This window comes from Marinobacter mobilis, from assembly GCF_900106945.1.
GTDB lineage: Bacteria > Pseudomonadota > Gammaproteobacteria > Pseudomonadales > Oleiphilaceae > Marinobacter > Marinobacter mobilis.
Genome location: NZ_FNNE01000008.1, coordinates 109,239 through 165,937 on the forward strand (window position 1 = coordinate 109,239; position 56,699 = coordinate 165,937).

General features: G+C 58.3%; 53 protein-coding genes and 1 riboswitch (2 of these 54 cut by a window edge). Of the genes, 27 read left to right on the forward strand and 26 right to left on the reverse strand.

Features of this window, described 5'->3' with window-relative positions; genetic code table 11:
- From typA to BLV11_RS13465, 5 genes are all read left to right on the forward strand, one after another.
- Positions 1-1,180, forward strand: the 3' portion of a protein-coding gene (typA, locus tag BLV11_RS13445; RefSeq protein ID WP_091815317.1) for a translational GTPase TypA. It extends 632 nt beyond the left edge of the window; only the last 1,180 of its 1,812 coding nucleotides appear in the window; its start codon lies beyond the left edge, outside the window; the stop codon is at positions 1,178-1,180.
- A 137-nt stretch (positions 1,181-1,317) separates the two neighbouring features.
- Positions 1,318-2,280, forward strand: coding sequence for a prolyl aminopeptidase (gene pip, locus BLV11_RS13450; RefSeq protein ID WP_091815736.1), 963 nt, complete (start codon positions 1,318-1,320; stop codon positions 2,278-2,280).
- Positions 2,281-2,367: 87 nt separating this feature from the next.
- Positions 2,368-2,826 carry a D-aminoacyl-tRNA deacylase gene (dtd, locus tag BLV11_RS13455; RefSeq protein ID WP_091815320.1) on the forward strand — a complete coding sequence of 153 codons (459 nt, stop codon included), beginning with the start codon at positions 2,368-2,370 and terminating at the stop codon, positions 2,824-2,826.
- A 550-nt stretch (positions 2,827-3,376) separates the two neighbouring features.
- Positions 3,377-4,309, forward strand: coding sequence for a porin (locus BLV11_RS13460; RefSeq protein ID WP_091815323.1), 933 nt, complete (start codon positions 3,377-3,379; stop codon positions 4,307-4,309).
- A gap of 108 nt (positions 4,310-4,417) precedes the next feature.
- A complete protein-coding gene (locus BLV11_RS13465; protein WP_091815326.1) occupies positions 4,418-5,254 on the forward strand; it encodes a CYTH domain-containing protein in 837 nt (278 codons plus the stop codon).
- Between the two features lie 166 nt (positions 5,255-5,420).
- On the opposite strand, the gene BLV11_RS13470 is transcribed toward BLV11_RS13465, so the two are convergent.
- The gene (locus BLV11_RS13470; protein WP_091815329.1) at positions 5,421-6,566 is read right to left on the reverse strand and encodes an ion channel; all 1,146 of its coding nucleotides are present in this window, start codon (positions 6,564-6,566) and stop codon (positions 5,421-5,423) included.
- A gap of 119 nt (positions 6,567-6,685) precedes the next feature.
- On the opposite strand from BLV11_RS13470, the gene glnE reads away from it, so the two are divergent.
- From glnE to BLV11_RS13490, 4 genes are all read left to right on the forward strand, one after another.
- Positions 6,686-9,592, forward strand: coding sequence for a bifunctional [glutamate--ammonia ligase]-adenylyl-L-tyrosine phosphorylase/[glutamate--ammonia-ligase] adenylyltransferase (gene glnE, locus BLV11_RS13475; protein WP_091815335.1), 2,907 nt, complete (start codon positions 6,686-6,688; stop codon positions 9,590-9,592).
- Between the two features lie 101 nt (positions 9,593-9,693).
- Positions 9,694-10,620, forward strand: coding sequence for a branched-chain amino acid transaminase (locus BLV11_RS13480; protein WP_091815339.1), 927 nt, complete (start codon positions 9,694-9,696; stop codon positions 10,618-10,620).
- A 143-nt stretch (positions 10,621-10,763) separates the two neighbouring features.
- Entirely contained in the window at positions 10,764-11,477 is a 714-nt protein-coding gene (locus BLV11_RS13485; RefSeq protein ID WP_091815342.1) for a 3-deoxy-D-manno-octulosonic acid kinase, read from the forward strand.
- Between the two features lie 71 nt (positions 11,478-11,548).
- Positions 11,549-12,796, forward strand: a complete 1,248-nt coding sequence (locus BLV11_RS13490) for an O-antigen ligase family protein (RefSeq protein ID WP_091815345.1) — start codon at positions 11,549-11,551, stop codon at positions 12,794-12,796.
- Here BLV11_RS13490 and BLV11_RS13495 read toward each other — a convergent pair.
- The 9 genes from BLV11_RS13495 to BLV11_RS13535 are packed head-to-tail and all read right to left on the reverse strand — an operon-like array spanning position 12,783 to position 21,250.
- A complete protein-coding gene (locus BLV11_RS13495) occupies positions 12,783-13,763 on the reverse strand; it encodes a WavE lipopolysaccharide synthesis family protein (protein ID WP_091815348.1) in 981 nt (326 codons plus the stop codon). The genes BLV11_RS13490 and BLV11_RS13495 overlap by 14 nt on opposite strands.
- Before the next feature lie 5 nt (positions 13,764-13,768).
- Positions 13,769-14,890: a glycosyltransferase gene (locus BLV11_RS13500; RefSeq protein WP_091815352.1), complete on the reverse strand. Its 1,122-nt coding sequence runs from the start codon at positions 14,888-14,890 to the stop codon at positions 13,769-13,771.
- Between the two features lie 9 nt (positions 14,891-14,899).
- On the reverse strand, positions 14,900-15,634 hold the full coding sequence (locus BLV11_RS13505; protein ID WP_091815355.1) for a glycosyltransferase family 2 protein: 735 nt from the start codon (positions 15,632-15,634) through the stop codon (positions 14,900-14,902).
- Entirely contained in the window at positions 15,631-17,232 is a 1,602-nt protein-coding gene (locus BLV11_RS13510; RefSeq protein WP_091815359.1) for a phosphotransferase, read from the reverse strand. Before BLV11_RS13510 ends, BLV11_RS13505 begins: the two co-directional genes overlap by 4 nt.
- Positions 17,223-17,606 carry an HAD family hydrolase gene (locus tag BLV11_RS13515; protein ID WP_091815362.1) on the reverse strand — a complete coding sequence of 128 codons (384 nt, stop codon included), beginning with the start codon at positions 17,604-17,606 and terminating at the stop codon, positions 17,223-17,225. Before BLV11_RS13515 ends, BLV11_RS13510 begins: the two co-directional genes overlap by 10 nt.
- Positions 17,607-17,630: 24 nt before the next feature.
- Positions 17,631-18,179: a D-glycero-beta-D-manno-heptose 1,7-bisphosphate 7-phosphatase gene (gene gmhB, locus BLV11_RS13520; protein ID WP_091815366.1), complete on the reverse strand. Its 549-nt coding sequence runs from the start codon at positions 18,177-18,179 to the stop codon at positions 17,631-17,633.
- Positions 18,176-19,219: a glycosyltransferase family 9 protein gene (locus BLV11_RS13525; protein WP_091815369.1), complete on the reverse strand. Its 1,044-nt coding sequence runs from the start codon at positions 19,217-19,219 to the stop codon at positions 18,176-18,178. The genes gmhB and BLV11_RS13525 overlap by 4 nt, the downstream gene beginning before the upstream one ends.
- A 1-nt stretch (position 19,220) precedes the next feature.
- Positions 19,221-20,666 carry a bifunctional D-glycero-beta-D-manno-heptose-7-phosphate kinase/D-glycero-beta-D-manno-heptose 1-phosphate adenylyltransferase HldE gene (hldE, locus tag BLV11_RS13530; RefSeq protein ID WP_091815372.1) on the reverse strand — a complete coding sequence of 482 codons (1,446 nt, stop codon included), beginning with the start codon at positions 20,664-20,666 and terminating at the stop codon, positions 19,221-19,223.
- Positions 20,663-21,250, reverse strand: a complete 588-nt coding sequence (locus BLV11_RS13535; protein WP_091815374.1) for a D-sedoheptulose-7-phosphate isomerase — start codon at positions 21,248-21,250, stop codon at positions 20,663-20,665. Before BLV11_RS13535 ends, hldE begins: the two co-directional genes overlap by 4 nt.
- A gap of 268 nt (positions 21,251-21,518) precedes the next feature.
- Between BLV11_RS13535 and rfaD the strand changes: the two genes are divergently transcribed.
- Genes rfaD through BLV11_RS13550 form a run of 3 tightly spaced genes read left to right on the forward strand, consistent with a single transcriptional unit; the run spans position 21,519 to position 24,210 of the window.
- Entirely contained in the window at positions 21,519-22,460 is a 942-nt protein-coding gene (rfaD, locus tag BLV11_RS13540; protein WP_091815376.1) for an ADP-glyceromanno-heptose 6-epimerase, read from the forward strand.
- Entirely contained in the window at positions 22,457-23,464 is a 1,008-nt protein-coding gene (gene waaF / locus BLV11_RS13545; RefSeq protein WP_091815379.1) for a lipopolysaccharide heptosyltransferase II, read from the forward strand. The genes rfaD and waaF overlap by 4 nt, the downstream gene beginning before the upstream one ends.
- Complete coding sequence (locus tag BLV11_RS13550) at positions 23,461-24,210, forward strand: glycosyltransferase family 2 protein (RefSeq protein WP_091815382.1); 750 nt, start codon at positions 23,461-23,463, stop codon at positions 24,208-24,210. Before waaF ends, BLV11_RS13550 begins: the two co-directional genes overlap by 4 nt.
- On the opposite strand, the gene BLV11_RS13555 is transcribed toward BLV11_RS13550, so the two are convergent.
- Positions 24,194-25,288, reverse strand: a complete 1,095-nt coding sequence (locus BLV11_RS13555) for a glycosyltransferase family 4 protein (RefSeq protein WP_091815386.1) — start codon at positions 25,286-25,288, stop codon at positions 24,194-24,196. The two genes, BLV11_RS13550 and BLV11_RS13555, sit on opposite strands and share 17 nt — an antisense overlap.
- A 68-nt stretch (positions 25,289-25,356) precedes the next feature.
- Between BLV11_RS13555 and BLV11_RS13560 the strand changes: the two genes are divergently transcribed.
- Complete coding sequence (locus BLV11_RS13560) at positions 25,357-26,382, forward strand: glycosyltransferase family 4 protein (protein ID WP_091815389.1); 1,026 nt, start codon at positions 25,357-25,359, stop codon at positions 26,380-26,382.
- A 15-nt stretch (positions 26,383-26,397) separates the two neighbouring features.
- Here BLV11_RS13560 and BLV11_RS13565 read toward each other — a convergent pair whose 3' ends face one another.
- On the reverse strand, positions 26,398-27,303 hold the full coding sequence (locus tag BLV11_RS13565; protein ID WP_091815394.1) for a lysophospholipid acyltransferase family protein: 906 nt from the start codon (positions 27,301-27,303) through the stop codon (positions 26,398-26,400).
- Between the two features lie 138 nt (positions 27,304-27,441).
- Here BLV11_RS13565 and BLV11_RS13570 point away from each other — a divergent pair, with 138 nt between their 5' ends.
- Positions 27,442-28,287 (forward strand): glycosyltransferase family 2 protein, encoded by an 846-nt coding sequence (locus tag BLV11_RS13570; protein WP_091815396.1) that lies wholly within the window; start codon positions 27,442-27,444, stop codon positions 28,285-28,287.
- Here the strand turns inward: BLV11_RS13570 and BLV11_RS13575 are convergent.
- The 4 genes from BLV11_RS13575 to lpxL are packed head-to-tail and all read right to left on the reverse strand — an operon-like array spanning position 28,236 to position 32,300.
- Positions 28,236-29,279 (reverse strand): glycosyltransferase, encoded by a 1,044-nt coding sequence (locus BLV11_RS13575; protein ID WP_091815399.1) that lies wholly within the window; start codon positions 29,277-29,279, stop codon positions 28,236-28,238. The genes BLV11_RS13570 and BLV11_RS13575 overlap by 52 nt on opposite strands.
- Entirely contained in the window at positions 29,276-30,394 is a 1,119-nt protein-coding gene (locus BLV11_RS13580; RefSeq protein WP_091815403.1) for a glycosyltransferase family 4 protein, read from the reverse strand. Before BLV11_RS13580 ends, BLV11_RS13575 begins: the two co-directional genes overlap by 4 nt.
- Positions 30,391-31,353: a mitochondrial fission ELM1 family protein gene (locus tag BLV11_RS13585; RefSeq protein WP_091815406.1), complete on the reverse strand. Its 963-nt coding sequence runs from the start codon at positions 31,351-31,353 to the stop codon at positions 30,391-30,393. The genes BLV11_RS13580 and BLV11_RS13585 overlap by 4 nt, the downstream gene beginning before the upstream one ends.
- Complete coding sequence (gene lpxL, locus BLV11_RS13590) at positions 31,353-32,300, reverse strand: LpxL/LpxP family Kdo(2)-lipid IV(A) lauroyl/palmitoleoyl acyltransferase (RefSeq protein WP_245726033.1); 948 nt, start codon at positions 32,298-32,300, stop codon at positions 31,353-31,355. The genes BLV11_RS13585 and lpxL overlap by 1 nt, the downstream gene beginning before the upstream one ends.
- Positions 32,301-32,474: 174 nt before the next feature.
- Between lpxL and waaA the strand changes: the two genes are divergently transcribed.
- Positions 32,475-33,731, forward strand: coding sequence for a lipid IV(A) 3-deoxy-D-manno-octulosonic acid transferase (gene waaA / locus BLV11_RS13595; protein ID WP_091815415.1), 1,257 nt, complete (start codon positions 32,475-32,477; stop codon positions 33,729-33,731).
- A gap of 57 nt (positions 33,732-33,788) precedes the next feature.
- On the opposite strand, the gene BLV11_RS13600 is transcribed toward waaA, so the two are convergent.
- Positions 33,789-35,150, reverse strand: a complete 1,362-nt coding sequence (locus BLV11_RS13600; RefSeq protein WP_091815420.1) for a TolC family outer membrane protein — start codon at positions 35,148-35,150, stop codon at positions 33,789-33,791.
- Between the two features lie 161 nt (positions 35,151-35,311).
- Positions 35,312-35,457, forward strand: a riboswitch (TPP riboswitch).
- An 86-nt stretch (positions 35,458-35,543) separates the two neighbouring features.
- Between BLV11_RS13600 and thiC the strand changes: the two genes are divergently transcribed.
- The 6 genes from thiC (at position 35,544) to gcvH (ending at position 40,601) form a co-directional block, all read left to right on the forward strand.
- Positions 35,544-37,421, forward strand: a complete 1,878-nt coding sequence (gene thiC, locus BLV11_RS13605; RefSeq protein WP_091815423.1) for a phosphomethylpyrimidine synthase ThiC — start codon at positions 35,544-35,546, stop codon at positions 37,419-37,421.
- 82 nt (positions 37,422-37,503) lie between these two features.
- A complete protein-coding gene (locus tag BLV11_RS13610; RefSeq protein WP_091815426.1) occupies positions 37,504-38,142 on the forward strand; it encodes an NUDIX domain-containing protein in 639 nt (212 codons plus the stop codon).
- Positions 38,139-38,612 carry a DUF1249 domain-containing protein gene (locus BLV11_RS13615; protein ID WP_091815429.1) on the forward strand — a complete coding sequence of 158 codons (474 nt, stop codon included), beginning with the start codon at positions 38,139-38,141 and terminating at the stop codon, positions 38,610-38,612. Before BLV11_RS13610 ends, BLV11_RS13615 begins: the two co-directional genes overlap by 4 nt.
- Positions 38,613-38,737: 125 nt before the next feature.
- Positions 38,738-39,541, forward strand: coding sequence for a 3',5'-cyclic-AMP phosphodiesterase (gene cpdA, locus BLV11_RS13620; protein ID WP_091815432.1), 804 nt, complete (start codon positions 38,738-38,740; stop codon positions 39,539-39,541).
- Positions 39,541-40,149 carry a YqiA/YcfP family alpha/beta fold hydrolase gene (locus tag BLV11_RS13625; RefSeq protein ID WP_091815436.1) on the forward strand — a complete coding sequence of 203 codons (609 nt, stop codon included), beginning with the start codon at positions 39,541-39,543 and terminating at the stop codon, positions 40,147-40,149. Before cpdA ends, BLV11_RS13625 begins: the two co-directional genes overlap by 1 nt.
- A 59-nt stretch (positions 40,150-40,208) precedes the next feature.
- Entirely contained in the window at positions 40,209-40,601 is a 393-nt protein-coding gene (gcvH, locus tag BLV11_RS13630) for a glycine cleavage system protein GcvH (protein ID WP_091815440.1), read from the forward strand.
- A 66-nt stretch (positions 40,602-40,667) separates the two neighbouring features.
- On the opposite strand, the gene BLV11_RS13635 is transcribed toward gcvH, so the two are convergent.
- Complete coding sequence (locus BLV11_RS13635; protein ID WP_091815443.1) at positions 40,668-41,540, reverse strand: HDOD domain-containing protein; 873 nt, start codon at positions 41,538-41,540, stop codon at positions 40,668-40,670.
- A 186-nt stretch (positions 41,541-41,726) separates the two neighbouring features.
- Between BLV11_RS13635 and BLV11_RS13640 the strand changes: the two genes are divergently transcribed.
- Positions 41,727-42,923 (forward strand): class I SAM-dependent rRNA methyltransferase, encoded by a 1,197-nt coding sequence (locus BLV11_RS13640; RefSeq protein ID WP_091815446.1) that lies wholly within the window; start codon positions 41,727-41,729, stop codon positions 42,921-42,923.
- Here BLV11_RS13640 and BLV11_RS13645 read toward each other — a convergent pair.
- Both BLV11_RS13645 and BLV11_RS13650 read right to left on the reverse strand, forming a co-directional pair.
- The gene (locus BLV11_RS13645; RefSeq protein WP_091815449.1) at positions 42,903-43,709 is read right to left on the reverse strand and encodes an imelysin family protein; all 807 of its coding nucleotides are present in this window, start codon (positions 43,707-43,709) and stop codon (positions 42,903-42,905) included. The two genes, BLV11_RS13640 and BLV11_RS13645, sit on opposite strands and share 21 nt — an antisense overlap.
- A gap of 13 nt (positions 43,710-43,722) precedes the next feature.
- Positions 43,723-44,379: a histidinol-phosphatase gene (locus tag BLV11_RS13650; protein ID WP_091815452.1), complete on the reverse strand. Its 657-nt coding sequence runs from the start codon at positions 44,377-44,379 to the stop codon at positions 43,723-43,725.
- A 172-nt stretch (positions 44,380-44,551) separates the two neighbouring features.
- Between BLV11_RS13650 and BLV11_RS13655 the strand changes: the two genes are divergently transcribed.
- The 3 genes from BLV11_RS13655 (at position 44,552) to BLV11_RS13665 (ending at position 48,758) form a co-directional block, all read left to right on the forward strand.
- A complete protein-coding gene (locus tag BLV11_RS13655) occupies positions 44,552-45,082 on the forward strand; it encodes an RNA pyrophosphohydrolase (RefSeq protein ID WP_091815455.1) in 531 nt (176 codons plus the stop codon).
- Positions 45,083-45,099: 17 nt separating this feature from the next.
- Positions 45,100-47,406, forward strand: coding sequence for a phosphoenolpyruvate--protein phosphotransferase (ptsP, locus tag BLV11_RS13660; RefSeq protein WP_091815459.1), 2,307 nt, complete (start codon positions 45,100-45,102; stop codon positions 47,404-47,406).
- A 110-nt stretch (positions 47,407-47,516) separates the two neighbouring features.
- The gene (locus BLV11_RS13665; RefSeq protein WP_091815740.1) at positions 47,517-48,758 is read left to right on the forward strand and encodes a patatin-like phospholipase family protein; all 1,242 of its coding nucleotides are present in this window, start codon (positions 47,517-47,519) and stop codon (positions 48,756-48,758) included.
- A gap of 24 nt (positions 48,759-48,782) precedes the next feature.
- Here BLV11_RS13665 and BLV11_RS13670 read toward each other — a convergent pair whose 3' ends face one another.
- The 6 genes from BLV11_RS13670 to BLV11_RS13695 all read right to left on the reverse strand — a co-directional run bounded on the left by BLV11_RS13670 (position 48,783) and on the right by BLV11_RS13695 (position 55,896).
- A complete protein-coding gene (locus tag BLV11_RS13670) occupies positions 48,783-49,142 on the reverse strand; it encodes a gamma-butyrobetaine hydroxylase family protein (RefSeq protein ID WP_091815463.1) in 360 nt (119 codons plus the stop codon).
- A 64-nt stretch (positions 49,143-49,206) separates the two neighbouring features.
- Positions 49,207-50,535 (reverse strand): ATP-dependent protease ATPase subunit HslU, encoded by a 1,329-nt coding sequence (hslU, locus tag BLV11_RS13675; protein ID WP_091815469.1) that lies wholly within the window; start codon positions 50,533-50,535, stop codon positions 49,207-49,209.
- A 12-nt stretch (positions 50,536-50,547) separates the two neighbouring features.
- A complete protein-coding gene (gene hslV / locus BLV11_RS13680) occupies positions 50,548-51,078 on the reverse strand; it encodes an ATP-dependent protease subunit HslV (protein ID WP_091815473.1) in 531 nt (176 codons plus the stop codon).
- A gap of 179 nt (positions 51,079-51,257) precedes the next feature.
- On the reverse strand, positions 51,258-51,890 hold the full coding sequence (locus BLV11_RS13685) for an SPOR domain-containing protein (protein ID WP_091815478.1): 633 nt from the start codon (positions 51,888-51,890) through the stop codon (positions 51,258-51,260).
- Positions 51,891-51,923: 33 nt separating this feature from the next.
- Entirely contained in the window at positions 51,924-53,609 is a 1,686-nt protein-coding gene (argS, locus tag BLV11_RS13690; protein WP_091815481.1) for an arginine--tRNA ligase, read from the reverse strand.
- A gap of 115 nt (positions 53,610-53,724) precedes the next feature.
- Positions 53,725-55,896 carry a primosomal protein N' gene (locus BLV11_RS13695; protein WP_091815487.1) on the reverse strand — a complete coding sequence of 724 codons (2,172 nt, stop codon included), beginning with the start codon at positions 55,894-55,896 and terminating at the stop codon, positions 53,725-53,727.
- A 262-nt stretch (positions 55,897-56,158) separates the two neighbouring features.
- Between BLV11_RS13695 and rpmE the strand changes: the two genes are divergently transcribed.
- A complete protein-coding gene (rpmE, locus tag BLV11_RS13700; protein ID WP_091815492.1) occupies positions 56,159-56,380 on the forward strand; it encodes a 50S ribosomal protein L31 in 222 nt (73 codons plus the stop codon).
- Between the two features lie 304 nt (positions 56,381-56,684).
- Positions 56,685-56,699: the 5' end (the start) of a malic enzyme-like NAD(P)-binding protein gene (locus BLV11_RS13705; protein ID WP_091815495.1), read on the forward strand. Its footprint extends 1,251 nt past the window's final position; only the first 15 of its 1,266 coding nucleotides appear in the window; it begins with the start codon at positions 56,685-56,687; its stop codon lies off the right edge, out of view.

Here is a 56,699-nt window from a genome sequence, read left to right on the forward strand (position 1 = left end):
GCTCGATTACAACAGCTTCCTGGGTGTTATCGGCATTGGTCGCATCATGCGGGGCAAGGTCAAGACCAACACCCCGGTGACGGCAATCGGTGCTGACGGCAAGAAGCGTCAGGGTCGTATTCTCAAGATCATGGGGCACTCCGGTCTGCAGCGGGTTGAAGTTGAAGAGGCTCAGGCGGGCGATATCGTTTGCATCAGCGGCCTGGATGAGCTGTACATCTCCGATACCCTTTGTGACCAGTCTAACGTCGAAGCGCTGCCGCCTCTCACGGTGGATGAGCCGACCGTGTCCATGACGTTCCAGGTTAACGACTCGCCCTTCTGTGGTAAGGAAGGCAAGTACGTCACCAGCCGTAATATCAAAGATCGTCTGGACAAGGAATTGCTGCACAACGTTGCACTGCGTGTTGAAGAAGGTGACTCTGCGGACAAGTTCAAAGTATCCGGTCGTGGTGAGCTGCATCTGTCCGTGCTGATCGAGAATATGCGTCGGGAGAACTTCGAGCTGGCGGTGGGTCGTCCGGAAGTCGTCATTAAAGAGGTGGATGGCGTCAAGCAGGAGCCGTACGAGAATGTCATTATCGACATCGAGGAGCAGCATCAGGGTTCAGTGATGGAGCAGATGGGGCTGCGTAAGGGCGATATGACCAACATGACGCCGGATGGCAAGGGTCGTATGCGTCTTGAGTATACGGTTCCTGCCCGCGGCCTGATTGGTTTCCGGAACACCTTCCTGACCATGACCTCGGGCACCGGTATCCTGACCTCCACCTTCAGCCATTACGGCCCGATCAAGGTGGGTGAGGTGACCAATCGTCAGAACGGCGTGCTGGTGTCCATGGCGACCGGAACCGCGCTGACCTACTCGCTGGAAACTCTGCAGAGCCGTGGCAAGCTGTTCCTTGATCCTGGCCAGGAAATCTATGAAGGCCAGCTGTGCGGTATTCACAGTCGTGATAACGATCTGGTTGTTAACCCGACCAAGGGTAAAAAGCTCGACAATATGCGTGCTTCTGGCAAGGACGAGGTCATTGGACTGGTTCCGCCCATCAAGTTCACCTTGGAGCAGGCGCTCGAGTTTATCGATGACGATGAGCTGGTTGAAGTAACGCCCAAGTCGATTCGTCTGCGCAAGAAGCTTCTCAGTGAGAACGAGCGTAAGCGCGCTCACAAGAAGTAACGCTGGCGCGTCAAGCGAGCGGTAATGAAAAGGCGGCCATCAGGGCCGCCTTTTTCGTGTATGGCCTGCAGGGCAGGCGAGCGGATTTCGTGCCATACTCCAGCGATGACACTTTCTGTAACGCCATGGCCCCCGACATGCTGAATCTGTACCCGGATATTCAACCCAACGCCCGTCACCGCCTCAAAGTGGGCGGGGTCCACGAGTTGTATCTTGAAGAAAGCGGGAACCCGGCCGGTACCCCGGTGCTGGTGGTGCACGGTGGTCCGGGCGGGGGCTGTGAGGACTATTACCGGCGTTTTTTCGATGCGGAGCGTTACCGGATTATTCTGCTGGACCAGCGTGGTTCTGGTCGATCCACGCCGTTGGCGGAACTGGATAACAACACCACCGCTGATCTGGTGGCCGACATGGAACAGGTTCGCCAGTTTCTGGGCATCGACAAATGGCTGCTGTTTGGCGGGAGCTGGGGCTCGACCCTTAGCCTTGTCTACACGGAAGCCTACCCGGAAAGGGTGCTGGGATTGGTGTTGCGGGGCATCTTCCTGTGTCGCCCTGAGGACATTCGCTGGTTTTATCAGGAAGGCGCCAGCCGGGTTTTTCCGGATTACTGGGAGGATTACCTGGCCCCGATTCCAGTGGATGAACGCTCGGACATGGTGTCGGCCTACTACCGCCGGTTGACCAGCAGCAATGAACTGGAACAGATACAGGCTGCCAAAGCATGGTCGGTGTGGGAGGGGCGCTGTGCGACACTGCATCCGAACCCCGCGGTGGTCGATCGCTTCGGGCATCCCCATGTGGCCATCGCGCTGGCGCGAATTGAATGCCATTACTTCATGAACCACGCCTTTCTGGAGCCCGGTCAAATCCTGAAGGATGCCGCGGCGCTACAAGGTATTCCAGGTGTCATTGTTCATGGGCGTTACGATATGGTGTGTCCGCTGGATAATGCCTTTGCCCTGAGCAAGGTGTGGCCGGAGGCGGATCTGCGGATCATTCGCGATGCCGGTCACTCGGCGTCCGAACCCGCCATTGTCGATGCGTTGATTCGGGCAGTGGATGATGTCATGGCAAAGGTGGACAAGTCTGCGGGGTAGCTTCCACTATGGTGGTAACGGGCTGCCCTTGCGACTGTCAGGCGTGATGGCTAGAATCCTGCCTTCTCAGGAAGTTGCGGGATATGTATGAAAGGATTGATACAGCGAGTCACTCAGGCGAGCGTTTCCGTGGATGGGGAACGGATCTCCGAGATTCCGGCGGGATTGTTGTTGTTGCTGGGTGTTGAGCGCAACGATGGTCTTGGTCAGGTCGATGTTCTCTGCAAGAAAATACTTTCCTATCGAGTGTTCCCGGACGAGCAGGGGCGAATGAATCGCAGCCTGCGGGATATTGGCGGGTCCTTGCTTGTCGTTCCTCAGTTCACCCTGGCGGCGGATACCGGCTCCGGTACCCGTCCGGGTTTTTCAACCGCTGCAGAACCTGCGCGGGCTCGTGAGCTGTATTCCCGATTTGTGTCGCTTGCCAGAGAGGCTTTGGGTCGTGACCGGGTGGGGGAAGGCCGTTTTGGCGCTGATATGCAGGTCTTCCTGATCAATGACGGGCCGGTCACGTTTATGCTGGACGCGCCCGCGGTTTCAAAATAGGGCGCAACAGGTTAGAAGGGGCCAATTTGGTGCGTCATTTTGTCGGGACATCATTCGGCATGGCCCGCTCATCTTGTTTTAATATTTTATCTATCTGAAATATTACGGAAATATTTCACTTGGCCTCTGATTTGAATATGGCTTTGCCAACCTGTATGGCTATAAACCCGCCAAACTGTGTCACAAAACGGACTAAAAAAACCGGTATAAATGTTTGCAAATAGGAATTCTTTGTATTAAAAAAGGTTCATCACACAGCTCTTTAACTAAGAGTTGTAAGTGACTGACATAAAAAGAGTCGATGGTGGCATCGCCCAACGTGTAACGGACACAGAGCCGGTTGGGTGTGGGGTAGGCCGCGATGTTCGCAGGGTGGCTGCCCTAATACGGTTCGCGAGAACGCGTAGGTCTCCATTTACTATTTGTCACGAAAGTGACATGTTTACGACACACAATTGGGCGCGTTCTTGGCTTGATTGTTGAAGTCATTAGAAAAACGGGTAAAACCCGACGCTAAAACCTGAGTTAACTCAAAAAAGGAAGACGCAACATGAAAAAGACGCTCATCGCATCTGCTATCGCCGCGGCTACATTCTCCGGCGCAGCCATGGCCGAAGGTATGCCGACTGTTTACGGTAACATCCAGCTGGCAACCCAGTACACCGACGTTGAAGACCTCGGTCACGGTTCTGCTCTGGAAGACAACGGTTCCACCATTGGCATCAAGCACGAGCACGAAATCGCTCCGGGCATCACTGGCTTCTTCAAGGCCGAGCTGGAATTCGACGCTGACGACAAGAGTAGCAGCACTGGCTTGTCCAGCCTGGACGAGGCCTACATCGGTGTGAAAGGTGATTTCGGTAAGGTTTGGGTGGGTTCTGACGACTCCACTTACGAAACTGCCATCGACGAAATCGCCAACTACTTCGAGTACGGCGCTCTGAACCTGGGCGGCGAATACGAGACTGGTGAAGGCGACCTGATCCAGTACAGCTCTCCAAGCTTTGCAGGCCTGAAGCTGCACGGTGCTGTTCAGTACAACGGCGACGCTGAGAACGCTGAAAAGTCCTACCCGTACCAGCTGGCTGCTACCTATGAGATTGATGCTCTGGAAGTGGCTGTGGCTATGGACTCCAACGACAGCCCTGACGGTGTTAACAATGAAAACACCTACGGCCTGCGTGGTTCCTACGCCATGGGTGATCTGCGTCTGACTGCTCAGTACCAGGATCGTAAAGACGTAGGCGACGTATGGGGCGTATTCGGTGGCTACACCATGGGCGCCAACGTATTCGCTCTGTCCTACGAGATGGCTTCTGAGGACAACACTGATAACGAAGTGTCTACCATCTCTGCCCAGGCGCTGCACAACGTTTCCGACAACCTGTACGTATACGTTGAAGGCTACCTGACCAACCTGGACGACGGTACTAGCGACACTGACGTTACCCAGGCTGTTATCGGTGCTACTTACTACTTCTGATCCAGCCTTCTGCTGAGTTAGTTGAAGTAACAGAAACGGCGACCTTCGGGTCGCCGTTTTTTTTGTGTATGCTGGCGGGAAAATTCTCGGTAGCAAGGCCCGTCTTTTATGGCTCAGGAACTGGAAATAAAGCTTACCCTTTCTCCTGACATGTCCCGTCAGGCTCATCAATGGTTAATGGCGCAGCCAGAAGCTTCGGCAGGTGCCTGCAAGACATTGATCAACGCCTATTTCGATACCCCGCAGGCAGACCTGAACCAGCGCCGTGCGGCCCTGCGTATGCGCCAGGCAGGTGACCGAAATATTCAGACCCTGAAAACACAGGGCGAGTTCGTTAACGGGGCTCATCGCCGCCAGGAGTGGGAGTGGCCGGTGCCCACGACTGCACTTGATCTGTCCCTGCTGGCCGGTACGCCCCTTGCTGATGATCTGGATCTCTCTACCCTGACGGCGGTCTTTGAGACTAACTTCGAACGTCAGATCGTGATGTTGGACGATGGTGAGGCGTTGATTGAGTGTGCCTTCGATAGCGGTGAAATCAAGGCTGCAGGCCATGTCATGCCTCTGTGTGAACTCGAGTTTGAGCTGAAGTCCGGTGATGAGTCCCGGTTGCTGTATTGGGCTCGGCAGGTGGCAGAGCAAGTACCGTTTTTTATCAATCTGATCAGTAAGGCGGAGCAGGGCTATCACCTGGCAGGGCTGCATGAGCCTGAAGCGCTGGCCGACGACGCGGATGTTGTGACCCGTTTCTTTCATGGGGTGAGTGTACTTTGGCTCAACGGGGCAGTAACCAATGAGCTGGCAGTCGCTATGAGCGAGGTTGAGAGCTGTTTCAAGAATGTCGCTTCAGCTTCGGAAGCGTTGGCGTTTGAGCGGTTTAGGGCCGCCCCAGACCGAACGAAGGTGTTGAGCCTGGGAGCATTCCAGCTTGCCCTGTTGGGGTAACGCCTGCCTTGGCGCTATTACCAGCGATTGTGGTGTCAGATCAGGGGGGCGTTGTCGCAGTGGTATGGCTGCCGCGGAGCTCGATAGGTGCAGGGATGCGCTTTCGAGGGCGGCGCAAGACGCTCCCTAGGCTGCCGCGAACCGGAGTGATTCGGGCCTGGTCCAGCTAGGCGCTCCCATTACGTTCCTGCATTTCCTGCCACCTCTCAACAAACGCCCGGTATCGGTCCAGCGCTTCCTTGACGATCTCAAGGCTTGGTGTGTCCTTGGACTTCACGAGCACAATCAGGCCCTTACCCTCAATTTCCTTTGTAACCTCCGGGTGGCAAATCACTTCGTTGTCGTGATTGATGTAGGCCAGCGCGGTACCTATGCCATGGCGAATGAGCGCACTGACAATATCGGCCCAATTGAGGTCGTCGAGTACCAGATTGTAGCGGTGCGGATGATCTTCCTCGTAGTTGAACATGTCCTCCAGAACCCGCTCTGAGCCTGGGGCGACAACGGCCTTGACCATGATTTCCGGGTAGGTGCGAACGGGGCGGATCATGGTTTTAACGCCCAGTTGAGCGAACCGGGGCCGGTTTTCGTCCCGTACGATTTCGGCAATGACCCGATTGCCCAGGTTGGCTTCGCTCAGTCGGTGGCAGACATCAAAGGTGAGGCTGTCGGACGTGGGGTCGGATTCGTCATCCGCCAGAACCAGAATGTGGCGGGCATCGCCGGCGTGAGCGGCTTTCAGTGCGGCGCCGTCACTGCCGGTACCGTGGTAGTGAATCAGGCCGTTGTCTGCCAGTTCCGATGGCAACCCATTGGGGTAGGCGCGGGTCAGAATCAGGATGGGGACCGTTTCATAGCCAGGGACGGCGCGGATCTGCGAAGCAATGCGGGTGAAGTACTGCTCCCCGCCGTGCCGTGGGGTGTTGATGATCAGGATATGGTCTTTCATTTTGTAGATCCAGCGTCCGGTTAAGATGCGTTCCCTTCGGTAAAAACGGTACTCGATAAAGTCACTGATGATCAGGGTCATCAGTGTGATGGCTGCGACAAACATCACCAGTATGGTGCTGATTCGGCCGATGGCGGTCTGTGGCGCATAATCGCCATAACCCACGGTGACGACGGTGGTCATGGTGAGCCAGGCCGCCTCAAACAGGGTCAACTCCTCCACGGTCCACAACACCAGAGTCTGGCACACGAGCAAAAGCCCGAGGAACAGAAACAGTCGTTTCATCCGGGCACGGATGATGCCTGCCATCGGCAAATGCGACAATTGGTGTTCAGGGTTGAGAGGGCGTCGGTCTCGTTGCATGGTGGTCCAGTTGGTGCCTGCCCGACAGGGTCATCGCGGCAGTGGTTTTGTTGCTTGGCGGATCGTTATAAAGTATGAACGCTCAAGGGGAATATAACAGACAAACAGGGGTTTGCATTATGGCCGAGCCATGGGAAGGATTGCCTCAGCCGCTGGCTGATGAAGTGGCTGAAGCCTGGCCGACGGTATTTTCGTCAGGGCTTCCGGGATGGGTCGGCCGGGAATCTGGCGTGTCGGAAGCAGATCTGGCGCAAGCCTTTGCCCGCAGTACTTTCCTTCGTCAGGTGGTGGAGCAGGACCCTGATCTGGTGGCAGCTGCCTGGCAGGCGCAGCCGTTCAGTGAAGAGACCTCGCCGGAATTCCTTCAGGAGCGATGGCAGGACTACCTGTCAGTCGTGACCGACGAAGGTTCCCTTCAGCGTGCCCTGCGCCGATTCCGCAAGGAGAGCCAGTTCCGCATCATCTGGCGGGATTTGATGAACTGGGCCGATCTCGCCGAGACGGTGGCGGCCACCAGCGCCTTTGCTGACACCTGTATCCAGGCTGCACTGGACTGGTTGTATGCTGAGTGTTGCCAGCAGTTGGGAACACCCTATGGAACAGACCCCGAAACCGGTGAAACCATCGCCCAGCCGATGGTGGTGCTGGGTATGGGGAAATTGGGGGGGCGGGAGCTGAATGTCTCCTCCGACATTGACCTGATCTTCGCCTTCCCCAGCCATGGCGAAACCCAGGGCGGGCGTCGTTCTCTCGATAACCAGCAATTTTTCATCCGTCTTGGTCAGCGGTTGATTCAGGCCCTCGACCAGATCAATGCCGACGGCTTTGTCTTCCGGGTGGATATGCGCCTGAGGCCATACGGTCAGAGCGGTGCACTGGCGCTGAGCTTCTCCGCTCTGGAAACCTATTACCAGGATCAGGGCCGGGAATGGGAACGCTACGCCATGGTGAAAGCGCGGGTGGTGGCCGGCGATCAGCGGATGGGCGAAGTGCTGATGCGCAGCCTGCGGCCATTTGTTTATCGCCGCTACATTGATTTCAGTGCCTTTGAGTCCCTGCGAAATCTGAAGGCGATGATCAATCGCGAGGTGCGTCGCAAGGGCCTGGAGAATGACATCAAGCTGGGCGCAGGTGGGATCCGCGAAATCGAGTTTGTGGTGCAGGCTTTCCAGTTGATCCGGGGGGGCCGAGACCGGGAGCTTCAGCAGCGGGAACTGCAGGTGATCCTGACCGTGCTGGAGGAGCTGGAGTTGCTGCCACCCTCGGTGGTTGCTGAACTGCGAGAGGCCTATGTCTTCCTTCGTAACCTTGAACATGCCTTGCAGGGCATTGCTGACAAGCAGACCCAGTTGTTGCCGGATGCGCCGCTGGATCAGGCGCGGGTTGCCCTGACCATGGGTTTCCCGGACTGGGTTACGTTCAAGGCCACGCTGGATGAGCATCGCAGCAAGGTTGCGCGGCATTTTGCTGACATCATTACTGTGGATGACGATGACGGCACCAAGGATGAGCTTGACGAGGGCTGGGCCGCGTTGTGGCTCGGTGAGCTGGATGAACAGCAAGCTCTGCAATGGTTGCAGAGCCACGGTTACGAATCGTCAGAGGCGAGCCTGAAGGCGCTCGCGGACCTTCGTAACGGTCGCTCCTGCCAGACCATGCAGAGCCAGGGGCGGCAGCGGCTGAATCAGTTCATGCCGGTGCTGCTGGAAGGCGTGACCCGGGTTGACAACCCTTCCGAGACCCTGGCCCGGGTGTTACAGCTGGTGGAGGCGGTGCTGCGCCGGACGGCGTACCTGGTGTTATTGCTGGAAAACCCGGGCGCCTGTGGGCAGCTTATTCGCCTGTGCAGTGAAAGCCCGTGGATTGCCAGTCAGCTGGCAGAGACTCCGCTGCTACTGGATGAGCTGCTGAATGCTGAGAGCCTCTACCACCCACCGTCGAAGAGCGAACTTCAGGACGATCTGCGTCAGCAGATGCTGCGGATTTCCTACGATGACCTGGAAGAGCAGATGGAATCCTTGCGCCACTTCAAGAAGGCTCACGTGCTGCGGGTGGCTGCCTCCGAACTTCGCGGAACCCTGCCGTTGATGAAAGTCAGCGACTACCTGACCTGGATTGCCGAAGTGGTGCTGGATCACGTGGTGGAGGTGGCGTTTGCCAATCTGGTCAGCCGTCATGGCCATCCGCGCCGGGCGGATGGCACGGTCAGCGACACCGACTTCGCGGTGATCGGCTACGGAAAGCTGGGCGGCATTGAGTTGGGTTATACCTCAGACCTGGATCTGGTGTTCATCCATAATGGCGATCCGGACCAGTCGACCGATGGTGAGCGCGAGATCGATAACTCGGTGTTCTACACCCGTCTTGGTCAACGGATTGTTCATATCCTCAGTACCCAGACGCCCTCCGGGTTGCTGTATGAGGTGGATATGCGGTTGCGACCGTCGGGCAATTCCGGGCTGTTGGTCAGCACCCTGACCGCATTTGACCGTTATCAGCATAACGATGCCTGGACCTGGGAACATCAGGCCCTGGCCCGGGCGAGGGGCGTTGCCGGAGACAGTGATGCTCTGGCTGCATTTGAAGCGGTGCGTCACGATATCCTCTGCCAGCGCAGGGATCAGGAAAAGCTCCGCTCAGAAGTGGTGGATATGCGGGAGAAGATGAGGGTTAACCTTGGTACTCCGATATCGGCCGGCGAACCGCCGGCGGTGTTTCATATCAAGCACGACAGGGGGGGTATCGTGGACATTGAGTTCATGGTGCAGTATCTGATGCTCGCCCACAGCGCCAATCACCCGGAACTGACCCGCTGGTCTGACAACATTCGCCAGTTGGAGGAGTTGGGGAGGGCCGGTGTGTTGCCGGTCGAAGACACCGAGCAGTTGCGGGAAGCCTACATAACCCTGCGCTCAACGATTCACCGGCGAGCCCTGCAGAAAATGAACAGCCAGGTTGAAGGCGGAGCCTTTCCTGAAGAGCGAAAGTACATCCAGTCGGTGTGGAAACGCGTGATGGAAGGCTGAGCCGGCTCACTGTCGGACGCTGTAACGGGCCGCTTCGTACCGGAGATTTTTCCTGCTAGAATGCCTGTTTTCCCGAATTTGCCTTTTTAGGAGCACACATAATGTCGATGGCGGATCGCGATGGTCTGATCTGGCTGGACGGTGAAATGGTTCCCTGGCGTGAAGCCAAAACCCACGTCCTCACCCACACTCTCCACTACGGACTCGGTTGTTTTGAGGGCGTGCGTGCCTACAACACCGACCAGGGTGCTGCGATTTTCCGTCTGCAGGAACACACCGATCGCCTGTTCCGCTCCGCACACATCCTGAATATGAAAATGCCGTTCAGCAAAGATGAGCTGAATCAGGCCCAGTGTGCGGCTGTGCGTGAGAATAATCTCGACGAAGCCTATCTCCGTCCGATGGTGTTCCTCGGTTCTGAAGGTATGGGGCTGCGTGCCGATAACCTGCAGGTGCACGTCATGGTTGCCGCCTGGAGTTGGCCGTCCTACATGTCGCCTGAAGCCCGAGAGCAGGGAATCAAGGTCCGTACATCGTCCTATACCCGCCATCATGTGAACATCACCATGTGTAAGGCGAAGGCCAACGGCAACTACATCAACTCCATGCTGGCCCTGAACGAGGCCATTGCCAGTGGTTGCGAAGAGGCACTGTTGCTGGATAACGAAGGTTATGTGGCTGAAGGTTCGGGGGAAAACATCTTCATCCTGCGGGATGGTGTGCTGCATACCCCAGAACTGACTTCTTGCCTGGAAGGGATCACCCGCCAGACCATCATCGAGTTCTGCAAAGAGCTGGGTGTACCGGTGCGTGAGCGCCGAATCACCCGTGATGAGGTCTACATCGCCGACGAAGCTTTCTTCACCGGTACCGCCGCCGAGGTTCTGCCGATCCGCGAACTCGATGGCCGTACCATCGGCGCAGGCAAGCGCGGCCCGCTGACTGAAAAACTGCAGACAATGTATTTCGATGCGGTAAAAGGCAAGCGTGAAGCCAACAAGGATTGGCTGACGCTGGTGAAGGGGTGACGCCAGAGACTTTCTGTTTCTCGTATGGGTGAGTCCATCAAGGCTTCACCTGTCAGGAATAGCCGGGCAGATCGATGCCCGGCGTGTTTCATTCCAGAGGCGCTCTAGGCGAGCTAACGTAGCGATATCTCCGAGGGGCATGGGTGGCCGAGATCGTTTCAGTTCCGGAAGACTCTGGGCGGTACCTGGTTTGTTCCCGTTACCGCGGGCAATTCCAGCCGGGTTGGTTTTCTCCGGAGTTCTGGCAGCCGTCAATAATGCCCGTCAGCAGTGGCGGTCGTGGTAGTGCCTGGTTTATAGACTCTCCTGACGGGCCGTGGGTTCTGCGGCATTATCTCCGCGGTGGCCTGATCGCCCGGGTCCTGTCGCACCATTACCTCTATACCGGGGGCAGTCGCGTACGTTCATTTCAGGAGCTTGAGTTGCTGGAACAGATGTACGGTGAAGGTCTACCCGTTCCCGAGCCCATTGCTGCTGTCTGCAATCGTCGTTGGGGGCTGTATTACTCCTGTGCCATCCTGATGAAACGCTTACCGGGTACGGTGCCCATGGGGGACCTGCTGGAAACGCTACCGTTATCCCGCTGGCGTGACGTGGGGGCGGTGATACGGCGCTTCCATGAGCGGAACGTCAATCATGCCGACCTTAACTGTTTCAATATTCTTATCAGCGAAGAGAACATCTACGTTATCGACTTTGACAAAGGTCGGCGTGTCCCGGCTTCGGAGCCCGAGGTGGCCTGGAAGCGGGCTAATCTGGAGCGCCTCAAGCGATCCGTCGTCAAGGTTATCGGTGCCGATAACTCCGAACTGAACAGCCGGTGGTCATCGCTGTTGGCGGGGTACCACCAAGCCTGATTCACATCTCTCTGAAATGATTCGATGTTGACTTGCCTTTCTACTAATCAAAACAGACTGTTGAGGCTGTAATGGAAACTTCTCAAGGGAAGCGGATTCTTTACGAGGCCCGCTGCCTGCTTGCCCTGTTACCCATGATCTATGTCCTCACGTTGATGTGGTGGATTCCTGAAGGGGCAAAGTACGTGCCGGGGTTAACCCTGTTTTCACTGTTGTTTTACCCCTTGTTGGGTGGCCGCTTCGAACGTGAAAAGGAGCTTTTGGACAAGCAGAGGCCCTTGTTGTTTGGTCTGTGGGGCGTAGTGCTTACCGGAGGGTTGGTGTATGCCCTGAAGGGGAGTAGCTGGTCCGAATTGAGGGCCTTTCTGGCTGCCGCGCTCTATTTGACAGTATTTCGGGGTGTCCGTGTGCCGCGGATGTCTCTGCTTGCGGTTCTTGTGATTTCGGCGATTGGATTCGCAGTGCACGGCTATTACCAGTACTCCCATGGGGTTTTTCGGGTACATGGGTTTATCAATCCGATTCCCTATGCAACGGCGGTGGGTGCGCTGTCGCTGGTGTGCCTGGCGTTGGCCGTGTTCGGCAGGGTTCCTGCCTGGCAGCGGGTGGTGTTTACCTTGGCTGGCCTGGCGACTGCGGTAACCGTAATGATGACGCGAACCCGGGGCGTCATTATCCCCTTCATTATCATTGTCTGTGGGGTGTTTGCCGTACATTACCTGCTGACGCATAGAGGGAAAGTCTCCCGTTCGCTGGTGGTGAGCCTGCTGTTGGTTTCCGGGTTGGCAGTCTTTGCAGGCTCCATGATGGAGGGCCGGATCCAGCAGACCATGAATGAATATGAGTCGATTGTGGATGGCAACTATGGCGGGTCGATCGGGGTAAGGCTGCAGCTGTGGCTCTCGGCCCAGCATCTGGTGGCTGATGCACCTGTGATCGGTCATGGCAGTGACTATCGAGAGGCGCTTGAGCAGCTCTATGAAGAAGGAAAGATTGAGGTAGGCCTCTACCGTTTCGGTGCGAACCACTTCCACAATCAGTACGTCGATGCCCTGGTCAAGAAAGGTGTGCTGGGCTTGGTCGCGCTGCTGTTATTACTGCTGGCAACGGTCAGATTGGCATGGGCATCACCGAGTGGTGACTGGCGGCGTTATGGGGGGCTGGTTATTACTCTGATGTTTGCGACGGCTGCCCTGACCGACGTCCCCCTGGTGCATGCGGAAACGATCTTTCTGTTTCTGACCCTGACGATCGCGATTGGTGCTGTCGCTGATCGTAAGGAGAGGGGAGACCGATCCGGCGTAATCACCCTTTCCTGAGCCTGACGCTGGTTTCCAGTCGTGTCGGGAATACATGGATCAGCCGGGTCAGGAACAGTTTCAGCCGGTGCAGGGCGGTTACATCGGGGCGGTAATCCGGCTGGCAATACCTGCGGTAGAGGTCCTTCCATTCAAAGAACTGCCACTGTGCGCATTTCCCCTTGGTTCGTGCGATACGGGCGTTGCCAGAAAACTTCTGGCACAGGCCCAGCCCTATGTCTTCAGGAGAACCGATGACCAGGTTGTTGGCGTAGCACTGGTCGGACTGTGCAAGTACCTCAGGACGATTGTCCAGCAGGCCTGTCAGCCTGATGTCCGGGTATACTTTGTTGAGGGTGCGAAGCCAGAACATCTGGGTGCAATCAATAGGGAAACCGCCTGGACCGCCACGGTTGCTGGCAGCCTGTGAAAGGGGCAGGTCTTCCAGCAGTTGAAGATCCCAGATTCTGAGAAGGTCTTCGGTCAATCCATAGTAGAAAAAATCACTCAGGTGGAAAGCCACCTGAAAGCCTTTGGCATAGCGACGGGTAAATACGTTGCTGACGACTACCCGTTCCCTGAGAAAACGAAGTGACTCGCCCCGCTCCGGAAACTGCTGTTGCAGAGCAACAAAGGCGTTGCCGGTAAGAAAGTTGTCGCTACGCAGCTTGATGGCATAAGGTGTCTTGACCTGCTTCAGGCCCGCCAGGGTTGATACGATCTGGCGGTTGTTATTGTAGTACTGGGGACTGCCATCTTTATGAAAGTTCCGGATGTTGGGGCCAGGGTCTGGTGAAATGACAAGTTCGTCATAGTCCAGGCCGTCCAGTTCCTGATCAGGCCATGTCGATAGAATGACTGTTGCGCCGGGCAGGTACGTCCGGACGGATTCAAGGCATTTCTGGGTAATACCTGCTTCCTGCTCACGGTCCTGAAACGTCTGGACCGGCCCCTGCACCACTACGGTAATGTCCTCAAAGCGTGTCATGGATGTCACTCGTTGATCTGTTCAGCATAGCGTTGGTATTGGTCCGCAATCAGTCGGTAGTCGAGGAACCTGACGTTCTCTTTACTGACAACCGGGGGGGCCAACAGGATGTCGTCAATGGCCTTTGCGAGGGCGTCGATATCGCCACGTGGGACGATCCAGCGGCTCAGTTCTCCGTTGAGAAGTTCGTTGGAGCCACCCGCATCAGTGGCGACCACAGGGGTTCCAGCGACCAGGCTTTCTACGATCACAGTCGGTAAGCCTTCAACATCAGAGCTGGATACATACAGTTTGGCATGGCTGAACGCGGGTAGAATATCTGGGCAAAAACCGGCAAAGATCACATGTTCCGAAATGCTGAGTTGGTCCGCCAGCGTTTTCAGTTTGCCCAATAACTTCCCATCACCAAATATCACCAGAGGATAATCTTTGCGGGTTTTTGCGTAAGCCCTTAACAGGACATCGAAGCGCTTTGTGCGATCCGGCCGGCCGGCGGCCATTAGATAGCTGTCGGGCAGCCCTGCCGGTGCTGGTTGGCTCATTTCCTGTCGCAGGCGTTCGAAATCAAAGCCATTGTGTATGGTTTTAATGCTCTGAGGGCGAGCGCCGATTTTTTGCACCATGTCGCTGGCGACATCGTCCGATACCGTTAGCAATTTTTTGCCACTGTAGATCTTTCGGTACAGCCAACGATAAAACGGCTTTTTCAGACCGCGGTGACGGCTGATGAAATTCTCATATTTGCAGCTATGCACAATGACGTAGTTGCGGCCGATACCGGCATGCATCGGAATGCAACTTTGCCCATGGTAGAACACCGCATTGTAGTCAGCTGATTGCAGAGACTGCTTCAACTGCCTCGAGAAAAGCTTACTGAACAGATAGTAGTATCCATGCTTGCCAAAAATCGCAGTAAAAAGCTTGGAGAACAGTTTGCTGGCGCGGTGGTCTTTGCAAAGGCCAAAAATGGGAAGGAATTTGTCATTGCCTTGTAAGGGGCCAGGGTCTTCCCAAAAAATACAGTCAACGTCTACACGCCGGCGCCGGAGCTCATTGGCAACATCCAGCGTTACCCGATAGAGCGATTGTTCGTAAGTCGATCCACCCAGAATAAAGGCGATTTTCATGCGGATTCGCTATTTGCTGATGAATGAATTCTGGAAATCCCGGTATTCATCCGGCGTGCCACAGAATATAACGTCTTCACGGGGAATCAGGTGATAGAAAATGGATCGCCCCATTTCAATGAGCTGATTATAAAGGGGGGCCACGTAGAGCTCACCTTTCGCCCACTGATCTGTAGGCTTGCTGAGGTAGTGCTCGTAACTCAGCAGAAAGTCGTTCACATCGGAGAAGTGATACAGGCCGGTGCTGCAAAGGTTCGATATTGGCTGTTTTTCCGCGGTTTCGAGCACTCTGAGACTGCCATCCCCGGCGGGGCGTGCAAATGACCAGTTGTCACCAGACCCTTCAAAGACATCGAGAAAGCCGTCACCAACATGTTCAGGCTCCGGAAAGCGGAAGCCGGGGCGGAAGGTGTCGATATTGAAGATGGTAACCGGCCCCTCACAGGTATCGGCCTTTTTCAGTGCCAGGTAGACCGTTTCGGCCTGCCCCCGGGTTTCCTGATCCAGGACAACGATCTCGTAATCGGTAATTCCCATCTGTTGGCACTGCTGATCAACAAACGCCGGCGTATCGAAAATGTCCCGGACGATGAACATGAAAGGCTGGGATTGGAAGTAGTGTTCAAAGCTGGCAACAGAATGCTCGAACAGGGTTTTGCCATGGGCGTCGAGCATGTACTTTGGCTTGTCGAAGCCCGCCTTGAAAAAGCGGGAGCTGAGGCCCGCCATGGGGATAACGATCATTGTTGGTGCCTTATCATCAATTCGTAGAGCCGGAAGGCATTTGCCAGCAGGGCATCCTGCCGGTCGGGGTCATCGGCATGCAGCGGTAGCATCGACAGGAACAGCTGGATTTGCATGGCGTACAGCTCAACCGGCGTCAGTGAAAACTGTTCTTCGACCATTTCCAGAAAGTGTTGCTGCACGTCGCGCTGCCGCTTGTGATCGGGGAGCTCAATCCTGATCCGGTCGCCGCTGATGGTGGTCGTGTGATAGCCGGCAATAATCCAGTCATAGAGCCCGAGGATGGAATGGCTCAGCTTGGCCAAGTCATAACGGGTGTCACCGTAACTGCTGAGCTCACCATCCAGGGTGATCCCTCTGGGGTCTATCACCTTGATCCGGTTGGTACGGAAGTCATACAGAATGTTGCTGAAGCAGAAGTCTCCGTGCATCAGGCAGTGCTGGGTCGCGACGGAGGGGAGGCGACAGCCGCTTTCCCGCTCGAGGTCGGCAATGGACAGTGCCAGGGAGGGGGCGGAATCCGGTCCATAGTGCCAGACCTTATCCTTGCTGATACCGCGTTCCTGGCAAAACGTGTTCAGGCGCTCACCGGTCTTGGTGTTGAAGAGATCTGCCAGCGAGGTGGATGGCTGCCCCTCCGGTGCCGGATAGGACCGACAGTCCCCCAGAAAGGTCAGACACTTCTGAAGAATCTTGCGCCACAACAGGGGAGGGATATCTGCGAACACATACAGCTCATTCAGCGCTGTGTGGTGCAGGTATTCCAGGCGATAGGTAAAGGAATGACCGCCTTTGTCCGGGCTGCCAAGATATTGGGGAGTGTACTGTCGCATCATGGGTGGCAGGCTTTCAAACCACCGGGCTTCACCTTCAATCTTACGGTCGTTTTCGCTGGATTTCTCGATCCAGCCCGGGGTGATTCTCAACTCATTGAACATGCGTTGAGTGGTGAAGGTGGATTTGGAGTGGTAGTAACTGTTGGCGTGGCCAAAGTCCAGCCAGTTGCTGACCTTGACGGTACTCAGTCCAACCGCATTGCGGTAACGGGCGAGCCCCTGCAGGAAGTTCCAGTTGCATTGGGTGATGCAGCGAATCAATTGCCGGGGATTGCTGAACTTGAAATACCCGGTCACCACACTGTGATCCTGAAAAGCCAGAGCATCGTTGCTGCTGACGAGCCAGTTATCATCGTCATCAGTCACGACAGCCCAGTTGTAGTTATCCTCAACCTGGGCAGTGGCAACGATGTTGTCACCCGGGGGTAGGGGGGTAATCAGGGTATCTCCGAACAATACGTGCAAGGGCGAATCGTGTGCGGAGTCAGCCAGGTTCAATGCTGCCACCAGCGAAGCGCCCAGACTCAGACCGTCGGGTATGCTCAGCAGGGTAACGCTGTGCCGCTCCAGCCAAAGCCGGTCCCGGTCTCCGACGGTGAATGACTCCGGCAGGGACAGGTAAACCTGACTTTGTCCGGGGGCTGATTTGACCTGGTGCTGAAACAGTCGTCGATTACCCAGTGGCAGGAAACTTGGTGGCAGACCGCCAAATTCGGACCGCAGTTCCGGGCTGATATAGTCCGCAGACATGATCAGGAACATGAATGCTTTTCCTGCTCAATCAATTCTTCAATTTCTTCGGGGGTAAGACGGGTAAATTCAGACGGCCGGATTGCCCGGTCATCCACGTAGAAACCGTCAAACCCGCACCAGGGTTTACCAACGAGAATTTCATCGTAGGGAACGTTGTGCCGCTTCAGCCATTCTGTGATCACGGGCAGCGTGTGCACGTTGATCTTGCCGACATTTCCTTCGAAGGTGCGCATGTTGCGCGCCGTCTGGATAATGATTTCAAAGCCCAAGGATTTGTATTCCCTGAGTTTTTCAATGAGCTCGATGTTTGGCAGTACATTCGGGTAATCCGATGTATTGGCCAGGGTGATGGTTCCATCAAGGTCTACGACAAGTTTCTTCACGGTGTTCCCGCATCGAACGTTAGGTTAGTGGTGAGCCTGTTGCACGGCTTCGGCGGCTGAGTGCCAGACCTCATCGGCCAGTTCCAGGTCGGCCGGATTCAGTGTCTGGCCGGATTTTACCAGAATCTTGCGGCCGAGACCGGCAGCGCGGGCAGCTTCCATGTCGCTGCGCTTGTCACCAACCATGACGCAATGCTCGGGTGTCAGTGCAAACGCTTCCAGTCCCTGCTCAATCATCCCCGGAGCGGGCTTTCGGCAGTGGCAATGTCGCTCCTGCTCGGTGCCATAGTCGGGATGGTGAGGGCAGTGGTAGACCCGGCTGATTTCCACGCCTTCGTCGCGGAAGCGGCCGACCATCCATTCGGTCAGGTCCTGGAACTGCTGCTCACTGTACATGCCCCGGGCGATGCCGGACTGGTTGGTGACTACAATCAGCAGGTAACCCAGCGACTGGAAGTGGCGGCAGGCCTCGAAAATACCGTCGACAAACTCGAAGTCTTCCGGTTTGTGGACATAGCCGTGGTCGACGTTGATCACGCCATCCCGGTCGAGGAAAACGGCCTTGGTATTCATAGTGATTGCTCCGTGACTACGCGGTCGAACATGGTGCAGACCTGTTCTTTGCTGATGTGCTCCATCAGTTCGTGGCCCTTCAGGCGCTGGCCCCAGGGTAGCTGATCGGCGGGTTTGCCGTGGTGTTGCTCAATAAGGCGCGAATACGCATCCACCACATAGTTTTGCCAGCTGTAGGGGCCGGTCCGGGCAGGGTTGCTGTGGGCATAGAGGCCAATAACCGGTGTGCCGGCGGCAACCGCCATATGCGCCGGCCCGGTATCCGGGGCCAGCACCAGGTCAGCGGCCCGCAATAGGGCAAACAGCTGTTTGAGGCTCGATTGGCCGACCAGATTAATTGGCGGATGGTTGCAGCTGCCCATGATGTCGCTGGCCAGCGTCAGTTCCAGTTCCGTGGGGCCGCCACAGAGATACACCGAGAAGCCATTTTGTGCAGCATGGTCTGCCACGGTGGCGTAGCGTTCGGGATGCCAGTTGCGTTCCCGCGCCGAGGCGGCGGGAACGATCACCAGGTGGCCGCGGGTGTTTGGCGCGAGCTGATCCCGGGCCCAGCGTTGATCCTCGTCGGCCACCGGAATATCCCAGGCCGGAGGTGCCAGGGGGGCCCCCAGAGCGGCGGCAAACTGCAGGAAGGTATCCAGCACATGGGGGCGGCTGGCGGGCTGGATGCGTTCATTGATGAACAGGCTGTGCAGTTCCTTGCTGCGAGCCTTGTCGTAGCCAATCCGGCGCTTGGCTGGTATGCAAAGGCTGGCGAGGTTGGCACGCAGAGCCACCTGCATCTGCAGCAGCACATCAAATCGGCGACCAGCCATGTGCCGGCGCAGCGTGCGGAAGGCCGCCAGGCCATCCTTCTTGTTGAAAACCACGAACTCGATGCCGGGCAGGCCCTGTAGCAACGCAGCTTCGGCTTTGCCAATCACCCACGTGATGCTGGCTTGCGGGTGCTGACGCTGAATTGCCTGTACCGCTGCCACCGCATTGCAGGTATCACCAATGGCGGAAAGCCGGAGCACACAGATGGAATTGAGTGTGCTCAAGTCAGCCTCTTACCCGGGTAATCAGTCCAGTGGTTGAGCGGCCTTCCAGCAAGGGAATCACGGCGACTTCACCGCCGGATTGCTGAACGAAATCTGAACCGACGATGGTGTCCACGGTGTAATCACCGCCCTTGGCCAATACCTGGGGACGAACGCGCTTGATCAGCTGTTCCGGGGTGTCGTGTTCGTCGGCGTTGTCGCCAAAGGGGAGTACCCAGTCAACGCAGGCGAGGGCCGCCAGGACTTCCATGCGATCCTCCAGGCAGTTGACGGGGCGTTCCTCACCTTTCAGTCGGCGGACTGAGGCATCACTGTTCAGTCCCACCACCAGACGGTCACCGAGGGCGCGTGCCTGGGCCAGATAGCGTACGTGTCCGGCGTGGAGAATGTCGAAGCAACCGTTGGTGAATACAATGCGCTCGCCTTGCTCGCGGGCATAGTCGATGTGCAGAAGGCTTTGCTCCACGGTCGGGTGGTAGCCGGCGATCTTGGAGGACCAGACATGGCTGGCGCGGGCCGCCAGTTCTTCCGGAGACACGGTAGCAGCACCGAGTTTGCCAACCACAATGCCGGCCGCGAGGTTGGCGAGCCAGGCGGCATCGGGCAGGTTATAGCCGGCGCTGATCATGGTGCCGAGGGTAGCGATCACGGTATCACCGGCGCCGGTGACATCGCTGACCTCCAGCACTTCAGCCGGGAAGTGGTGATGTTCGTCTGGGGTGATCAGGCTCATGCCATGTTCGCTGCGGGTCAGCAGCATGTTCTCGATGCCGCAGGAGGACAGCATGGCGCGGGCGGATGCCAGCATGCTTTCGTCGGAACTGTCGTCGCCGCCGGCTGCGCGGAACTCGGTCAGGTTGGGGGTGATGATGGTGGCGCCCCGGTAAATTGAAAAATCCTTGCTTTTCGGGTCGACCAGCACCCGTTTACCGGCCGCACGGGCCGCGGTAATAATGCCGCCTACGGCTCCCAGGGTTCCCTTGGCGTAGTCACTGACGATGACTGTGTCATAGTCGCCGACCAGTTTCTCGAAGCGTTGTCTCAGCGCGTCGGCATGTTCAGGGCCAAACGCCTCTTCCATATCCAGCCGAACCATCTGCTGGTGCCGCGAAATAATGCGGGATTTGGAGATGGTGCGGATATCCGGTCGTGGCATCAGCTCGGAGCGAACCTTCTCCCGGGACAGGATGTCGCCGAGCAGTTCGCCTTCGGTATCCTGGCCAATCAGCCCCAGGAGGGTGGCTTGCCCATCCAGGTGCGCGATATTACGGGCGACGTTGGCGGCTCCGCCAGCGCGGTCTTCGGTATGAGCCACCTTGACCACAGGCACGGGGGCTTCCGGGGAAATGCGTTGGGTATCCCCCATGAAGTAGCGGTCGAGCATGACATCGCCCACCACCAGCACGGAGGCATTCTGCAGCTGATCCATTCGTGCCGGGTCGATCATGCCTGCAGTCCTCCGCTCACCACTACCTGGTCAACGGCCTCGCACAGCCAGTGGCCGATGAACATGTGGGCTTCCTGGATACGGGCTGTTTCATCGCAGGCGATAATGATGCTCAGTTTTGCGATATCTTTGACCCTGCCACCATCGCGGCCCGTCAGGGCAACCGTGCTGGCACCGAGCTCATTGGCAGCGGCCAGTGCCCGGTTGACGTTTTCGCTCTGGCCGGACGTGGTCAGGCCAATCACCAGATCTTCCGCCTTGCCAAGTCCCTGGACCTGACGCTCAAACACCGATTCAAACTCATAGTCGTTGGGGTGAGCGGTCAGAATGGAGGTGTCAGTGGTCAGGGCAATGGAGGCCAGGGGGCCGCGCTCGGCCTTGTAGCGGACCATGAACTCGGCGGCCAGGTGCTGGGCATCGGCCGCGCTGCCGCCATTCCCCAGGAAGATGACCTTGCCGCCTTTGCTCAGGCTTTGGCGGGTTAACTCAAGCAGCTGCTCCGCTTCGCCCTGATATTGATCCAGAATGGCGAAGGTTGCACGGTGCCGCTCCAGCGCGGCGAGAAAACTGCTTTCCTGGGACATGGGTGCCTCCGGTTCGGGACGGGCCTGAATGTTCGCTGGCCAGAACAAATGGGTATCGGATCAAAGCCGAAAGTGTACCATGGTGCCCAGGTGCGGCCCAGAGTGCGATGGGGCCCTAACCAATCGGTAATTCCCGTCCCGTCTCAGTCGGTTGCCGCATGGGCGCGCGGGCGGGCTCGGTTTTAGACTGGCCGAAAAGAGGTTAGTATTAGTCCGGCATGTTACAGGGCTGGCCAGCCCGTCAATATTCCCTCAGGAGAAGGTATCCATGATTGTCGTCACCGGCGGCGCCGGGTTTATCGGAGCCAACATTGTTCACGCATTGAACCAGCGCGGAGAAACCAACATCCTGGTGGTTGATGATCTCAAGGATGGCACCCGTTTCCGCAATCTGGCGGAGCTTGATATCGCCGATTACATGGACAAGCACGAGTTCCTGGCACTGGTTAAGGCAAATGCGCTGCCAAAGGGCATTCGTGCGGTGTTCCACGAAGGCGCCTGTTCCGATACAACGGAGTGGGACGGCCAGTTCATGATGGAGAACAACTACACCTACTCCAAGGTGCTTCTGCACTGGTGCCTGGACCATCAGGTTCCCTTCCTGTACGCCTCCAGTGCCGCGGTGTATGGCGCCAGCAGCGATTTCCGCGAGCAGCGTGAGTGTGAGAAACCGCTGAACGTCTACGGCTATTCCAAGTGGCAGTTTGACCAGTATGTACGCCGACTGATGCCAGAAATTGAGAGCCAGGTGGTCGGATTCCGCTACTTCAACGTCTATGGTCCCCGTGAACAGCACAAAGGCAAGATGGCATCGGTGGCCTATCATCTGCATGAACAGATCAAAGTCGGCCAGAACCCGAAACTGTTCGAGGGATGGGACGGCTATTCCGATGGCGGCCAGCAACGGGACTTCGTCTACGTGGACGACGTCTGCCAGGTCAACCTGTGGTTTATGGATAACCCGGGCCAGTCCGGCATCTTCAATCTCGGTACCGGCCGGGCTCAGTCATTCCTCGAAGTGGCGGAAGCGGTGATTCAGCACCACGGTAAGGGGAGTGTCGAATTTATCCCCTTCCCGGACGAGTTGAAGGGGCGGTACCAGAGCTTTACCCAAGCCGACATCAGCGCGTTGCGTGCGGCCGGCTATTCGGAGCCTTTTGCCTCTGTTGCCGAAGGTGTCGAGCGCTATCTGCAGTGGCTTGAGCGATGAACTACCTGATCGTCGGCCCGTCCTGGGTCGGAGATATGGTGATGGCGCAGTCGCTGTTCATTGATCTTCAGCGACGTGATCCAGGGGCCGTGATTGACGTGCTGGCCCCGGCCTGGTCATTGCCGATTATTGCGCGCATGCCCGAAGTGCATTGTGGTATCGCGGCCCCCTGGAGCAGCGGCAAACTGGCGCTGAAAGAGCAATGGCGACTGGCCCGGAGTCTGAAAGGCTATGACAAGGCGATCATTCTGCCGAGATCGTTCAAGTCTGCACTGATTCCTTTTTTCGCAGGCGTTCCCGAACGGGTGGGGTTCAGCGGTGAGGGGCGATCGATCCTGCTGACGGAGGCTCGCAAGCGACACCCAACCCGCGAAGGCTCGAAGATTACCGATCGCACGGTCTGGCGTTACCTTGGACTGGGCGCAAGCCGGGAAGACTATGCCCGTTACCAGTTTGAAGTGCCGTCGCCTGCCTTGCGGGTGGATCCGGAGAATGCCGCGGCTGTTGAGCAGCGGCTGGGGTTGGATCCGGACAAGCCTGCCATTGCGATCTGCCCGGGGGCTGAGTTTGGCCCAGCCAAACAATGGCCGCTGGATAACCACCGTGCGCTGGCCAGAAAGCTGACTGAACGGGGTTTTCAGGTCTGGATCATGGGCGGTCCCAAGGATACGGGGGCTGGCGAACACATTGCGGCCGGGCAGGCAGGGGTGTTCAATCTCTGTGGCCAAACCCGCCTCGAAGATACCGTGGATCTGTTCAACCGCTGTCAGCGGGTGGTCAGCCACGATTCCGGTCTGATGCACGTGGCTGCCGCCGCTGGTGCAGAGGTAGTGGCCATCTATGGTTCCACCAGCCCCGATTTCACTCCGCCGCTGACCGACTCTGCGCGGATTTTGCAGCATCCGGTGGAATGCAGCCCGTGCTTTGAGCGCACCTGCCGTTACGGACATTACCAGTGCCTGACCGGAATATCGGTTGAACGGGTCGTGGAGGCCTGCCTTTGAAACTGAGTGCGGTATTGATTGCCAAAAACGCGGGCCCTGACTTCAAGCGATGCCTGGATAGCCTGCAGTTTGCTGATGAGATCGTGGTGCTCGATTCGGGTTCAACGGATGACACTGTTCGCCTTGCCGAGGAGGCTGGCGCGACGGTGGTCAGCTCTGAAGGCTGGCCGGGCTTTGGTCCCCAGCGCCAGCGGGCGCAGAACCATGCCCAGGGTGAGTGGGTGTTCTGGGTGGATACCGATGAAGTGGTAAGCGAGGAGTTGGCGCAGTCGGTTCTGAAAGCGGTGTCTGCTGCGCCAGCCAACACAGTGTTCCAGCTCAACCGGCTTTCCTGGTTCTTTGGCCGCTTCATTCGCCACTCCGGGTGGTACCCGGACCGGATTGTGCGTCTGTACCGTCGCGCCGAGTACGGCTATGACGATGCCCTGGTGCACGAGAAAGTGGCTTGTGAGGGCGCCCATGTTGAGACATTGGCAGGCGATTTGTTGCACTACACCGCAACCGATTTCAGTGACTATATGAGCAAATCGGTGCGTTACTCCGATGCCTGGGCCGAAGGCCGGGCACGGAAGGGAAAGAAGGCCTCGCTCGGATCGGCTGTCAGTCACAGTGTTGGAGCCTTTCTGCGCAAATACTTGTTGCAGCTTGGCTTTCTGGACGGCCGCCACGGCTTCCTGTTGGCGGTGTTTACGGCACACTATGTCTTCAACAAGTACGCCGCCCTCTGGATCAGAAGTCGCCGTTGATCGTGTCGGTCAGAACGTCAAACAGGGCCTGTGCAGATTGCTTGACGTGAAAGTGACTGGCAATCCGTTCGCGGGCTTTCTCACCCATGCGTTGGCAACCTTCGGGATCTTCATGGAGCCGTCGTATGCCGGCGGCAATCTCCCCGGAACTGCCAGGTGTTACCCGGATTCCGGAAATGCCATCTTCGATCAGTTCGGCACTGCCTCCCGTATCGCTCACGATTGGCGCGACTCCGTAGGCCATCGATTCAATGACGGTCTTCGGCAGCCCCTCCCGCTTGGTTGAGGCCAGTACGGAGGCGTTACAGGCGGCAATGATGGCGGGGGCATCCCGGCGGAAGCCGGTCAGGTGAATCCGGTCGGCCATGGGGCTGGCCTGAATCATGGTCTGAATCTCCGGGGTATCCATGCCGCGGCCCACCAGTAACAGGTGGATGTTGCTGTCCTTTGGTAATTGGTGGGTTGCATCGAGCAGCACCGGCAGCCCCTTGCGCGGGCGGGCGTTGGCAACCGCCCCAACGACAAACGCGCCTTGTGGAATACCAAATTGCCCGAGGTCCACGGGCTGATCCTGATACCACTGCAGATCATGGCCCTTGTAGACTGCGCACACCTTGCTCCTGTTGCCCCAGACGTGCTGCTGGAGGTCGTCCCGGGTGGCTTTGGAGACGCAGATAATACGGTCGACCCGCGGGCTCAGATGGGTCAGGTAGCAACTGGGATCCCAGCGGCTGATGTTGCCGGTCTGACCCCGGTAGGTCAGTACCTTGACTGGCAAGCCCCAGGCCGCGAAGTTGGTGTTGGCAATGGCCTTGTTATTGAAACAATAGACTGCATCAAACTGGCCTTCCTTCAGGGTTTTGCGAATGATCGCTATGGCCTGGCGATTCAGCTTTTTGCTGGGATGGTAGCCGCGAACCCTGATGCCGCACTCCTCAAAGCGGGGAACATATTCCGCATCTGGCTGGGTCATCACCTCCACATCGACACCGAGTCTGGACAGCTCAATCAGCATTTCCGCTTCCGGGCGCACTGAGTTCCAGGTATCGGTATAGGAGCTGATAATCAAGACCTTCACGCTATTATCCTTTTCAAACTGATTCACTTAAACTGGCGCCATTAAATCATCCGCGGGCTGTTTTTGATATGCATATCTGCCACATAAACCTGGCACGAGGCTTTTCAGGGGGGGAGCGTCAGACCCTGAACCTGATTCGCCAACTCGCAAGTCGAGGTGTCCAGCAAACCCTGATCGCACGTCCGGGTAACCCTTTGCTGGAGGCTGTTGCCGAGTTGCCTGTGGCGGTGCGGGAATGCGGCCATTTTATCAAAGGCCATGGTGCAGGTGGTGACTGGGACCTGATCCATTGCCACGATGGCAAGGGTGTGTACTGGGGGCTTATCGAGCAATGGCTGAGGCGAACGCCCTATGTCATTACCCGGCGAGTAGATAACCCGCTTGGCACTGGCTGGGTTACCCGGCAGGCTTATGGCAAAGCCAGCAGGGTGGTCTGCCTCAGTTCTGCCATTCGGGCTGTTGTGCAGCACACGGTGATGTCGGCCCGAACTGAAGTGATTCCATCCAGTTTTTCAGGCTTCTCCGTGGATGAGAATGAAGTTCGGCGTATCCGCGAGGAATATGCCGGAAAAATTCTGCTGGGGCAGGTGGGGCGCTTCCTTGCACATAAGGGCCACGCGGTAACCTTGAAGGCCGCCGCTCAACTGGAATCTCGTTGCCCGGAGGCGATCTTTCTCTTTCTTGGGGAGGGCCCTGAAGAGGCCGCGCTGAAAGAGCAGGCCCAAGGGTTGGGTAATGTCGAGTTTGCTGGCTTCAAGGACGATATCGGCAACTGGCTGGCGGCTCTTGACCTGCTGGTGTTTCCGTCCCTTCAGGAGGGGTTGGGTTCGACGATCCTCGAAGCCATGCAGCATCGGGTGCCTGTGGTGGCGACCCGTGCCGGTGGCATTCCGGATATTATCGAGCATGGTGTGAATGGGCTTCTGGTCAGCCCCAGCGATGCCGGGGCACTGGCGGAGGCCATCCGTTCAGTGCTTGCGGATAAGCACTTGCGGGAGCGGCTGATCGCAGGCGGCGATGACACCCTGCCCCGATTCAGTCCGGAGCGGAATGCTGAAGCCTACCTTTCCCTCTATAACGACATCCTGAGCTGACGGCCGCCAGGGCGGTCAGCAGATTTGTCCGGGCTTGTAGGGATTTTCAATGCCTGGGGGGCGGTGGCGCATCCGTTTGTATTCCCACTGGTACTGCTCCGGAAGCGCCCGCACGCATTGCTCAACGGATGCGTTCAGTGCCGTTGTAGCCGTCACCGGGTCCTTGTCGTCCAGCCCGGGCTGAGCCTCACGGATAATAATACGGAAGCCCTCGGCATTGGGCAGGCGTTCGGCGTAGGTCATCAGGACCCGGGCACCGGTCCGTTGCATCAGCTTCGATACCAGGGTCATGGTTTTGACTTCCATACCAAAGAACGGTGCAAAGGCATTGCCCTTGCCGCGGGGTGACTGGTCCGGAAGGATGCCCGCGATACCGCCTTCGCGAAGAATGGAGGCCAGTCGCGCCAGCCCCCGTCGATCGCCTCGTACCAGTTCCGAGCCAAGACGGCCGCGTACCTTGATCATGTAGTCTTCAAATTCCGCTATATTGGGCGGGCTGTAAAGGGCGGCCATTTTGTAGCGGGACGAAAAATACAGACCGGCCAGTTCCCAGTTGCCCAGGTGGGGGGCAAGCAGGATCAGGCCTCGGCCGTCCTGCTGAGCTTGATTGATGAGCTCCTCGCCTTCCACCTGCTGAATCAGGTTGAGGCACTCTTCCACCGGACGTTCCCACATCAGTGGAATTTCCAGGATGGTCATGCCTGTTTGCTGCAGGGAGGTCTGGGCCAGCTCTGCCCGCTGCTGTTCGCTGTATTCCGGGAAGCAGATGGACAGGTTGATATCGGTGACGTCGCGGGCCTTGGTCGGCAGCTTCCAAAGCAGCCAGCCCAGCGAACTGCCCAGTTTTTGGGCCATGCGCAGGGACAGTGACCCCGCGAGGCTGAGCAGGGAATTGATCAGAAAAAGTTTTACGGCTCTCATGCTGCCTGTGATTCCATACCGTCGAAAAAGGCGCAGGCAAACTACCACTGTCGGCGGCCGGTCGCAATCAAGCGGGGCAGGCAGGGCGTGGCAAAGAAGTACTGCGAACTCGACAGATGAGTGGGGGTATATGTCGCTATGACACTACCGGTGTCGGTGTATTGTATTACAAAAAATGAGGAAGTTCGGCTTGGTGCCACCTTGTCCAGGGTGGTCGATTGGGCCGATGAAGTCATCGTTGTGGACTCGGGCAGTTGTGATGGCACCGAGGCTGTTGCCTGTCACTATGGCGCCCGTTTCGTTCATCACGACTGGCAGGGGTTTGCCGTACAGAAAGCCTACGCTGCCAGCCTGTGCCGGAATGACTGGGTGCTGGACCTGGACGCTGATGAAGTGCTGTCGGACGAGTTGGTCAGCAACCTGAAGGCACTGTTTGAACAGGAACCGGACCCCGACTTTGCCGGGTTCAGAATGCGCTGGGTATTGTCGCAGCCGGTGCCGGGGCACCCTTTCCGTCATGACAAGAGCAAACGGATCCTCCGTCTTTACCACCGTGAGCGGGCTCGCATCGAGGCCGTTCCGGGCAGTAATGATGATCGCCCGCGGGTGCTCAGCGGACGGGTTGGTTTTGTTCCCGGTGATGTGCTCCACCAGCCGGTGATCACTCTGGAGCAGATGGAGCGCAAGTACCTTCAGCTGTCCAACGAACAGGCGCACTTCCTGGCAGAGAAAGGACGCAGAATCACCAGTGCCCGTCTGTTCGTCGAATTTCCGCTCAAGTTTTTCAAGTATTACCTGCTTCACCGGCAGATACTGAATGGCTGGTATGGGTTGAGTGTATCCATCGTTGCAGCCAACCGGAATTTCATGCGGCTGGCCAAGGCAAAAGAGCTACAGATGCTGACTCGTTTGGGCGAGGGGCATGGTGAGTCTCAGTCAGGGGTGGCCCCGGTGGATAGTGACCGCCCGCCGAGGCAGCGTTGATAGAAATCGCAGACGCTGGCGGTCATGGCCTCCAGAGTGAGCTCTTCCCGTGCCTGTCTCATGCACTCTGATTGTGCCTGCTTCAGGTTGGCCGGATCCTCAAGGTGGCGGGACAGCAGGTTTGCCAGAGCGGCTTCGGAACCGTCATCGGCCAGAAAATCCGGTGGCAGGAAGTCGGAGGCGCCGCCGACCGGTGTCGACAGTACCGGGCAGCCGCACTGCAGGGCTTCCACCAGCAGGTATGGAAAGCCTTCCCGTTGTGAGCTGATAACACAGGCGTCGGCTTGAGTCAGCCAGGCGGCGACCGCATCCGAATAGCCAATCAGGGAAACCGATTCGGTCAATCCCAGGGCAACGATCAGCCGCTCAAGGGTTTGCCGGAGGCTGCCGTCACCTGCGATCACCAAATGGCCTGGGAGCGTCAGCCGCGCCCAAGCTCTGATCAGGGCTTCATAGCCCTTGACCGGTTCCAGTCGCCCGGCCGTCACCACCAGAGGTCGGCTGAATGCTGAGGGCAGTGGGGCGTTCTTGGCCGGGGGAGTAATGCCATTATAAATCAGGGTCTTGTTGCTATGGGCAAGGCGCTGGAATTGATCATGGTTGATGGCGATGACACCATCCATCGACAAAAACGGTGACAGCGATGACTTCTGGCCATGGACGGTGCCGATGCGAACTGACGTGGAGTATCCCTGGATCAGTTGTGCGGCTTTGTTGCCATGGGCATGGCAGATGTCCGGATGGAGTTTATCCAGGGCGCGACGAAGCCGGAACTTCAGCAAGGGGTTTCGCCGCCCCAGGTGCATGGGCATTGGGCAGAAGCGGACAGGTGCGGCAAAGCGCTGGCTGAAATCAGGGTGTCCCAGTACACAGACTTCATGGCCACGGGATGTCAGGTCCTGCGCCAGATCGCGCACATGGGTTTCCATGCCGCCCCAGGTACCGCCCGGAGTAGCAAGCACAAGAGCGATGCGCCAGTGGGGTACGCTCATCGTTGCGTGTGGCTCCGCCGGGTCAGCAGTTGCTGGTAGATATCAATGGTGGCGCTGGTCTGGGCTTCCAGCCGGAAGCGTTCGGGCAGTGCTATCGTATGCTCCGGCTGGGCGGCCAGTTCAATCACCTTGGCGGCGAACGCCCGGATATCATCAGGGGGCACCAGCCCCTGAGGAAAGCAGGCGGTCAGGGTTTCGGCAGCGCCACCACGGTCAAATGCGACGACCGGTGTACCTGCTGCGAGCGCCTCGGTGACGGTGCGACCAAAGGGTTCGGGTTTGGTGGACATGTGGCAGACCAGAGTCGCAATGCGATACAGGTCGGCCATGTCGCTTCGCTGACCCAGGAAGGTGACCTGATTATCGAGGCCGAGATCGGAGCGGTGCTGTTCCAGTTCTTTCAGGAAGTGGCGCTTGCCCGCTTCGGTACCGCCGACAATCACGCCATGGAACTGGGGGTGCTGGCGTACGATGTCCACCATGGCATCGAGGAACAGCAATTGCCCCTTCCAGCGGGAGATCCGGCCAGGCATCAGGATCAGCTGTTTGTGCTCCAGGTGGGGAAATTGCCGGTAAAAACGGCTGATCCAGACGGGATCCAGCTGATGATTGTTGAAAGCCTCGACATCCACTCCCCGTTGAATGACGGATAGGTGCTCCGGCGGCACCCGGTAATTCTCCAGGATGTAGGTTTTGACGCACTCGGACACGGCGATGATATGGTCGGCACGGGTCATGATGGCGCTGTAGGGGTTCACCGAATACATGCCGTGAAAGGTGGATACCAAGGCCGGGCGCCCGGATGGTGGCAGTCCTCGCCAGGCAAGCCAGGTGATCCATGCCGGCATCCTCGAACGCATGTGGATAATGTCGGGCTGCAGTTCTCTCAGCAGTGCTCTGACCGGCCGAATCTGGCCAAACGAAGCCAACGACTTGCGATGGATGGGCATCTGGATGTGGGTCGAGCCCTGAGCGTCAAGAAGTTGGGTCATGCCGCCGCCGGAGGACATGACATAGGACTCGTGACCCTGCCTGACCAGTTCGGCGGCAAACTCGACCGTGCCCCGTTCAACGCCTCCGCTCTCAAGGGCGGGGAGCACCTGAAGAACCCTCATGGGCGTCCCCGTCTGGTCCAGGCTGGCAGGGTTGTGATCAGCCACCTGGCAGCCCGGTCGGCTTCCCACAGCCGGGCGGTGTGCTTGGCTGTTCCCTGCATCACGCTGGTTTGATCCTGCCACAGGGCTACCAGACCCTCTTCTGCCAGGCGCTGCACACCACCGGCTATCCTGCTGCGGGGCCTGGCCGTCAGTTCAAACAGTCCAGTCGGTACGCCAGAGGTAATCGCCTCGTATACCATGGAGACACTGTCAGGCGTCACCCAGACGGCCCGAGAGGATGCCAGTTGATGGCTCAGCCAGCTATCGTGGGTGGATTCCGGGGTGGCGATTGTCACTCTGGGACTTTCCAGCGAGGACAGCCTTTCCGTCAGTGCCTCCGGGGTACGACGAGAGCTGCTAATGGTCCAGCGCCACTGGGGGTGGTTGGCCATCAGGCGGAGAATCTGTTCAAACACCAGGTCGTTGTCCCACTCGAAATGGCGGGATGGACCGCCCACGAGAACCAGCGCTTCGGGCTTTTCGGTGATTCGTGCCATGGGCGTGATGGCATTGAGCACCCCCCGGGTTGTCACCACATGGCGTTTTGGGGGAACCCGGTCGTGTTCGGGAATAATGGCCGCATCCACCATGGCCAGGGGAAACGCCGGTTTCATCAGTACCACTGTTTGACAGTTACGGGTGCGTCGTAGTGACAGCAACAGCCGGTGGCTGCCGGAGCCTGCCGCAATGATCAGGCTGGGGCGGGGCAAGTGGCGGTCCAGTGCCGGAGGCATGCCAAGCAGGGCGCGCCACAGCGGCACCGCGATAGGCCCGGTCTCTATCCAGTGGGCGCTGGCTCCGGTGAGCACCCTTAGCCGGTTTGCCAGGCCCTTGAGCTGGTTGCGGTGCCCGGGCTTGTTATCGGTCAGCAGCCAGATGGCCGGGGCTGGGCCTTGCATGGCCGGTGGCGGTGTCATCAGGTCTGTTTCCGGTACAGGTCGGGATCGTCCGGGGATGGACGGGTCTTGAATCGTCGATGCATCCACAGGTACTGATCGGGATGGCGGCGGATTTCCTGTTCAATGGTGTGGTTGACCAGGGTGGCATCTTTCAGGTCGTCGCCGGAGGGGTAATCCAGAAGCGGCGGGTGGAAGTAGATGTCGTAGCCAGGCTTGCCCTCGCGCCGAAAATGGCTGAACGGAATCACGGTGCAACCGCTGCGCTCGGTGATCCGGGACGTGGCGGTAATGCTGCCGGCAGGAACGTTAAAAAAGGGTGCGAAGACTATCCCCTTGCGGCCATAGTCCTGATCGGTGGCATACCACACGGTACGGTTCTGTTTCAGACGCTTCAGCAAACCCCGCAGGTCCTTGCTCCCCAGGGCAACGCCGTATCGGCGCTCCCGTGCCCGGGTCATGATCGCATTCATTAACGGATTGTTGTGATCCCGCTGCATGACGTCGGCCTCAATAAACAGTGATACCAGGCTGCCACCAAGATCCAGTGTACTGTAATGCCCTCCCAGAAGGAGGATGCCGTTGCCCCTGGCCTGGGCGGCCTCGATATGTTCCAGACCATGGACTTCGGTAATGGCGCGAAAGGCCTTGGGGTTCCGGAACCAGGCCAGGCCGATCTCCATGATGCCGATACCGTTTGAGTGAAAGGTTTTTCGCACCAGAGCCTGCTGCTCCGCGGGAGACTGCTCCGGAAAGCAGAGTCGGATATTGACCTCTGCGATGTGACGCCGGCGGGGAATCAGCCGGTAGGCCAGCTCGCCAATCCCTTTGCCCAAGACCCACTGGAGTCTGAGCGGCAGCTGCGCCATCAGCCACATCAGGCTGACAATGACCCAGGTGGGCCACCAGCGAGGGTGGAGGAATCTGGAATAACGGGTCTCCCGGGTGGACGTTCTTTGCTTGCTCACCGTGTTCTGGCCTGACATTGATTTGGACAGGAAGTTTAGCAGGCTCAATACCCTGTACTAAAGTGGGAATGGCTGCCCTATCAGTACCGTAGGCCTCGGCGAGTCGATCACACGTGGGCCATTGGGGGCGGGATTGGGTAGAATGGCCGCGCTTATCCTCTGTCCGGAGCTGTCATGCTGCATTTTCTGTACTCGCTGGTCTTTCGTATTGCCCTGCCGTTTGTGCTCCTGCGTCTGTGGTGGGGTGGTCGTGGCAATGAAGAGGCCCGTATCGGCTGGCAGCAGAGAGTTGGATTTGTTCCCCGTTCAGAACAGCCGGTGATCTGGGTGCATGCGGTGTCTGTGGGCGAGACCATTGCCGCCGCGCCGTTGGTCAAGGCGTTGCTGCAGCGAATACCGGACACACCCATCCTGATGACCGCCATGACCCAGACCGGGCTGGCGCGGGCCCGGGCCATGTTTGGCGATCAGGTGCGTTATGCCTATTCACCCTATGATACGCCTGGCGCCGTCAGGCGATTCCTGGCGCGGGTGAACCCTTGCGCCCTGGTGATTATGGAAACTGAACTCTGGCCCAACATGATCACCCTTAGCCATGACCGGGACGTTCCGATGTTTCTGATCAATGCCCGGTTGTCGGAGCGGTCTGCTCAGGGTTATGAGCGGGTCAGCTCTCTGGTGACACCATTGCTCAACAGTATTACCTGGATTGCTGCCCAAGCTGATGACGATGCCAGCCGTTTCCTGCGTATCGGCGCTCAGGCGGAAACGGTGTCGGTCACCGGCAGCATCAAATTCGATGTGGATATCAGTGCCAGCCTCCGTGACGCTGCCCGGGCGCTGAGGGCGCGGTTTGGCGTGGAGCGGCCAGTGTGGATTGCCGCCAGCACTCACCGGGGTGAGGATGAGCAAATATTACTGGCCCACCGGAAGGTACTGGCAAAGCACCCGGATTGCCTGTTGGTGATTGTGCCCCGGCATCCTGAGCGTTTCGAAACAGTGGCGAAGCTGGTGGTGGATCAGGGCTTCTCCCTGTCCCGACGCTCGCTGGATCAATCGTCAGTGCAGACGCAGGTCTATCTGGGCGACACCATGGGGGAGTTGCTGATGCTGTATGGGGCCGCCGATATCGCCTTTGTGGGAGGTTCGCTCATTGAGCGCGGTGGTCACAATCCGCTGGAGCCGGCGGCGTGGGGAATGCCGGTTCTGTCGGGTCCTCATGTCTTCAACTTTGAGACGATCTATGGCGGCTTGCGTGCCCGGGAGGGCGTTTACATTACGCCGGGTAGTGATGATCTGGCGAACCATCTCCACGATCTGATCGTCGACCGGGAGGCGGCAAACCGGGCTGGTACCAACGCACTGGCCGTGGTGGAGGCGAATCGGGGGGCGCTCGAGCGGGTGGTTGACGGGATCGTTGGGCGAGTCTGATTTAGATCCAGTTTCCTGCGGGCAGACTGGCTACCCGCAGGAGAATCTCCGAACCTGTTACCGGGCGGCGGCTGCATCCTCGGCTTCGTTGGCCAGGGCTTCAATACCCGGTGCGGAAGCGCTCAGCCAGTTGTTGAGGTCCATCAGGTCCTGTGGGCTCAGGGTGCCGGCAGACAGCTTCAGGGTCAGGGTGTTGACGACGTAATCGTAGCGGGCATTGGAGTAGTCCCGCAGGGATTCATAGTAGTTTCGCTCGGCGTCGAGCACTTCCACAATATTCCGGGTGCCCACCTCGTAGCCGGCCCGGGTTGCGTCGAGGGCGCTGCGGCGGGAAATGATGGTCTGGTAAAGTGATGACGCTGTCTCGACGTTGTTGTTCACCGTCAGGTACAGGCTGCGGGTGTTGACGCTGACGTCCCGGCGGATGGTTTCCAGACTTTGCTGGGTAGCCTCAAGCAGGGAACGCTGTTGGCGAACGCTGGCCTGAGTGCCGCCACCGGTGTAGATGGGAACGGTCAGAGTCAGGCTGACGGAGCCTTCGGTCGTGGTGCCGTCGTTCGGCGCGAAAAAGGCGCCATCCACGTCGGCTTCGCCATAGGAGGCGTTCAGATCCAAGGTCGGGTAATGGCCCGACTTTGCGGTTGCCAGATTGGCTTCGCTGGTTTGCAGGTCGTACTGGGCCGCCTGCACATTCCAGTTCTGCTCAAGGGCCGTGTCCACCCATGCTGACGGATCCTGGGGCTCAGGCTGGCTGAGCGGGAACTCCTGCTTCAGGTTGTCCACGGTGTCGGCGTATTCGCCAGTCAGGCGGGCCAGGCGCTCGTGGGCGATGTTCAGATTGTTTGCGGCGGCAATACGAACACTCCGGGCGGCATCGTAGCCGGCGCGGGATTCGTAGACATCGGTAATGGCGATCAGGCCAACGTCGAAGCGTTCCTGGGACTGTTCGTACTGGCGTTGGAAGGCTTTTTCTGCGGCCTGGGTGGTGGTCAGGTTATCCGCCGCCCGCAAGACGTTGAAATACGCGGTGGCCGCATTCAGCATCAGCTGCTGTTGGGCGAGGTTGTACTGGGCCCGAGCCGATTCGCTCTGGAATTTACTGGCGTCGTACTGGTACCAGTCATCCGCCCGGAACAGTGGTTGGGTCAGCTGGACGCCATATGAGAGCGTGCGTGCACCGTTGTCGATGGCAGGGCCGTCCTGGTCGGTGTAATCGGCGTCGCCGAAGGCAAAAATCTGTGGCAGCAGGGTGCTTTGACTGATGTCGACGCTGGCCTGCTGGGCTTCGTAACTGGCCCGTGCGGAAGCGATGCCGGAATCGTAGGAGAGAGCCTTTTCGTATGTTTCGATCAGGTTCAGGGACAGTGCCGGCTGGGCACTGAGCAGCCCTATCAATCCGCTTAGCAATCGTTTTTTCATGTCATCTCCTAGTAGGGGAATGCCAGAGTTGCCGGCATTTGAAATCCTTGACGGGCCTGCGCGGTCATTATGGACAATAATCAACCCGATCTCTACACTTGCATCTGGCACCTAAATTGTCGGCTACGGTTGGTATTGCAGGGTGCCAAAAACTGACTTATCGCGTCTTGACGGGGTGCTGGTACAACCATCAGGAAGTACCGGCTGAGATTGTGGGCGGGCCATGGCTTTATGTCGGGCCGGCTATCCAGAACCCGCTGACCTGAACCGGATAATACCGGCGTAGGAATTCGAGGCAATACTTTCGGACGGCACCTTGGGGTTTTCCCGTATATTGGCTGCCGTTCCCGTCATACGCGACCCAAAACCATTGATTTCCCACGGGACGCAACTATGACGACGGTACCTTCCTATCTCAGTGATTCCGCTCAGGTCGACACCGCAGCGGTAAAGCCTCTGCCCAATTCCCGCAAGATTTACGTTGAAGGCAGTCGTGCCGATATCCGTGTGCCCATGCGGGAAATTGAGGTTGGTGATACGTCAACCGAAATGGGCGGAGAAAAGAATCCCCCGGTCGTGGTCTATGACACCTCCGGCCCCTACACGGACCCCAAGGCAGACATCGACCTCCGCCGCGGACTTGCCCCGGTTCGTGCGAGCTGGATTGAGGAACGGGACGATACCGAGCTGCTGGCGGACTACTCCTCCGGGTTTACCCGCCGGAGAATGAAAGATCCGCAACTGGATCCTCTGCGATTCATGGACGAACGTAAACCGCGTCAGGCGCGGAACGGTCAGAACGTTACCCAGATGCACTACGCCCGCAAGGGCATCATTACCCCGGAAATGGAGTACATCGCCATCCGGGAGAACCAGAAACTGCAGGAAGCGCGGGCTCAGGGGCTGCTGAAAGATCAACACCCGGGGCAGTCGTTTGGTGCGAACCTGCCGCAGGAAATTACCCCGGAATTTGTCCGTGACGAAGTCGCCCGGGGGCGAGCCATCATCCCGGCCAACATCAATCACCCGGAATCCGAACCGATGATTATCGGCCGCAACTTTCTGGTGAAGATCAACGGTAACATTGGCAACTCCGCCGTCAGTTCCTCCATCGAGGAAGAGGTGGAAAAGCTGACCTGGGCGATCCGCTGGGGTGCCGATACCATCATGGATCTGTCTACCGGCAAGAACATCCACGAAACCCGTGAGTGGATTATTCGTAACTCCCCGGTTCCCATTGGTACCGTGCCGATCTACCAGGCCCTTGAGAAAGTGGGCGGCGTCGCCGAGGACCTGACTTGGGAAATCTTCCGCGACACCCTGATCGAGCAGGCCGAACAGGGCGTGGACTACTTCACCATCCATGCGGGCGTGCGCCTGCATCACGTGCCTCTGACCGCCAACCGCGTCACCGGCATCGTTTCCCGTGGTGGCTCGATCATGGCCAAGTGGTGCCTCGCGCACCACACCGAGAGTTTTCTCTACACCCATTTCGAGGAAATCTGCGAAATCATGAAGGCCTACGACGTGTCGTTCAGTCTCGGCGACGGTCTGCGTCCTGGTTCTATTGCGGATGCCAACGACGCGGCCCAGTTCGGTGAACTTGAAACCCTGGGTGAGCTGACCAAGATTGCCTGGAAACACGACGTTCAGGTCATGATTGAGGGGCCGGGACACGTGCCCATGCACCTGGTCAAGGAGAACATGGACAAGCAGCTCGAATGCTGCGACGAAGCGCCGTTCTACACCCTTGGGCCGCTGATCACTGACATTGCGCCGGGCTACGATCACATCACCTCCGGTATCGGTGCGGCGATGATTGGCTGGTACGGCTGCGCCATGCTCTGTTACGTCACGCCGAAGGAGCATCTGGGGCTGCCGAACAAGGACGACGTCAAGACCGGCATCATCACCTACAAGATTGCGGCTCACGCGGCGGATCTTGCCAAAGGTCACCCGGGCGCCCAGGTGCGGGATAATGCGCTGTCCAAGGCCCGTTTCGAGTTTCGCTGGGAAGACCAGTTCAACCTGGGACTGGATCCGGATACGGCGAGAGCCTACCACGATGAAACCCTGCCCAAGGAGTCTGCCAAGGTGGCGCATTTCTGCTCCATGTGTGGCCCCAAGTTCTGCTCAATGAAAATCTCCCAGGAAGTCCGTGACTACGCCAAGGAAAACGGACTGGATGAGGGTTCTGCCGTCGACGTGGGCATGCAGGAGAAGTCCCGCGAGTTCCGTGAATCTGGCGGAAAGCTCTACGATAAGGTGTAACCGGGCGACGCTTGCCAAGGTGGAGGGGCACCGGCTATCGTTGGCCGGTGACCTTTCATTTTTTCGACAGAGCGATCCAGTGATGCCTACAGAAAACGCTGTGGGGCCGTTTCAGTTCGGCCAGCACGATGTGCGGATTGAGCGCCGGGAAACGGTGTTTCAGGGTTTTTTTCGCATGGACAAGCTCTGGCTGACCCATCCCCGATTTGGTGGTGATGAGATGCCGCTGTTTACCCGCGAGTTATTTATCCGCGGGGATGCGACCTGTGTTTTGCCTTATGACCCGGATCGCGATGAGGTCGTCCTGCTGGAGCAGTTCCGGCCAGGGGTATTGGGGCGGGAGCAGTCGCCCTGGTTGCTGGAGCTGGTGGCCGGCATGAATGAGGATGGTGAAACCCCGGAGCAGGTGGCCCAACGGGAGGGGCAGGAGGAAGCTGGACTGCAGTTCGGGCAGTTGGAGAAAATCTGCGAATACCTGGTGTCTCCGGGTGGTACGACCGAGCTTATTCACCTGTATTGTGGGCAGGTGTCCTCCGAGCATGCCGGCGGAGTTCACGGGATTGAAGCCGAGCATGAGGATATCCGCGTTCATGTCGTGGCATTCGACGAGGCTGTGGCGATGATCGCCGATGGGCGTATTAACAATGCGGCGGCCATCATTGCGCTGCAATGGCTGCAACTTCACCGTCAGCGGATCCGTCAGAGCTGGAGCGCGCCATGACGGAATGGGTCATGAAACCGCGACGTTATGTGCCCGACCTTCGTCGTCTGGGCGCGCTGTGCGAAGGTAACTATCGGCGCCTGGAACAGTTGCGTCAGGTCGAGAGCATTGGGCAGCCGTGCTCCGAATTTGAGTTGCACCGCAACGACACATACTTGGGGCGAGTCCGTATTCAGGTTCTGCAGACCGCCAAGTACACGGAAACCCTGCTGCTTGAGCAGATCCACAATGGTGGGCGCTGGCTCAATAACCCTGAACTGACCGTTCGCGTATACCACGATGCCGGCATGGCCGAAGTGATTAGCTGGCGCCGTGAAAAACGCATCGCTCCGGTCAATGACTACCCCAATCGCTTCATGCATCATCCCGACGAGAAAGTTCAGGTAAACAGTTTTCTGGCGGATTGGCTGGACTTCTGTCTCAGGTTCGGCCACGCCCCGTTTGAGCTTGTGACTTGGACCAATGGCTAATGCGAACTGATTGATTGTTGAGTGGAATGTGACACCTATTCAGGAATCATGACTGGAAACTCAATAACCTCAGTCGATCAAGGTATTGCAAAGGGGCAGTACGACAAACCAACGATTCAGGTGTTATGACGCAACGCGACGACACAAAGCGCCTCCGGGTACTGCAACTGACAGATCCGCATTTGATGGCGGATCCACAGGGCAGGCTTCTCGGTATAAATACCCGCGACAGCCTCGATGCGGTCATTGCTCAGGTACGCCAGGAACGTCCCGAGCCTGACCTTGTGCTGGTGACCGGGGATCTGGCCCAGGATGCTTCGGAAAGCGCCTACCGGGAACTGTCCCGAAAGCTCTCGGTGTTTGATGGTCCGGTTCTGTGGATGTCCGGTAATCATGACGACTCCGGGTTACTCGGACGTCTGGCCGGCCCGGACGCCTCCTGCAAGCACCTGATCGCTGGCGGCTGGCAGTTCGTGCTGCTGGATTCGTCGGTGCATCGCAAGGTTCACGGCCACCTGACCGAGACTGAACTGGCCTTCCTGGAAACCACCCTGAGTGAAAATGAACCGCTGCCAACGTTGGTGGCGCTGCATCATCACCCGGTCGATATCGGCTCTGGCTGGATGGACAACATCGGGCTGAAAAACCGGGATGCGTTCTGGCAGGTGCTGGATCGCTTTCCTCAGGTTCGGGTGGTGTTGTGGGGACATATCCATCAGGAATGGGATCAGGTGCGGAACGGAGTGCGCCTGTTGGCGACGCCATCAACCTGTATCCAGTTCAAGGGTGGCTCAGACGACTTCGCGGTGGATGAGCTGGCGCCTGGCTACCGCTGGTTTGAGTTGTTGCCCTCCGGCGCGGTGGAAACGGAAGTTGGGCGAACCTCCGGATTTGCGTTCGAGCCGGACGTGAACAGCACAGGTTACTGATGTCTCTGAAACCGGCCATTGTTTATCTGCACGGCTTTAACAGTTCCCCCCGCTCTTTGAAAGCCAATGAGCTGCGGACCTGGTTGCCAGACCTGAATCCTGATATTGAACTGCTGGTGCCGGAACTGGGCTTCGACCCGACTCAGGCTTACCAGCGTGCGAGCGCTGTTCTGACGTCGGTCTCCGGCCGCCCGCTCGGCATTATCGGAAGCTCCCTGGGTGGCTTCTATGCAGCGGCGTTGAGTCAGCAGTTCGGTGTGCCGGCGGCGCTGATCAACCCCGCCGTTCGCCCCTACGATCTCCTGCACGACTACCTGGGGCCCCAGCACAATCCCTATACCGGTGAAGACTATCTCCTGACTGTTGACCACATGGCGGCTCTGAGGCGCCTGGATCCGGGCGTCATTCGCAGCCCGGGCAAGCTGCTGCTATTACTTCAAAGTGGGGATGAGACCCTGGATTATCGGGCTGCGCTGCAGCGCTATCCGGGCTCACCAGCCTGGATTCAGGCCGGTGGAGACCACCGTTTCCAGAATTTCGACGTGGTGGTGCCGGCAATACTGGCATTTTTTGCTATGACCCGACGGGACACCAGCCCTCGCGGGTAATGGAGTCTGGTGGGTAATATCGGGTAAACTTCGCAGAAAAGACGCCAAGGATTCTAAAAATGAGCGAAATTCCAGCCAACGTAAAATACATTGAAACCCATCAATGGGTGCGGCTTGAAGGGGATGGCACGGCAACGGTTGGTATAACCGATTTTGCCCAGGAACAGCTGGGTGACGTGGTCTACATTGGTTTGCCGGAAGTCGGTGCTACCGTCAATGGTGGCGAAGAGGCCGGAGTGGCTGAATCGGTCAAGTCCGCGTCCGACGTGTTCAGTCCGGTTACCGGTGAGGTACTGGCCATCAACGAAAGCCTGGAAGATGAACCGGAAATGGTGAATGAAGATCCATACGGGGAAGGCTGGCTGTTCAAGGTCAAGCTGGCCGATGAAGGTGAGCTTGATAGCCTGATGGACGCAGACACCTACGCCGAGCTGGTTGCCGAGCAGGAGTAACGCCGGGATTTCAGCCTGTCGGGGCAGGGCGGAGCTCTGTCCCCGATCCTTTGGTCGTCTGGCTCGCTAGTCTCCGTGAATGTCGATCCCCAGGTCACGGAAGTTTTCCGCCATTGTCTCCAGGTCGTAGCTGCTCAGACCTACGTACTCCAGTACGCCTTTCTTGACCCGTTCCCATTCATAGTCCTGATCCTGCTGGCCAAGGATGCTGAAGTTACCGCACAGGTGCTCGGCGATCTTGAGGATGGCCAGTAAGGTTTTCTTGTTGCCCGGGGTATTGTCGCCCGGCTGGAACACCTGATCGGTGTTGTGGTGCTCGGCAATGGCTTCGCAGATGTGCCGGGGCAGGTTCCAGGATTTGGCCGTGTAATAACCAACCACCGCGTGATTGGTGTTGAAATATCGGTTTTCGGTGTCGGTGATCTTGGTCTCCGGTTGGCTGTAGGCCTCAATCATCACATCGTCGTAATCGGCGAAGCGGTTCAGCATCAGCGGGATACCCGCGTTGTGAAACAGGCCCAGCGCATAAGACTCATCGGGGTTGCGGGCACCAATCTGTTTGGCAATGGTGGCCGATGCCATGGCGATATCGGTGGCGGTGTCCCAGAAGCGGGTCAGCCGGATGATCGCTTCATCGGACATCTCCCCCTTGATCGACAGACCGTTCACGATATTGACCACGGTGGCAGGTCCAAGCAGATCGAGGGCCTGCTCGATAGAGGTGATCTTGTTTGTCAGGCCATAGAACGGGGAATTCACAAACTTCAGCATCATGCCCGACAGCGAGACATCCTGACGGATCAGTCGGGCGATCTGGCTGTTGTCTTGGGACGGCATAGCCTGTTCCATCTGCAGGTCCACCAGAATCTGCGGCTGAGGAGGGACTCGAATACCCTGCAGGACATTGTGGATCTGCTCTTCAGTAAGCTCTGCGGCCATGGCCTGCTATCCTGGACGACGACGTCAACAGTGTAGTCTGACGCGTTCATTTTCGCTGTTACAGACCTCCGGCCAACTGTAACAATGTTTGCTGGGGTATAATCCGCGCTTTGCCTTCGGTCTGCGATCCCGGCTTTTGCCCGCGGCCGGCCGACGGCTCATCGACCAACCTGAAAGGCAGCAACCATGAAGTTCCCGGTACTCTATCTGCGCAAGGGCGCGGAACGCAGAATCAAGGCAGGGCATCTGTGGGTATACAGTAATGAGGTGGATGCCCGGCGTTCCCCGTTATCGGGCTTCGAGCCTGGTGATCAGGCGGAGCTGCGAAGCGCATCTGATCGCCCGCTGGGCACTCTCTTTGTCAATCCCCACGCCCTGATTTGCGGTCGCCTGATCAGCCGGGATCCGGAACATGGCATGACGCCTCAGCGCCTGACCCAGCGTATGGAAGTGGCGCTCGCCCTGCGTGAAAAACTGTTTGATCAGCCTTACTACCGCTGGGTGTTTGGCGACAGTGATGGCCTATCGGGGCTTGTGGTTGACCGCTTTGGCGATAGCGTGGTCATCCAGATCTCTACGGCAGGCATGGAGCAGTTGCGGGATGCCATTGTCCGCGCAGTACAGCGCCTGGCGCACCCGAAATCCATTGTGTTGAAGAACGATGGCAAGATGCGCAGCGTGGAAGGGTTGCCCAGTTACATCGAGCAGGTTGAGGGCGTTGCGGCAGAGACTCTGACCGTCATCGAAAACGGCGTCCGTTTTGAGGTGCCGTTGAGTGGTGGTCAGAAAACCGGTTGGTTTTACGACCACCGTATGAACCGCCAGCGTCTTCAGTGTTATGCCCCGGGCAAGCGGGTGCTGGATGTATTCAGCTACGTGGGCGGCTGGGGTGTGCAAGCGGCGAGTGCCGGCGCCGCTCAGGTGACCTGCATAGACAGCTCCTCGCTGGCCATTGATGCGGTGCATCACAATGCGTCAATCAATGGGCTGGACAACGTCGACACCATTGAAGGTGATGCATTCGACGCTCTGAAAGCGCTGGCGGCCGAAAAAGAACGGTTCGATGTAGTGGTGCTGGATCCGCCGGCCCTGATTCCCAGACGTCGTGATCAGAAAGCCGGGGAGCAGGCCTATGCCCGTCTCAATCAGCTGGGCCTGAGGTTATTGGCGAAGGATGGTGTGCTGGTGTCCGCCTCCTGTTCCATGCACCTGTCTCAGGAGCGGCTCGTTGACATCATTCGCAGCAGCGGCCGCAAGATCGACCGCTTTGTCCAGCTGCTGGAGCAGGGGCATCAGGCGCCGGATCACCCGGTGATTCCGGGGATTCCGGAAACCGACTACATCAAGTCCTGTTTTGTACGGTCACTGACCGGGTTCTTCTGACTCAGCGACGCCGCTGCTTTCCCCGGTAACCGGCGGCTCATGCGGTGCCAGGGAAAGGTCGTCGGGCAGCCCGCCTGGGCTGTGGGCTGAGGTCAGCGCGGCGCTCAGGCGGCTCTGCTCAGCGGCGGCGCACAAGGGTTCAGCACTGCGCTTGAGCAGATTTGATATCAGCCGGGTCAGGTCTCGGCGTCGTCCCGGAATATCCATGGTGTCCGGATCTTCGGCGCCGCCGACGAATTTTTGTGCCTGATCCTCCAGGCTCTCTCCAGGATTACCCCAAAGCATGAACTCCAGTGGGTGGAAGCCCAGCGTCAGGTAGCCAAAGTCGGTGGACTGGTGTTCCGTGGTCAGAAAATCCGGAGTCAGCGGGACTTCCGAATACACCAGGCCGCTGTGGGGGTAGCCCGGCACCTGATCCAGGTAGCCTGGTATCAGCGGCCAGCCATCGACGGTGTCACGGTCATCGGTGACGTGCGGGGGGAGCAGACCTGCGAGGCGGTAGCCGGTGGCGAGCAGGCGATAGTGGTTGTGGGCCTGCGTCCAGATTTGCTGGCTGGTGCCGAGAGTATCTGCTGTTGGTGTATCGAGGAAGCCGGTCAGGGCCTGGTGAAGCTCGGCGGTGCTGTCGCAGACCGCCTGGCTGTGCCGGCTGACCCAGGTGGTGGTCTCGCTATTTGTCACTGTCTTGTCTGGAATGGGGAGCGGCGCCTGGCCGGGCTCTGTCGTCGGGTTACAGGCCGACAGCGCAAGGGCGGAGAGCAGGGTGGCGCGGAGTTGCCATTTCATCGTTGAATCACACTCAATCACGCAGTGAAATGATGTCCCAGCCTTTCTGCTGCGCCAGGCGCTGCAGTGTCGGGTCCGGGTCTACGGCGACCGGGTGGCACACTTTTTCCAGCAGTGGGATGTCGTTGTGGGAATCACTGTAAAACCAGGCGCCCTCAAGGCTGGCATTATGGTCGTCGAGCCACTCCTGCAACCGGGTCACCTTGCCATCCTGAAAGGAGGGGGTTCCCGCAACGCGACCGGTATAACGCCCGTTGACCTGTTCCGGATTGGTGGCAATCAGGTGTTCTATGCCCAGCAGTTCGGCCACCGGTTCGGTAACAAAGTGGTTGGTGGCGGTAATGATCATCAGGGTATGGCCCTGATGGCGGTGGTGGTCCAGAAGTTCGGTCGCCTTGTCCTGCATGATCGGCCGGATTTTCTGATCAACAAACTGCTGCCGCCATTGCATCAGCTGGGCCGTATCGTGCTGGGCCAGGGGCTCCAGAGCAAAACTCAGGTAACGGTGGATATCGAGTTCACCGTTCAGGTATTCCTGGTAGAACTGATCATTGGCCTTGCGATAACGCTCGGCATCGACAATGCCTGCCTCCACCAGGAACTCTCCCCAGGCATGATCGCTGTCCCCTGCCAGCAGGGTGTTGTCGAGGTCGAAAATAGCTAGCGTCACCTAAGGCTCCTTGCATACGGGATTGTCGGAAGCGGTAAGTCTACCACGGTGTGTTTGCGCCGGCTTCGTTTGCCGAAACATGGTCTTTCTGTAAGAATGAAGCCAACTTGGACAATTTTTACCGACAGGAATCTACTGGCAAAACAGTAGTCATGAATCAGAGGGCTGTGCCGTGATCGACTCGGATGGTTTCAGGCCCAACGTCGGAATCATTTTGGCTAACCACAGGGGACAGGTCCTCTGGGCAAGGCGAATAGGGCAGGACTCCTGGCAGTTTCCTCAGGGTGGGATCAAAACCCACGAATCCCCTGAAGAGGCACTGTATCGGGAGCTTCAGGAAGAAGTCGGGCTGGAGGCTGCGGATGTGGAAATCATCAGCTGTACCCGGGGCTGGCTGCGATATCGTCTTCCCAGACGGATGGTGCGACATAACTCGCACCCCGTGTGCGTGGGGCAGAAACAGAAATGGTTCCTGCTGAGGATGCTTTCACCGGATGCACAGGTACGTGTGGACGGTACGGATTCGCCGGAATTCGACGGCTGGCAATGGGTGAGCTATTGGTATCCCCTTGGCCAGGTGGTTTCCTTTAAACGGGAAGTGTATCGGCGTGCATTGAGGGAGCTGGCGCCGCGGCTGTTCCGAAGCATGGAGCAGCGGCACCGGGGCGAAGCGCTTCCCCGCATGAAGAACCAACAGAGGTGATGGACTGAACCGTGGCGATGCTCAACGTACTGCGAAACCTGGTACAGGATGTCAACAGTGCCCAAGATCTGAAGGAGGCGCTGGAAATCATCGTGTCCCGTGTGCAGTCCGCCATGGATACCGAGGTGTGCTCGGTTTACCTGCTGGACCCGGACAGCAATCGCTACATTCTGATGGCAACCGAGGGGCTGTACCGGGAGGCAGTTGGCAAGGTTAGCCTTGGATATTCCGAAGGTCTGATCGGCCTGGTGGGCTCCCGCGAGGAGCCGATCAACCTCGAAGATGCCCCCTCTCATCCCCGCTACCGTTATTTCCCCGAAACCGGTGAAGAGCGTTTCCGTTCCTTCCTTGGTGTTCCCATCATTCACCATCGCCGCGTTCTTGGCGTGCTTGTGGTGCAGGAACGGGAGACCGCCCGCTGCTTTGATGAAGGTGAAGAAGCCTTCCTGGTGACCGTGTCTGCACAGCTGGCTGGCGTGATAGCCCACAGTGAGGCGACCGGTGCCATCAGTGGGTTGTCGCTGACCGGTGAGCAGGCCAAGGACGTCTGTTTTAACGGGGTGGCCGGAGCCCAGGGCGTGGCCATTGGTGAGGGGGTGGTGGTTTACCCGGCGGCGGATCTCGACGCGGTGCCGGAAAAACAGATTGAAGACATTGAGCAGGAGTTGGCCCTCTTCGGTGTTGCGGTTACGGCGGTTCGCGAAGACATCGAACGGGTGGCGGAACGGCTTGCGAGTCAGTTACGGCCGGAGGAGCAGGCGCTGTTTGAGGTGTACCTGCGAATGCTCAGTGACGAAGCGCTGCCGGGAGAAGTGGTCAACCGGATCCGCGATGGGCAGTGGGCTCAGGGGGCGCTGAAACAGGTGGTGCAGCAGTATGTGCGTCACTTTGAAATGATGGACGACCTGTATCTGCGCGAGCGGGCTGTTGATATCCGCGATCTGGGCCGGCGTTTGTTATCGCACCTGCAGGAAGGTGATCCGCAGGACCGGGTCTACCCCGAGAAAACCGTTCTGGTCAGTGAGGAGCTGACGCCCGCGATGTTGGGTGAAGTGCCCCGGGGGCAGCTGGTAGGACTGGTGTCGGTGCGCGGCTCGGGCAACTCCCATGTGGCCATTCTGGCCAGGGCCATGGGTGTACCGACGGTCATGGGGTTGGTGGACATTCCGGTTAATCAGCTTGATGGCCGGGAAATGATTGTCGACGGCTTTGAGGGGCAGATCTATGCCTCGCCCTCGCAGGAGTTGCGAAACTTCTACCAGGATATCTGCGACGAAGAGGATGAACTGGTCAAGGGGCTCGAGGCCTTGCGGGACAAGCCCTGCGAGACCACCGATGGTCACCGTGTTTCATTGCTGGTCAATACCGGCCTGATGACGGATGTGGTTCGTTCGCTGAGTCACGGCGCTGAAGGTATCGGGCTGTACCGGACGGAAGTCCCATTCATGATCAAGGATCGCTTTCCGTCCGAACAGGAGCAGCGGGAGTATTATCGCGAGCAGCTGGAAGCCTTTGCTCCCAACCCGGTCACCATGCGTACCCTCGATATCGGTGGCGACAAGGCATTAACGTATTTCCCGATCCAGGAAGAAAACCCGTTCCTGGGTTGGCGTGGGATCCGGGTAACTCTGGATCACCCTGAGATTTTTCTGGTGCAGGTGCGCGCCATGCTCAAGGCCAGCGAGGGGCTGAACAATCTGCAGATCATGCTGCCGATGATCAGCAATATCTCTGAAGTGGAAGAGTCGTTGCACCTGATCTACCGGGTTTATCATGAAGTCCGCGAAGAAGGATACGACATCCACATGCCGAAAGTCGGGGTGATGGTGGAGATCCCGGCAGCGGTCTATCAGGTGCGGGAGCTGGCGGATCGTGTGGATTTTCTGTCGGTGGGATCCAATGACCTGACTCAGTACCTGCTGGCGGTCGATCGTAATAACCCTCGCGTCGCCCAGCTTTACCATTCCTACCATCCGGCGGTGTTGCAGGCCCTGGTGAGGATTGCCCAGGACGCGCATGCCGTGGGCAAGCCCGTGAGTATCTGTGGAGAGCTGGCCGGTGATCCGGGGGGGGCGGTGCTGCTGATGGCTATGGGCTATGACGCTTTGTCGATGAACGCGGCCAGCCTGCCGAAGGTCAAATCGGTGTTGCGAAGTCTGAGTCGGGAGTGGGCGATGCAGCTGCTGGAGGATGTCCTGCTGCTGGATTCCCCCCATGTGATCAAAAGTTGTGTTGATCTGTCGTTACGCAGTGCGGGCTTTGGTCGTTACCTGCGCCCCGGCAAGAGTTCAGTGACGGCGAGGCCGGAGCCGTCCCATGTGTGAGGAAAGGCGGGCCTCAAAAGCGCTGGTATTGACCCCGTTTGTAGGGTGAGATTACTAAAAACGATTGCTAACGTAGGGTGTTCTCGTACTCAACCTTCGGAAAATGAATGATGGCAGTAACCCATACAGAGATTAAGCCGAAACCGCGCATTGGTTTGGCCCTTGGCGGGGGCGGACCGTTGGGGGGTATCTACGAGATTGGTGCCTTGCGTGCCCTGGATGAGGCGCTTGATGGCCTCGATTTCAACGACATTGATGTCTACGTTGGCGTGAATGCCGGCTCTTTTGTTGCCGCCAATCTGGCCAATCAGGTTACCACTGCCCAGCTGTGCCGGATTTTTGTGCGTAACGAGGCGGAAGTGCATCCGTTCCACCCGGAAGTATTCTACCGGCCGGCGTTGCGGGAATTCGGCAGCCGGTTGTTGTCGGTTCCGCGGTTGGTGGCGACGGCAGTTTCACGTTTTGTTAATAACCCCTATGACCAGAGCCTGCTGGAAGCCTTGACGATTCTGGCCCAGGTGGCGCCGTCGGGGCTGTTCGATAATGAGGGCCTGCACGACTACCTGAAGCGCGCATTTACCATGCTGGGGCGGGCAAACGACTTCCGTCAGCTCAAGCGTAGTCTGTATATCGTGGCGACGGATGTAGAAAGCTCCGAGCCGGTGTGTTTTGGCGCTCCGGGTTTTGACCACGTGCCTATTTCAAAAGCCATTCAGGCAAGTACCTCGGCACCGGGCATCTATGTTCCGGTCAACGTCGATGGCCGTTATTACGTCGATGGTACTCTGCGTAAGGCATTGCATGCCTCTGTGGCCTTCGAGGATGGCGCAGATCTGGTGTTTGCGGTTAATCCGCAGGTACCGATTGATGCCAGTGCGGCGGTGCGTGCGGGGACCATGTCACCCGGAATGCTGACCCATTCCGGGATGCCGAATCTGCTCTCCCAGACGTTCCGTACCATGGTTTATTCGCGAATGCAGTCAGGTATTGCCCAGTATTCCCGCGACTATCCGGACAAGGAGCTGCTGTTATTCGAGCCCACCCGTGATGACGCCAAGCTGTTCTTCTCCAATGTGTTCAGCTTCCAGTCACGCCGGATGGTGTGCGAGCACGCCTACCAGATGACACGGCGGGACCTGCTTAACCGGGCGGATGAGCTGGAGCCCAGGCTTCTGCGTTACGGTATCCGGCTGCGCCGTGATCGCCTTGAGGATGAACAGCGCACCATCAGTACCAGTCTGTATGGTGAAATGCTTCCGCTGTACGTCGCCAGGGACCGTCGTAAGGCCCAGAAGGGGCACTTTGGGGCAGGGCTGGATGGCGTGGCCGAAATGATTCAGAAAGCGCTCTGACGCGTCCTTGTGACATCGGCGGTTTCAGGTGTCTCTGGAGCCGCCTTCCTGTTGCAGCCGATCCAGGTACCGCTGCCAGAAGCGGTCCTGATGTTCGCCCAGCTCCCTCAGATAACCCCAGGTATAGAGTCCTGAGTCGTGGCCGTCACTGAAGGCCAGCTTCAGGGCGTAGTTGCCCACCATCTCTGCAGCCGTCAGCTGCACGTCGCGCTTGCCGGTTTGCAGCACCCCGGGTCCCATTCCGTGTCCTCGGACTTCAGCCGAGGGAGACAACACCCTGAGCAGTTCAAAGGGAAGCTCATAGTGCGTACTATCGGCATAGCTCAGCTCGAGAAAACGACTCTGCTTGCGGATCCGGATGTTGGTGGGGCGTTGATCGTTCATGGTTCGGCTCGTTGAAACGATGATCCGGCGCCACACCCGGCGGCCGGATCATCGCGGGGTGGGATCAGAGAATGTAGCGGCTGAGGTCTTCGTCTTCAGACAGCTCGCCGAGCTTCTCATCCACGTAGGCCGCGGTCACCTCAAATCGCTCGGACACCTGATCGCCGGCATCGAATGAAAGGCTCTCCAACAGCCGTTCCAGTACGGTATGGAGTCGGCGGGCACCGATGTTTTCGGTGGTTTCATTAACCTTCCAGGCTACCTCGGCAAGGCGGGCGATGGCATCATCAGTGAAGCTGAGCTGGACCCCTTCGGTCGCGAGCAATGCCTGGTACTGCTGGACCAGGGAGGCGTCGGGCTCGGTCAGGATACGTTTGAAATCGTCCGGGGTCAGGGCCTGCAGTTCGACCCGGATTGGCAGGCGCCCCTGCAGTTCCGGAATCAGGTCTGATGGCTTGGCCAGATGGAAGGCGCCCGAGGCGATGAACAGAATGTGGTCGGTGCGCACGGAGCCAAACTTGGTACTGACGGTGCTACCTTCAATCAGCGGCAGAAGGTCGCGCTGTACCCCTTCCCGGGATACGTCGGTGGAAGCATTTTCGGAGCGTTTGGCCACTTTGTCGATTTCATCGATAAACACAATGCCATTCTGTTCGACGGAGTGGATTGCCTTCTGTTTGATCTCTTCTTCGTTGACCAGCTTGGCGGCTTCTTCGTCCTTCGCCCGACGCATGGCATCGACGACTTTCATCTTGCGGGTTTTGCGGCGTTCGGAGGACAGATTAGAGAACATGTTCTGCAGCTGGGAGGTCATCTCCTCCATGCCTGGAGGGGCCATGATCTCAACCCCGGGGCCGCTGCTGCTGAGCTCGATCTCGATTTCCTTGTCGTCAAGCTCTCCTTCCCGCAGCTTTTTGCGGAACATCTGCCGGGTGCCGGATTCCTGATTGTTACGGGCTTCATCTTCAAAGCCCCGGGCGGGGGGGAGCAGGGCATCGAGGATGCGGTCTTCGGCAGCGTCAAGGGCACGGTTTTCATGCTGCTTCATTTCTTTTTCGCGGACCAGCTTAACCGCCATGTCGACCAGATCTCGAATGATCGATTCTACATCGCGGCCAACGTAGCCCACTTCGGTAAACTTGGTGGCCTCTATCTTGAGGAACGGTGCGTCGGCCAGCTTGGCCAGACGCCGGGCAATTTCAGTTTTTCCCACACCGGTAGGCCCGATCATCAGGATGTTCTTGGGGGTGATCTCGTCGCGCAGTGTGCTGTCGAGCTGCATCCGGCGCCAGCGGTTGCGCAGCGCAATGGCCACTGCACGTTTGGCTTCACCCTGACCAACGATGTGCTTGTTGAGTTCGTGGACAATTTCTCGGGGAGTCATTGCAGACATGGTTGCTCCGGATCAGTCGTTGGTGGACAGCACTTCAATGGTGCGGTTGTGATTGGTATAGATACAGATATCCGCAGCGATATCGAGGCCCTTCTCGACAATCTCGTGGGCACTGAGCTCGGTGTTTTCCTGCAGTGCTCGACCGGCAGCCTGGGCAAAGGGGCCGCCGGAGCCGATGGCGATCAGGCCATTTTCCGGTTCAATAACATCGCCGTTGCCGGTGATGATCAGCGATGCGGTCTTGTCGGCCACCGCCAGCAGTGCCTCGAGTCGGCGTAAGGCGCGGTCGGTACGCCAGTCCTTCGCCAGCTCAACGGCAGCCCGGGTCAGGTTGCCCTGGTGCTTTTCCAGTTGTGCTTCAAAGCGTTCAAACAAGGTAAATGCATCAGCAGTACCGCCGGCAAATCCGGCCAGTACCTGGCCATTGTAAAGGCGCCGGACCTTGCGTGCGTTTCCCTTCATGACGGTATTGCCCAGTGAAACCTGGCCATCGCCACCGATAGCGACTTCACCGTCGCGGCGCACGGAAAGAATCGTAGTCATGTTGGCTCCAATTGCCCGAAATAGGTATGAGGAACATCTGGGCGACACCCGTGCGCAACAAGGACTTGCCGGGGGTGCTCGATGGCTCCTGTCTGTGTTGGAAATTAATGGTGGCGGCCCCCCGGATTTCAAGGCGAACAACCAGCCGGGGGGATGAAAAATTGGTAAGAGGCGGGGGCTCAGCCTTCCCGGGGGATCTTGCGTACCAACGGCTGGATGCTGATGGAGACCAGTTTGTCGAGGGCGGAGTTCATCTGGCTGCGGGAAGTGAATGGGCCCACATTGACACGGTACCAGGTAGAACCGCTGTCCAGATCAATGCGGCTGACATTGGCGCGCAACCCCTGGAAGGCAATCTGTGCCCGCTGTCGTTCAGCATCCGCGGAGCTGCGGAATGAGCCGGTCTGCACCAGATAGGTGTATTGCTGCTGAGCTGGGCCCGGTGTGTACTCCTCGACGTCCGACGGAATCACCTCGGAATCTGGCAGCATCTCATAGAAGCGGAAGCCCGGCTGCTGCTGGGCGGCAGGCCCCTGATTGCTTCTGGTGCCGGACGGCGCCGGCGCGGTCTGGGGTGTCTGGTTCGCGACTTCGGGGCGTCCCGATTGCGGGGTGATGGTGTTCAGATAAACGATGAAACCGATAAAGCCGCCAACGGCGGCCAGAGAAAGTATCCAGCGCACAGACAGGCCTCCGGATTGGCGGTGTGATGGCGAAGCGGTTGACCGGGCCGGGCGCTTATTGCCTTGCGCCCTGGGCTTCGGGCTGGCGGTTCCGGCCGGTCGACCTTTTTTTGCGTAATCTCTCGGCATGCAGGGAGATCTCTGTGTTATCGCGGCGCCGGTTTACATTTCCTCCGGCGCACTGACGCCCAGCAGGTCGAGGCCGTTGGCGATCACCTGACGCACGGCCAGATAAAGGCTGACGCGGGCGTCGCGGATCGAGGAATCCTCAACCAGAACCTTATGGGCGTTGTAATAGGTGTGGAACTGACCAGCCAGCTCGCGGAGATAGTGCGTGAGGTGGTGGGGTTCACGCTGCACGGCTGCATTGGCGATCAGCTCCGGGTAACGTGCCAGCTGATTAGCCAGATCCTTCTCTTCGTCCAGGGTCAGCAACGCCAGGTCACCCTGGCATTCATTGCGCCCCCGGTTAATGCCTTCGTCTGCCAGCTTGCGTAGCACACTGCAGATCCGGGCATGGGCATATTGGATGTAATAGACCGGGTTTTCATTGGTCTGGGAGCGGGCCAGATCGATGTCGAAGGTCAACTGGGAGTCCACGCGGCGTGCCGCGAGGAAGAACCGGGTGGCATCCCGGCCAACTTCGTCAATGAGGTCGCGCAGGGTGACGTAGCTGCCCGCCCGTTTTGAGATTTTCACTTCCTGTCCGGAGCGGGTCACCATGACCATCTGATGCAACACATAATCGGGCCAGCCGCTGGGGATGCCGGCATTCAATGCCTGCAGGCCCGCGCGAACCCGGGTTACGGTGGAATGATGGTCTGCACCCTGTTCGTTGATCACGGTGCTGAAGCCGCGCTGCCATTTGTCGAGGTGATAGGCCACGTCTGGCAGGAAATAGGTATAGCCGCCGTCCTGCTTGCGCATGACCCGGTCCTTGTCGTCGCCGAATTCGGTGGTCATCAGCCACATGGCGCCGTCTTTTTCGTAGGTAAAACCGTTTTCCTGGAGCCGTTCAACGGTGGCCGCAACCTTGCCATCCTCATACAGGGAGGATTCGAGGAAATAGACATCGAACTCCACACCGAACGCTTTGAGGTCGAGATCCTGCTCCCGGCGCAGGTAGGCAACGGCAAACTCGCGGATAGCGTCGAGGTCGTCGGCGTCGGCTTTGCCCGTGACTTCGCGATCGTCGGCGCTGACGGTTTCACCGGCCAGATAGGCGTTGGCGACATCCGTGATGTAATCGCCGCGGTAACCGTCTGCTGGCCAGCTTTCGTGCTCAGGCGTCAGCTTCTTGGCCCGGGCCTGAACCGACAGCGACAGATTGTTGATCTGTGCGCCGGCGTCGTTGTAATAGAACTCCCGAGTGACCTGGTAGCCGTTCGCGTCGAGCAGCCGGCACAGGCAGTCGCCGATCGCTGCCCCGCGGCCGTGACCGACATGGAGTGGACCGGTCGGGTTGGCGGACACGAACTCGACCTGAACCGATTCGCCGTTGCCGCTGTTGTTGCGGCCAAACTGTTCGGCTTGCTCCAGGATCGTGGCTACGATTTCAAACGCACTGGCGGTGCTCATGAAGAAATTGATAAAGCCGGGCCCGGCAATTTCCACTTTGTCCACTGCGCTGCTGGCCGGCAATTTTTCAATGAGCGTTTCGGCCAGTTGTCGTGGGGGGCATCCGGCAGCCTTGGCTGCGATCAGGGCGATGTTGCAGGCATAGTCACCATGGGCTTTGTCCTTGGTGTTGCCGACCTGGGGGTTAAAGGTCAAATCGGAGGGCAAAGTGCCTTCGGATTGCAGGGTCGCCAGGGCAGACTGGAGCAGTTCGGTAACGATCTCTTTCATGCTGTCGGATGATTCGGTCAGTGGGGTTGGGAGGCGGTGCTGCGGGCACCCGGGATTTAAGGGGAGCTATTATCGCGGAAAGGCCGTGGATTCTCAATGTGGACTGATTTCGGGGTTAGCCGGTTTCCAGTGGATCAACGTCAATCTGCCAGCGCAGCCCGGCAGGCAGGCGCTGCTGGTCCAGGGCAAGGGTGAGTTGGCTGAGGGTCTGGGCAAGCACTTTACGGCCAGGGCTCAACAGCACCAGCTGGGCTCGGTGTCGGTCCGCCCGGCGGGCGATGACGGCCGGCAGCGGACCCCATAGTTCCAGATTTGCTTCTGACGCCAGAGCTTTCGCCTGATCCAGAAAGGCGAGGCTGGCCGCCATGGTGGTGGCTTCTGTCCGCACGATCGCCATAGCCTGGAAGGGGGGGAGTTGTGAGGCTTCCCGTTCGGCCAGCATTTGCCTGGCGATGGGCAGGTACTGGCCCTGACAGAGAGCATTCAGCAGTGGGTGGTCGCTGTGACAGGTCTGCACCACGACGCGTCCCGCCAGCTCGCCGCGCCCGGCCCGCCCGCTGACCTGGATCAGGGTCTGGATGAGTTGCTCCGGCGCGCGAAAGTCGACGCTGAACAATCCGCCGTCGGCATTCACGACAATCACGAGGGTGACATTGGCAAAGTCGTGGCCTTTGGCGAGCATCTGGGTGCCCACCAGAATACAAGGGGCACCGCTGTTCACCTGTTTCAAGATGTTGTCGATACTGCCCTTGCGCTGAGTGCTGTCACGGTCCACCCGAACCACGGGAGTGTCGGGGAAATGGTCGGAGAGAACATCCTCGGTACGTTCTGTGCCCTGACCAATTGGCTTGAAGGCGTCGCTGTGGCACTTCGGACAGTGTTCGGTTGCGGCTGTCTGGTAGTCGCAGTGGTGGCAGCGCATGGCCCGATCCCGGCGGTGATAGGTCAGCCGGGTATCGCAACGCGGGCATTCCATCATGTAGCCGCAGTCAAAACACATCATAACCGGAGCGTAGCCACGGCGATTGACAAAAACCAGCGCCTGTTGGCCGTTGTCGAGGCAGCGTTGGATTTCGGCCAGTGCCGGGCGGGACAGCCCCCCCTCGAGGGGGCGGCTGCGTACGTCGAGCAGGCGAATTTCCGGCGGCCGGGCCTTGCCGGCCCGCTGCTCCAGCTTCACCAGGTGGTATTTGCCGGACAGGGCGTTATGGACGGATTCCAGTGATGGTGTGGCAGAGCCCAGGATGACCGGGCATTGGTTCAGGTGTCCGCGGTAGACCGCTACGTCCCGGGCGGAGTAGCGAAAGCCTTCGCCCTGCTTGTAAGAGCTGTCGTGCTCCTCGTCCACCACCAGGGTTGCGAGCCTGGTGAACGGAAGCAGGGTGGCTGACCGGGTGCCCACCAGGATCACAGGCTCGCCATGACGCACTCTTAGCCAGGTTTCGAGTCGCTCGGAGTCGTTCAGGGCTGAGTGCCAGACCACGATGCGATGACCGAAATAGCGGCGGAAGCGGGCTACGGTTTGTGGGGTCAGATTGATTTCAGGAACCAAAACCAGGGCCTGGCTATCGTCCGCAAGGTGCTGGTGTAAATAATGGAGGTAGACTTCGGTCTTGCCGCTGCCGGTGATGCCGTAGAGCAGGGTGGTGGTGAACCCTGCATCGGGCGTGGGGATGGTGTTCAGTGCTTCCTGCTGGTGGCCGGTGAGTACGGGCAGGTCGGCGACGGCGGCGGTTTCGCTTCCGGCGCGGGTGGTTCTGGTGTCGGATTCCTTGATCTGCCCGCCTTTACTCAAGCTGTTGAGCTGGCTGCGACTGAAGCCTTGCGCCAGGACCATCGCCGTTGCCTGGGGGGCCTCGCACTCGCTGAGCCACTGCCATAGCTCGCGTTGCCGGCGTGCCCGCTTAGGAATGTCATCGAGATGGCCGCTGGCCTGCCACAGGGGCTCGGATTTGCGCTCTGCTGCCCGCCCGCGACGGAGGGCGGGGGGTAAGGCCATGAACAGGCACTCGCCGAGCGGGTGGTGGTAGTAGCGGGCAGCCCACTTGAGCAGGGTCAATGTCTCTGGTGGAAGTGCCGGCCAGTCTTCCAGAGGCTGCTCGACGGTCTTTAGTGTGAACGTATCCGGGGTTGGGGTATCGGTCTCGACCACCAGGCCGATAGCGGATTGGCGGCCAAAGGGAACCCGGACTCGCTGTCCCGGCGCCAGGCTGATGCCCGCGGGGCTGAGGTAATCAAACAGCCGGCGCAGCGGGCGGTTCAGGGCGATGCGAACGTTGAGTGTCACTGCGACTCCTGGCTGAGATGAAGGGCTGGCTGACGAAACGCCGGCCGGATGCGATCCTTGCCTGCCGCGGGGATGCGCTTATCGTTCGTGACGTCGGTTTGCCTACTTGCTATACAAAGGGGATGCAAGTAAGATTCGCGGTCTGTTGATGGCCGGGCACGATTGTGCATGGTCTTTTTATATGATTCAAATGCGGTGCCTGGCGCCTGGGCAGTTTTTCTGTCCCGCGATCGGGTAGCGGCATTACCGTAAGAGGTTCGCCATGAAAGAAGGTATCCATCCCAAGTACGAAGAGATCACTGCTACCTGCAGCTGTGGCAACGTGATCAAGACTCGTTCCACCATCGCCCAGGATCTGCAGCTGGACGTATGTTCCCAGTGTCACCCGTTCTACACCGGTAAGCAGAAGGTTATGGATACTGGCGGTCGTATTGATCGTTTCCAGAAGCGCTTCGGCGGCCGTATCGGTGGCAAGAAAGACTGATCTGGAATCAGGTCGGGTTAAAAAGCGCCTCTCGGGGCGCTTTTTTTGTGCCTGAGTGCTTTGTCTGAGTGGGATCTACGTATTGTGGTTGGTTAATTGTTGGTCAGTGGGCCTTGTTTGAGCTGAACCTTCGCGCCATAATGTCGCGCTCCGCCGGGCCAGGATCCGGCGGCGATCTAGAGAGAGTATTCTTGACCCGGTTTTTGAATGCCGATTCCCCATGGTTAACAGTCGGTTATCTGTGTTTTGGGATGGTCAGCGCAACGTACTCCTTCCTTTTAACGTGACAAACGGAACAGTGGCAATGTCTCAAGATCTG

Coding starts and splice junctions, on each gene's coding strand:
- BLV11_RS13510 (WP_091815359.1), bottom strand. CDS start 17,232: ATGTTCCTGATCATGTCTGCGGACTATATCAGCCCGGAACTGCGGTCC.
- hslU (WP_091815469.1), bottom strand. CDS start 50,535: ATGTCTGCAATGACTCCCCGAGAAATTGTCCACGAACTCAACAAGCAC.
- gcvH (WP_091815440.1), top strand. CDS start 40,209: ATGAGCGAAATTCCAGCCAACGTAAAATACATTGAAACCCATCAATGG.
- BLV11_RS13645 (WP_091815449.1), bottom strand. CDS start 43,709: ATGAAATGGCAACTCCGCGCCACCCTGCTCTCCGCCCTTGCGCTGTCG.
- hslV (WP_091815473.1), bottom strand. CDS start 51,078: ATGACTACGATTCTTTCCGTGCGCCGCGACGGTGAAGTCGCTATCGGT.
- BLV11_RS13500 (WP_091815352.1), bottom strand. CDS start 14,890: ATGAAAATCGCCTTTATTCTGGGTGGATCGACTTACGAACAATCGCTC.
- BLV11_RS13460 (WP_091815323.1), top strand. CDS start 3,377: ATGAAAAAGACGCTCATCGCATCTGCTATCGCCGCGGCTACATTCTCC.
- dtd (WP_091815320.1), top strand. CDS start 2,368: ATGAAAGGATTGATACAGCGAGTCACTCAGGCGAGCGTTTCCGTGGAT.
- hldE (WP_091815372.1), bottom strand. CDS start 20,666: ATGATCGACCCGGCACGAATGGATCAGCTGCAGAATGCCTCCGTGCTG.
- BLV11_RS13685 (WP_091815478.1), bottom strand. CDS start 51,890: ATGCCGAGAGATTACGCAAAAAAAGGTCGACCGGCCGGAACCGCCAGC.
- BLV11_RS13580 (WP_091815403.1), bottom strand. CDS start 30,394: ATGAGGGTTCTTCAGGTGCTCCCCGCCCTTGAGAGCGGAGGCGTTGAA.
- BLV11_RS13490 (WP_091815345.1), top strand. CDS start 11,549: ATGGAAACTTCTCAAGGGAAGCGGATTCTTTACGAGGCCCGCTGCCTG.
- BLV11_RS13560 (WP_091815389.1), top strand. CDS start 25,357: ATGCATATCTGCCACATAAACCTGGCACGAGGCTTTTCAGGGGGGGAG.
- BLV11_RS13625 (WP_091815436.1), top strand. CDS start 39,541: ATGTCTCTGAAACCGGCCATTGTTTATCTGCACGGCTTTAACAGTTCC.
- BLV11_RS13505 (WP_091815355.1), bottom strand. CDS start 15,634: ATGATCGTTATCCCCATGGCGGGCCTCAGCTCCCGCTTTTTCAAGGCG.
- thiC (WP_091815423.1), top strand. CDS start 35,544: ATGACGACGGTACCTTCCTATCTCAGTGATTCCGCTCAGGTCGACACC.
- BLV11_RS13635 (WP_091815443.1), bottom strand. CDS start 41,540: ATGGCCGCAGAGCTTACTGAAGAGCAGATCCACAATGTCCTGCAGGGT.
- BLV11_RS13575 (WP_091815399.1), bottom strand. CDS start 29,279: ATGAGCGTACCCCACTGGCGCATCGCTCTTGTGCTTGCTACTCCGGGC.
- cpdA (WP_091815432.1), top strand. CDS start 38,738: ATGACGCAACGCGACGACACAAAGCGCCTCCGGGTACTGCAACTGACA.
- waaF (WP_091815379.1), top strand. CDS start 22,457: ATGAACTACCTGATCGTCGGCCCGTCCTGGGTCGGAGATATGGTGATG.
- BLV11_RS13670 (WP_091815463.1), bottom strand. CDS start 49,142: ATGAACGATCAACGCCCCACCAACATCCGGATCCGCAAGCAGAGTCGT.
- glnE (WP_091815335.1), top strand. CDS start 6,686: ATGGCCGAGCCATGGGAAGGATTGCCTCAGCCGCTGGCTGATGAAGTG.
- waaA (WP_091815415.1), top strand. CDS start 32,475: ATGCTGCATTTTCTGTACTCGCTGGTCTTTCGTATTGCCCTGCCGTTT.
- gmhB (WP_091815366.1), bottom strand. CDS start 18,179: ATGAATACCAAGGCCGTTTTCCTCGACCGGGATGGCGTGATCAACGTC.
- ptsP (WP_091815459.1), top strand. CDS start 45,100: ATGCTCAACGTACTGCGAAACCTGGTACAGGATGTCAACAGTGCCCAA.
- BLV11_RS13585 (WP_091815406.1), bottom strand. CDS start 31,353: ATGACACCGCCACCGGCCATGCAAGGCCCAGCCCCGGCCATCTGGCTG.
- BLV11_RS13570 (WP_091815396.1), top strand. CDS start 27,442: ATGACACTACCGGTGTCGGTGTATTGTATTACAAAAAATGAGGAAGTT.
- BLV11_RS13610 (WP_091815426.1), top strand. CDS start 37,504: ATGCCTACAGAAAACGCTGTGGGGCCGTTTCAGTTCGGCCAGCACGAT.
- BLV11_RS13640 (WP_091815446.1), top strand. CDS start 41,727: ATGAAGTTCCCGGTACTCTATCTGCGCAAGGGCGCGGAACGCAGAATC.
- BLV11_RS13470 (WP_091815329.1), bottom strand. CDS start 6,566: ATGCAACGAGACCGACGCCCTCTCAACCCTGAACACCAATTGTCGCAT.
- BLV11_RS13665 (WP_091815740.1), top strand. CDS start 47,517: ATGGCAGTAACCCATACAGAGATTAAGCCGAAACCGCGCATTGGTTTG.
- argS (WP_091815481.1), bottom strand. CDS start 53,609: ATGAAAGAGATCGTTACCGAACTGCTCCAGTCTGCCCTGGCGACCCTG.
- BLV11_RS13495 (WP_091815348.1), bottom strand. CDS start 13,763: ATGACACGCTTTGAGGACATTACCGTAGTGGTGCAGGGGCCGGTCCAG.
- pip (WP_091815736.1), top strand. CDS start 1,318: ATGCTGAATCTGTACCCGGATATTCAACCCAACGCCCGTCACCGCCTC.
- BLV11_RS13600 (WP_091815420.1), bottom strand. CDS start 35,150: ATGAAAAAACGATTGCTAAGCGGATTGATAGGGCTGCTCAGTGCCCAG.
- BLV11_RS13465 (WP_091815326.1), top strand. CDS start 4,418: ATGGCTCAGGAACTGGAAATAAAGCTTACCCTTTCTCCTGACATGTCC.
- BLV11_RS13480 (WP_091815339.1), top strand. CDS start 9,694: ATGTCGATGGCGGATCGCGATGGTCTGATCTGGCTGGACGGTGAAATG.
- BLV11_RS13565 (WP_091815394.1), bottom strand. CDS start 27,303: ATGAGAGCCGTAAAACTTTTTCTGATCAATTCCCTGCTCAGCCTCGCG.
- BLV11_RS13615 (WP_091815429.1), top strand. CDS start 38,139: ATGACGGAATGGGTCATGAAACCGCGACGTTATGTGCCCGACCTTCGT.
- BLV11_RS13535 (WP_091815374.1), bottom strand. CDS start 21,250: ATGTCCCAGGAAAGCAGTTTTCTCGCCGCGCTGGAGCGGCACCGTGCA.
- rpmE (WP_091815492.1), top strand. CDS start 56,159: ATGAAAGAAGGTATCCATCCCAAGTACGAAGAGATCACTGCTACCTGC.
- rfaD (WP_091815376.1), top strand. CDS start 21,519: ATGATTGTCGTCACCGGCGGCGCCGGGTTTATCGGAGCCAACATTGTT.